The sequence below is a fragment of the Caballeronia sp. LP006 genome (assembly GCF_031450995.1).
Classification (GTDB): domain Bacteria; phylum Pseudomonadota; class Gammaproteobacteria; order Burkholderiales; family Burkholderiaceae; genus Caballeronia.
On record NZ_JARTVW010000005.1, the window covers coordinates 1,025,089 to 1,082,081 of the forward strand.

The 56,993-nt window shown below is 62.1% G+C and carries 52 protein-coding genes and 1 tRNA gene (2 of these 53 only partly in view); 22 read left to right on the plus strand and 31 right to left on the minus strand.

Going from position 1 to position 56,993, the window contains the following annotated elements; genetic code table 11:
• The 3 genes in view from aspT (P9250_RS21430) to P9250_RS21440 are tightly spaced (at most 57 nt apart) and all read left to right on the plus strand, a layout consistent with a single transcriptional unit that may run on beyond the window.
• Nucleotides 1-141, plus strand: partial view of an aspartate-alanine antiporter gene (gene aspT, locus P9250_RS21430; RefSeq protein ID WP_310395058.1) — the final stretch only. 1,542 nt of this gene lie to the left of the window's left edge; 141 of the gene's 1,683 nt are visible here — the last part of the coding sequence; its start codon lies beyond the left edge, outside the window; the stop codon is at nt 139-141.
• Nucleotides 142-154: 13 nt separating this feature from the next.
• Nucleotides 155-1,852: an aspartate-alanine antiporter gene (gene aspT / locus P9250_RS21435; RefSeq protein WP_310395061.1), complete on the plus strand. Its 1,698-nt coding sequence runs from the start codon at nt 155-157 to the stop codon at nt 1,850-1,852.
• Nucleotides 1,853-1,909: 57 nt separating this feature from the next.
• Entirely contained in the window at nt 1,910-2,755 is an 846-nt protein-coding gene (locus tag P9250_RS21440; RefSeq protein ID WP_310395064.1) for an aldo/keto reductase, read from the plus strand.
• 28 nt (nt 2,756-2,783) lie between these two features.
• Here P9250_RS21440 and P9250_RS21445 read toward each other — a convergent pair whose 3' ends face one another.
• The 10 genes from P9250_RS21445 to P9250_RS21490 all read right to left on the minus strand — a co-directional run bounded on the left by P9250_RS21445 (nt 2,784) and on the right by P9250_RS21490 (nt 13,923).
• Nucleotides 2,784-3,191 (minus strand): hypothetical protein, encoded by a 408-nt coding sequence (locus P9250_RS21445; protein WP_250491885.1) that lies wholly within the window; start codon nt 3,189-3,191, stop codon nt 2,784-2,786.
• 76 nt (nt 3,192-3,267) lie between these two features.
• A complete protein-coding gene (locus P9250_RS21450) occupies nt 3,268-5,355 on the minus strand; it encodes an ABC transporter ATP-binding protein (RefSeq protein WP_309961385.1) in 2,088 nt (695 codons plus the stop codon).
• The gene (locus tag P9250_RS21455; RefSeq protein WP_250463432.1) at nt 5,352-6,209 is read right to left on the minus strand and encodes an ABC transporter permease; all 858 of its coding nucleotides are present in this window, start codon (nt 6,207-6,209) and stop codon (nt 5,352-5,354) included. Before P9250_RS21455 ends, P9250_RS21450 begins: the two co-directional genes overlap by 4 nt.
• Nucleotides 6,206-7,237 (minus strand): ABC transporter permease, encoded by a 1,032-nt coding sequence (locus P9250_RS21460; protein ID WP_244827203.1) that lies wholly within the window; start codon nt 7,235-7,237, stop codon nt 6,206-6,208. Before P9250_RS21460 ends, P9250_RS21455 begins: the two co-directional genes overlap by 4 nt.
• 15 nt (nt 7,238-7,252) lie before the next feature.
• Nucleotides 7,253-8,923: an ABC transporter substrate-binding protein gene (locus P9250_RS21465; protein WP_310395068.1), complete on the minus strand. Its 1,671-nt coding sequence runs from the start codon at nt 8,921-8,923 to the stop codon at nt 7,253-7,255.
• Between the two features lie 115 nt (nt 8,924-9,038).
• Complete coding sequence (locus tag P9250_RS21470; RefSeq protein ID WP_310395070.1) at nt 9,039-9,518, minus strand: cupin domain-containing protein; 480 nt, start codon at nt 9,516-9,518, stop codon at nt 9,039-9,041.
• Nucleotides 9,519-9,645: 127 nt separating this feature from the next.
• Nucleotides 9,646-11,751 carry an elongation factor G gene (gene fusA, locus P9250_RS21475; protein WP_250463444.1) on the minus strand — a complete coding sequence of 702 codons (2,106 nt, stop codon included), beginning with the start codon at nt 11,749-11,751 and terminating at the stop codon, nt 9,646-9,648.
• Nucleotides 11,752-12,010: 259 nt separating this feature from the next.
• Nucleotides 12,011-12,553, minus strand: a complete 543-nt coding sequence (locus P9250_RS21480) for a DUF192 domain-containing protein (protein ID WP_370652125.1) — start codon at nt 12,551-12,553, stop codon at nt 12,011-12,013.
• Between the two features lie 235 nt (nt 12,554-12,788).
• On the minus strand, nt 12,789-12,992 hold the full coding sequence (locus P9250_RS21485; RefSeq protein WP_244827208.1) for a hypothetical protein: 204 nt from the start codon (nt 12,990-12,992) through the stop codon (nt 12,789-12,791).
• 358 nt (nt 12,993-13,350) lie between these two features.
• Nucleotides 13,351-13,923 (minus strand): pseudouridine synthase, encoded by a 573-nt coding sequence (locus P9250_RS21490; RefSeq protein WP_310396831.1) that lies wholly within the window; start codon nt 13,921-13,923, stop codon nt 13,351-13,353.
• 238 nt (nt 13,924-14,161) lie between these two features.
• On the opposite strand from P9250_RS21490, the gene icd reads away from it, so the two are divergent.
• Complete coding sequence (gene icd / locus P9250_RS21495) at nt 14,162-15,418, plus strand: NADP-dependent isocitrate dehydrogenase (RefSeq protein ID WP_244827209.1); 1,257 nt, start codon at nt 14,162-14,164, stop codon at nt 15,416-15,418.
• A 160-nt stretch (nt 15,419-15,578) separates the two neighbouring features.
• Here the strand turns inward: icd and P9250_RS21500 are convergent, their stop codons facing one another.
• Complete coding sequence (locus tag P9250_RS21500; protein WP_244827210.1) at nt 15,579-15,785, minus strand: cold-shock protein; 207 nt, start codon at nt 15,783-15,785, stop codon at nt 15,579-15,581.
• A 522-nt stretch (nt 15,786-16,307) separates the two neighbouring features.
• Between P9250_RS21500 and clpS the strand changes: the two genes are divergently transcribed.
• Entirely contained in the window at nt 16,308-16,622 is a 315-nt protein-coding gene (clpS, locus tag P9250_RS21505) for an ATP-dependent Clp protease adapter ClpS (RefSeq protein ID WP_244827211.1), read from the plus strand.
• Nucleotides 16,619-18,922 (plus strand): ATP-dependent Clp protease ATP-binding subunit ClpA, encoded by a 2,304-nt coding sequence (gene clpA, locus P9250_RS21510; RefSeq protein ID WP_244827212.1) that lies wholly within the window; start codon nt 16,619-16,621, stop codon nt 18,920-18,922. The genes clpS and clpA overlap by 4 nt, the downstream gene beginning before the upstream one ends.
• A gap of 74 nt (nt 18,923-18,996) precedes the next feature.
• Here clpA and P9250_RS21515 read toward each other — a convergent pair whose 3' ends face one another.
• From P9250_RS21515 to P9250_RS21545, 7 genes are all read right to left on the minus strand, one after another.
• Nucleotides 18,997-21,507 carry a hypothetical protein gene (locus P9250_RS21515; protein WP_310395073.1) on the minus strand — a complete coding sequence of 837 codons (2,511 nt, stop codon included), beginning with the start codon at nt 21,505-21,507 and terminating at the stop codon, nt 18,997-18,999.
• Nucleotides 21,508-21,864: 357 nt separating this feature from the next.
• On the minus strand, nt 21,865-22,311 hold the full coding sequence (gene dut / locus P9250_RS21520) for a dUTP diphosphatase (RefSeq protein ID WP_310395075.1): 447 nt from the start codon (nt 22,309-22,311) through the stop codon (nt 21,865-21,867).
• The gene (locus P9250_RS21525; RefSeq protein ID WP_310395076.1) at nt 22,308-23,327 is read right to left on the minus strand and encodes an LLM class flavin-dependent oxidoreductase; all 1,020 of its coding nucleotides are present in this window, start codon (nt 23,325-23,327) and stop codon (nt 22,308-22,310) included. The genes dut and P9250_RS21525 overlap by 4 nt, the downstream gene beginning before the upstream one ends.
• Nucleotides 23,328-23,331: 4 nt before the next feature.
• Complete coding sequence (gene coaBC / locus P9250_RS21530) at nt 23,332-24,549, minus strand: bifunctional phosphopantothenoylcysteine decarboxylase/phosphopantothenate--cysteine ligase CoaBC (RefSeq protein WP_310395078.1); 1,218 nt, start codon at nt 24,547-24,549, stop codon at nt 23,332-23,334.
• Between the two features lie 54 nt (nt 24,550-24,603).
• Nucleotides 24,604-25,110 carry a signal peptidase II gene (gene lspA, locus P9250_RS21535; RefSeq protein WP_244827217.1) on the minus strand — a complete coding sequence of 169 codons (507 nt, stop codon included), beginning with the start codon at nt 25,108-25,110 and terminating at the stop codon, nt 24,604-24,606.
• Entirely contained in the window at nt 25,110-27,941 is a 2,832-nt protein-coding gene (ileS, locus tag P9250_RS21540; RefSeq protein WP_310395080.1) for an isoleucine--tRNA ligase, read from the minus strand. The genes lspA and ileS overlap by 1 nt, the downstream gene beginning before the upstream one ends.
• A gap of 90 nt (nt 27,942-28,031) precedes the next feature.
• Entirely contained in the window at nt 28,032-29,027 is a 996-nt protein-coding gene (locus P9250_RS21545) for a bifunctional riboflavin kinase/FAD synthetase (RefSeq protein WP_250463459.1), read from the minus strand.
• 150 nt (nt 29,028-29,177) lie between these two features.
• Here P9250_RS21545 and purN point away from each other — a divergent pair, with 150 nt between their 5' ends.
• The 6 genes from purN to nadC all read left to right on the plus strand — a co-directional run bounded on the left by purN (nt 29,178) and on the right by nadC (nt 36,122).
• On the plus strand, nt 29,178-29,828 hold the full coding sequence (gene purN, locus P9250_RS21550) for a phosphoribosylglycinamide formyltransferase (RefSeq protein WP_250463462.1): 651 nt from the start codon (nt 29,178-29,180) through the stop codon (nt 29,826-29,828).
• On the plus strand, nt 29,825-31,138 hold the full coding sequence (locus P9250_RS21555) for an RsmB/NOP family class I SAM-dependent RNA methyltransferase (RefSeq protein WP_310395083.1): 1,314 nt from the start codon (nt 29,825-29,827) through the stop codon (nt 31,136-31,138). The genes purN and P9250_RS21555 overlap by 4 nt, the downstream gene beginning before the upstream one ends.
• Nucleotides 31,138-32,514 (plus strand): mechanosensitive ion channel domain-containing protein, encoded by a 1,377-nt coding sequence (locus P9250_RS21560; RefSeq protein WP_310395085.1) that lies wholly within the window; start codon nt 31,138-31,140, stop codon nt 32,512-32,514. Before P9250_RS21555 ends, P9250_RS21560 begins: the two co-directional genes overlap by 1 nt.
• Before the next feature lie 227 nt (nt 32,515-32,741).
• Nucleotides 32,742-33,938: an acyl-CoA desaturase gene (locus P9250_RS21565; protein WP_244827223.1), complete on the plus strand. Its 1,197-nt coding sequence runs from the start codon at nt 32,742-32,744 to the stop codon at nt 33,936-33,938.
• Nucleotides 33,939-34,116: 178 nt separating this feature from the next.
• The gene (gene nadA, locus P9250_RS21570) at nt 34,117-35,244 is read left to right on the plus strand and encodes a quinolinate synthase NadA (protein ID WP_250463466.1); all 1,128 of its coding nucleotides are present in this window, start codon (nt 34,117-34,119) and stop codon (nt 35,242-35,244) included.
• A complete protein-coding gene (gene nadC / locus P9250_RS21575) occupies nt 35,241-36,122 on the plus strand; it encodes a carboxylating nicotinate-nucleotide diphosphorylase (protein ID WP_244827225.1) in 882 nt (293 codons plus the stop codon). The genes nadA and nadC overlap by 4 nt, the downstream gene beginning before the upstream one ends.
• A gap of 19 nt (nt 36,123-36,141) precedes the next feature.
• Here the strand turns inward: nadC and nadB are convergent, their stop codons facing one another.
• From nadB to radC, 4 genes are all read right to left on the minus strand, one after another.
• On the minus strand, nt 36,142-37,740 hold the full coding sequence (gene nadB / locus P9250_RS21580; RefSeq protein ID WP_250491898.1) for an L-aspartate oxidase: 1,599 nt from the start codon (nt 37,738-37,740) through the stop codon (nt 36,142-36,144).
• Between the two features lie 191 nt (nt 37,741-37,931).
• Nucleotides 37,932-38,099, minus strand: a complete 168-nt coding sequence (rpmG, locus tag P9250_RS21585; protein WP_007180630.1) for a 50S ribosomal protein L33 — start codon at nt 38,097-38,099, stop codon at nt 37,932-37,934.
• A gap of 11 nt (nt 38,100-38,110) precedes the next feature.
• Nucleotides 38,111-38,344, minus strand: a complete 234-nt coding sequence (gene rpmB / locus P9250_RS21590; RefSeq protein WP_008351171.1) for a 50S ribosomal protein L28 — start codon at nt 38,342-38,344, stop codon at nt 38,111-38,113.
• A gap of 250 nt (nt 38,345-38,594) precedes the next feature.
• The gene (gene radC / locus P9250_RS21595; protein WP_250463474.1) at nt 38,595-39,341 is read right to left on the minus strand and encodes a RadC family protein; all 747 of its coding nucleotides are present in this window, start codon (nt 39,339-39,341) and stop codon (nt 38,595-38,597) included.
• Between the two features lie 194 nt (nt 39,342-39,535).
• Here radC and P9250_RS21600 point away from each other — a divergent pair, with 194 nt between their 5' ends.
• From P9250_RS21600 to P9250_RS21630, 7 genes are all read left to right on the plus strand, one after another.
• The gene (locus P9250_RS21600; RefSeq protein WP_244827228.1) at nt 39,536-39,991 is read left to right on the plus strand and encodes a peptidylprolyl isomerase; all 456 of its coding nucleotides are present in this window, start codon (nt 39,536-39,538) and stop codon (nt 39,989-39,991) included.
• A 2-nt stretch (nt 39,992-39,993) separates the two neighbouring features.
• Nucleotides 39,994-40,962, plus strand: coding sequence for a 4-hydroxy-3-methylbut-2-enyl diphosphate reductase (ispH, locus tag P9250_RS21605; protein ID WP_244827229.1), 969 nt, complete (start codon nt 39,994-39,996; stop codon nt 40,960-40,962).
• Nucleotides 40,963-41,379: 417 nt separating this feature from the next.
• A complete protein-coding gene (locus P9250_RS21610; RefSeq protein ID WP_250525485.1) occupies nt 41,380-42,609 on the plus strand; it encodes a branched-chain amino acid ABC transporter substrate-binding protein in 1,230 nt (409 codons plus the stop codon).
• Nucleotides 42,610-42,863: 254 nt separating this feature from the next.
• Nucleotides 42,864-43,814 carry a branched-chain amino acid ABC transporter permease gene (locus P9250_RS21615; protein WP_244827231.1) on the plus strand — a complete coding sequence of 317 codons (951 nt, stop codon included), beginning with the start codon at nt 42,864-42,866 and terminating at the stop codon, nt 43,812-43,814.
• A gap of 24 nt (nt 43,815-43,838) precedes the next feature.
• Nucleotides 43,839-45,008, plus strand: a complete 1,170-nt coding sequence (locus P9250_RS21620) for an ABC transporter permease subunit (RefSeq protein WP_244827232.1) — start codon at nt 43,839-43,841, stop codon at nt 45,006-45,008.
• Nucleotides 45,009-45,023: 15 nt separating this feature from the next.
• Entirely contained in the window at nt 45,024-45,800 is a 777-nt protein-coding gene (locus tag P9250_RS21625; RefSeq protein WP_244827233.1) for an ABC transporter ATP-binding protein, read from the plus strand.
• Between the two features lie 17 nt (nt 45,801-45,817).
• Nucleotides 45,818-46,522, plus strand: coding sequence for an ABC transporter ATP-binding protein (locus P9250_RS21630; protein WP_409014923.1), 705 nt, complete (start codon nt 45,818-45,820; stop codon nt 46,520-46,522).
• A gap of 68 nt (nt 46,523-46,590) precedes the next feature.
• On the opposite strand, the gene P9250_RS21635 is transcribed toward P9250_RS21630, so the two are convergent.
• The 3 genes from P9250_RS21635 to P9250_RS21645 form a co-directional block, all read right to left on the minus strand.
• Entirely contained in the window at nt 46,591-47,013 is a 423-nt protein-coding gene (locus P9250_RS21635; RefSeq protein ID WP_244827235.1) for a GNAT family acetyltransferase, read from the minus strand.
• On the minus strand, nt 47,010-48,194 hold the full coding sequence (locus P9250_RS21640; RefSeq protein WP_244827236.1) for an acetylornithine transaminase: 1,185 nt from the start codon (nt 48,192-48,194) through the stop codon (nt 47,010-47,012). The genes P9250_RS21635 and P9250_RS21640 overlap by 4 nt, the downstream gene beginning before the upstream one ends.
• Nucleotides 48,195-48,501: 307 nt before the next feature.
• On the minus strand, nt 48,502-49,533 hold the full coding sequence (locus P9250_RS21645) for a CDP-6-deoxy-delta-3,4-glucoseen reductase (protein WP_244827237.1): 1,032 nt from the start codon (nt 49,531-49,533) through the stop codon (nt 48,502-48,504).
• Between the two features lie 95 nt (nt 49,534-49,628).
• On the opposite strand from P9250_RS21645, the gene P9250_RS21650 reads away from it, so the two are divergent.
• Nucleotides 49,629-50,624: an NAD-dependent epimerase/dehydratase family protein gene (locus P9250_RS21650; RefSeq protein WP_250463745.1), complete on the plus strand. Its 996-nt coding sequence runs from the start codon at nt 49,629-49,631 to the stop codon at nt 50,622-50,624.
• On the opposite strand, the gene P9250_RS21655 is transcribed toward P9250_RS21650, so the two are convergent.
• From P9250_RS21655 to P9250_RS21670, 4 genes are all read right to left on the minus strand, one after another.
• A complete protein-coding gene (locus tag P9250_RS21655) occupies nt 50,621-50,797 on the minus strand; it encodes a hypothetical protein (protein WP_244827238.1) in 177 nt (58 codons plus the stop codon). The two genes, P9250_RS21650 and P9250_RS21655, sit on opposite strands and share 4 nt — an antisense overlap.
• Before the next feature lie 122 nt (nt 50,798-50,919).
• Nucleotides 50,920-51,777: an alpha/beta hydrolase gene (locus P9250_RS21660; RefSeq protein ID WP_250491900.1), complete on the minus strand. Its 858-nt coding sequence runs from the start codon at nt 51,775-51,777 to the stop codon at nt 50,920-50,922.
• A 40-nt stretch (nt 51,778-51,817) separates the two neighbouring features.
• The gene (locus P9250_RS21665; RefSeq protein ID WP_310395096.1) at nt 51,818-52,534 is read right to left on the minus strand and encodes a 16S rRNA pseudouridine(516) synthase; all 717 of its coding nucleotides are present in this window, start codon (nt 52,532-52,534) and stop codon (nt 51,818-51,820) included.
• A 71-nt stretch (nt 52,535-52,605) separates the two neighbouring features.
• Nucleotides 52,606-54,960 (minus strand): hypothetical protein, encoded by a 2,355-nt coding sequence (locus P9250_RS21670; protein ID WP_310395098.1) that lies wholly within the window; start codon nt 54,958-54,960, stop codon nt 52,606-52,608.
• A gap of 278 nt (nt 54,961-55,238) precedes the next feature.
• Between P9250_RS21670 and P9250_RS21675 the strand changes: the two genes are divergently transcribed.
• On the plus strand, nt 55,239-55,754 hold the full coding sequence (locus P9250_RS21675) for a hypothetical protein (protein WP_250463492.1): 516 nt from the start codon (nt 55,239-55,241) through the stop codon (nt 55,752-55,754).
• Nucleotides 55,739-55,897 carry a hypothetical protein gene (locus P9250_RS21680; RefSeq protein ID WP_250463495.1) on the plus strand — a complete coding sequence of 53 codons (159 nt, stop codon included), beginning with the start codon at nt 55,739-55,741 and terminating at the stop codon, nt 55,895-55,897. The genes P9250_RS21675 and P9250_RS21680 overlap by 16 nt, the downstream gene beginning before the upstream one ends.
• 68 nt (nt 55,898-55,965) lie before the next feature.
• Here P9250_RS21680 and P9250_RS21685 read toward each other — a convergent pair.
• Nucleotides 55,966-56,050, minus strand: a tRNA-Leu gene (locus P9250_RS21685).
• A gap of 104 nt (nt 56,051-56,154) precedes the next feature.
• A protein-coding gene (locus P9250_RS21690) for an ABC transporter substrate-binding protein (protein WP_250491905.1) crosses the window boundary here: on the minus strand, nt 56,155-56,993 show its 3' portion. It continues 322 nt past the right edge of the window; the window shows 839 of its 1,161 coding nt (coding positions 323-1,161); its start codon lies off the right edge, out of view; it ends in the stop codon at nt 56,155-56,157.

Genomic DNA, 56,993 nt, shown 5'->3' on the forward strand with positions numbered 1-56,993 from the left:
ACGCCCGCCATCAGCGCGCTCGTCGGCGTGACGGGCAACGCGACGCCCGTGATCGGCTACACCATCACCTATGCGATCTCGAACGTGCTGCTGCCGCTGCTCGGGCCGCTCGTCGTCGGGCTGGCAAGCAAGCTCGGCTGAAGGGGACATCGACATGGAATGGATGCACCTCGTCTTTCAGAAGTCGCCCGAAACGGCGCTCTTTCTTTCGCTCGCGGCGGGTTATCTCATCGGCCAGATCAACTTCGGCAAGTTCCAGCTGGGCGGCGTGGGCGGCTCGCTGCTCGCGGCGGTGGCGATCAGCCAGATCGGCGTGCAAATCGACAATGGCGTGAAGGCGGTGATGTTCGCCGTGTTCATCTATGCGGTCGGCTACGACTCCGGGCCGCAGTTCTTCAACTCGCTCAATCGCAAGACGCTGCGCGAAATCGCGATGGCCGTGTTTCTGGCTGTCTCCGCGCTCGTCACGGTGATCGTCTGCGCGAAGGTCTTCGGATTGAACAAGGGACTCGCGGCCGGACTCGCGGGCGGGGCGCTGACGCAATCGGCGATCATCGGCACGGCGGGCGACGCGATCGCGCGGCTCGGCTTGCCGGCCGCCGAAGCGAAGGCGCTCCAGTCCGATGTCGCCATTGCCTATGCCGTGACTTACGTCTTCGGCTCGCTCGGCGCGATCATCGTCTGCGTGAACATCCTGCCGAAGTTCATGGGACAGAGCCTGAAGGAAGCATCCGTCGACGCCGAGCGGCAGCTTGCGGGCGGCGGCGCATCCGGGCCCGCGGCGGGCCAGGTTTCCGCGTTGCCCGCGCTCGTCGGGCGGGCGTTTCGCGTGACGGCGGCAAGCGGCGCGGCGGGCCGCACGGTGGCCGACCTCGAAATGGCCGAAGCGGACATGATCACCATCGAGCGCATCCGGCGCGGCGGCAAGGCGCTCGAAGCGCGTCCCGACGTCATGCTCTCGGCAGGCGATATCGTGCTCGTCGTCGGACGGCGCGAAGTAATGGTGAGCGCGGCGGCGCAACTCGGCGAGGAAGTCGCGGACACCGACGGCATCAGCGTCGTCATGCAGAAGCGTCAGGGCGTGTTCACCAAGCGCGGCATGAACCACACGACGATCGCCGCGCTGCGCGCGACCGTGGATCGCGACATGCGGCACGGCGTCTATATCCAGGAGATTTCGCGCGCCGGTTCGCCTATGCCCGTGTTGCCGGAGACGCGCCTCGAACATGGCGATGTGATCACCGTCTACGGTGCGCCGCAAGACACGAAGCGCGCCGTCGATGCCGCCGGTTACGAGCTTCCCTTCACCGACAAGACCGACTTCATCTACATGGGCGTGGGTATCGTGCTGGGACTGCTGATCGGGCTGATCGTGGTGCGCGTGGGCGGCATACCGATCACGCTCGGCTCGGGCGGCGGCTGTCTGCTCACGGGCCTTCTGTTCGGCTGGATGCGCGGCAAGCATCCGATGTATGGCGTCATGCCGCCCGCCGCATCGCAATTGCTGAAGGACTTCGGGCTGGCCGCGTTCGTCGCGGTGGTCGGCCTGAACTCGGGTTTGCAGGCGGTCGTGACGGTGAAGCAAAGCGGCGTGACCATCTTTCTGCTCGGCGTATTCGTCACGCTGTTTCCGCTTCTTCTCACGATGCTGTTCGGCCGATATGTCCTGCGCTACGACAACGCGGCGGTTTTCGCGGGCGCGCTGTCGGGGTCGCGCAGTGCGAATCCGGCGTTCGGCGGCGTGCTCGACAAGGCGGAAAGCCCGGTGCCGACGGCTGCGTTCGCCGTCACCTACGCGCTTGCGAACGTGCTTCTGACCTTGCTCGGGCCGCTCGTCGTCGGACTGGTCTAGCGAATACCTGGAGTGCTCCTTGCGACATAATCGGCCTTCAGCACAAGGAGGCTTTCCATGGCGTACACACTGCCAACCGTCACGTTGCCGAACGGCGAAACCATTCCAAAGCTCGGCCAGGGAACCTGGGAGATGGGCGAACGCCCGAACACCCGCCAGACCGAGATCGCCGCATTGCGCGAGGGCGTGGAACTCGGCATGACGCTCATCGATACCGCCGAAATGTACGGCGATGGCGAAAGCGAAAAGCTGATCGCCGAAGCGCTCGGCGACCGGCGCGAGGACTTGTTCATCGTCAGCAAGGTGTATCCGCATAACGGCAATGAACGCGGCGTGCAGAGCGCGTGCGAGCGCAGCCTGAAGCGACTGGCGACGGACCGCATCGATCTTTACTTGCTGCACTGGCGCGGCGGCGAGGATCTGGAAGGCGTGATCGCGGGCTTCGAAAAACTCAGGCGCGATGGCAAGATTCGCCACTGGGGCGTGAGCAACTTCGACACCGACGACATGGAAGAACTTTTTTCGCTCGATCACGGCGATGCCTGCGCAACCGATCAGATTCTCTATAACGTCGCGCGTCGTGGACCCGAGTTCGACCTGCTGCCGTGGTTGCGCGAGCGCCGCATTCCAGCGATGGCGTATAGCCCCGTCGATCACGCGCGTCTACCGAGGGGCGGGGCGCTGGAGAAGATCGCGGCGGCGCGCGGCGTATCGGCGTTTCAGGTCGCGCTCGCGTGGGTGCTGCAACAGCCGCAAGTCTTCGCGATTCCTAAAGCCGCGGATATTGCGCATATCCGCGAGAATCGCGCGGCGCTCGACCTTGCGTTGTCGGCGAATGAACTGGCGGACATCGATCAGCAGTTCAAGCCGCCAAAAGCGAAGCGCGGGTTGGAGATGCTTTGAGCGGGCTCAAGTGCAAAGCACGTGCAAGTCACGTGCAAGCGTGATGCAAATGCACCGACCCCAGCACCGCCACTTCAGCCGGCGTGCGCTTGAGATCGGCTTCGTTCACCTGTTTCGCATCGGTGAGGAAGTCATCGACGATCGATGACACCGACGTATCCGTCAGGCACAGCGACACGCGCTTGGTGTCGCCATCCTGCAGCGACGCGCGTTGCGACAGGAACAGCACGCCGTACTGATAACCCCGCACGATGCCGCGCACGGCGCCCACGCACTGACCTTGCGCGGTGTTGTCGCCCTTCTGGGCGCATTGCTGCGCGAGCGAATAAGCAGTGAAGCTCTGGTCGATGGCGGCAGGCGCCGCCGTCTGCGCGTGAGCGGCAGCGGAACCGAAGGCACAAGCTGCGGCGAGAGCGAGCGAGAGAGTGGGTTTCATCGATTGAATCCTCGTTGTTTTGAGAGTGAACCGATGAGAGGCGCAAACACGCACTTTGGTTCCGGGCGCGCGGCGCTTAAGTCACCTTTTCGGGACTTTGCAGCGCGCGCAGCTCCTCGACCGGAATATGACAGTGAATGGCATGACCGTGCCCCGCATCGCGGCAAGGCGGAACCTCGCGTTCGCAGATGTCGCCGACCTTGCGCGGACAGCGCGTGTGGAACACGCATCCCGAAGGCGGATTCGCCGCGCTAGGCAACTCGCCCGACAAGCGAATGCGCTCGTTTTGCACGGGCGCGCTTTCGAGCGCGGGCACCGAGGAGAGCAATGCTTCGGTGTACGGATGCTGCGGCCCCGTGAAGACATCCGCCGCGCGGCCGATCTCCATGATGCGCCCGAGATACAGCACCGCAATCCGATCCGACAAATAGCGCACGACGTGCAGATCGTGCGAGATGAATACGTAGCTCACGCGCCGTTCGCGCTGCAAGTCCGCCAGCAGATTGAGGATGGCGGCCTGCACGGAGACATCGAGCGCGGAAGTCGGCTCGTCGCAGACGACGACGCGCGGATCGCCCGCAAAAGCACGCGCGATCGCCACGCGTTGCTTCAATCCGCCCGACAATTGGCGCGTGCGCGAGCCGAGATAGCGCTCCGGCAGACGCACGGCTTCGGTCAGCGATTGCAGGCGCTTTTCCTTCGCTTCGCCACGCAGCGACGCGAGTTTCGACAGCGAACGCGCAATCAGCCGGCGCACCGAATGCGCGCGATTGAGCGCCGAATCCGGGTTCTGAAACACGATCTGCAGCGACTTCACCTGCTCGTCGCTGCGCCGCGTGACGCGTTCGGGCAGATGCTGGCCGTCGAGTTCGAGCGTCGCGCCCTTGTCCGGCGAGACGAGGCCCAGCAGCAGCTTGGCGAGCGTGGTCTTGCCGCTGCCCGATTCGCCGACGAGTCCGAGTGTTTCGCCTTGCACGAGGTCGAGCGAGACATCGTGAACGGCGCGCACTTCTTCATCGCCGACATGGAAGGTTTTGGACAGGTTGCGTGCGGTGAGCGCGAGCGTCGGTTGCGCTCGATGATCGAGTGGAGGCGCGGCGGGCGTTTCGTCGGTCGAACGCGGCAGCATTTCCGCGCGTTCGTGATAGTGACAGCGCGCCATCTGATCGCCGTGCGCCGCACTCATCCGATACGGCGGCGGCGCTTCCTTGAGACACCGTTCGTCGGCGAGCTTGCAGCGCGCGGCGAAGATGCACCCTTGCGTCACCGATCCCGGCAGCGGCAACGAACCGGGAATGGTGTCGAGCCGGCCATTTTCCTTGCTGCGGCCACTCGTCGGCAGACAGCGCAACAGGCCCACGGTGTATGGATGGCGCGGCTTTGCGAAGACATCGGCGGTTGCGCCTTCCTCGACGAGCTTGCCCGCATACAGCACGCCGACGCGCTCGCACATGCGCCCGATCACCGCGAGATTGTGGCTGATGAACAGCACGGCGGTGCCGAGTTCCTCACGCAATTGCGCAATGAGATCGAGCACTTCGGCTTCGACGGTGGCATCGAGACCGGTGGTGGGTTCATCGAGAATCAGCAGTTCGGGATTGCAGGCAAGCGCCATGGCGATCACCACGCGCTGCTGCATGCCGCCCGACAGTTGATGCGGGTAGCTTTCCATCACCCGTTCGGGCGATGCAATACGCACACGCCGCAGCATCTCCACCGTGCGCTCGAGCGCGTCGCTTTCAGAAGCGCCCGAAGCCTCGAAGGCTTCGGACACTTGCCGCGCGACGGTCAGCGACGGATTCAACGCGCGCCCCGGGTCCTGATAGACCATGGAGACGGCATCGGCGCGCATTTCGCGCAGGGCGTCGGCGGACAGCGCGGAGACATCGCGCCCGGCTATCGAGATGCGGCCTGACTTTACGCGGCCGTTCTTCGGCAAGTAGCGCAGCACCGCGAGCGCCGCCGTCGACTTGCCGCAGCCGGATTCGCCGACGAGTCCGTACGCTTCGCCACGCCGCACGCGCAAGGAGACGTCCTGCAGCACTTCGCGCTCGCGTCCGCGCGAACGGTAGGCCACCGTCAGTCCGACGATGGTGAGCGCGTCCGTCGCTTCGCCCTTGGCGGCGCCGAACGTGGGAAATGCCGATGGCGGCGGTCCGTTCATCGGTCGAGCACTCCTTGCACGGCATCCGCGACGAGGTTGACAGCGACGACGAGCGAGGCAATGGCGGCGGCATCGAACACGACCGTCCACCACGCGCCGCCCGCCATCAGCGTATAGCTTTCGGACAACGCGAGTCCCCAGTCGGCGGACGGCGGCTGAATGCCGAATCCCAGGAACGAGAGCGTCGCGACCGCGAAGATCGCGTAGCCGAGCCGCACGGTGGCTTCGACGATGATCGGCGGCAGCACGTTCGGAAGAATCTCCGCGAACATGATGTAAAGCGCATTCTCGCCGCGCAACTGCGCCGCCATCACGTAGTCGAGATGGCGTTCGCCCAGCACGGCGGCGCGTACCGTGCGCGCGGTGATCGGCGCGAAGGTCAGGCCGATCACGATAATCACCGTCGTATTGCTCGCGCCCACGGCGGCCAGCGCCAGCAGCGCGACGATGACGAGCGGCAGCGCGAGAAGAGCGTCGATAGCGCGGCCGACGACGGCATCGACCCAGCCGTCGAAGTAGCCGACCACGAGGCCGATGGCCGTGCCCGCCGCCGTGCCGATGAGTGTCGCGAGCGGCGCGATGGTGAGAATGTCGCGCGACCCGACGATCACGCGCGCGAACACGTCGCGGCCGAGCTGATCGGTGCCGAACCAGTGATCGCCGGAAGGCGGCGCGAGCGAGTTCAAGGGATCGGAAGCGTAGGGATCGATCGGCACGGCATGCTGACCGAACAAGGCGCACAGCACCCAGAAGAGCAGGATCGACACGCCGACGACGAAGGTCGCCGAGCGCGACAACGCGAAAAGCGCCTCGAAGCGCTTCGGTTTGACGGGGGCGAGGGCTTGCGTGCTCATCGCCCGTCTCCCGACGAATCCGCCGTGCGCAGGCGCGGATTCAGCACGACGTAAAGCGCATCCGCGATCAAATTCGCCGCCGTGTAGATCACGCCGATGCTGAGTACGCCTGCTTCGAGCATCGGGAAGTCCTTGGCCTTCGCCGCGTTGTAGATCAGCGAGCCGATGCCCTGATAGTGGAAGAGCGTCTCCACGACGACCAGCCCGCCGATCATGTAGCCGAGCTGCGTCGCGGCAACCGTCACGGTTGGCAGAAGCGCATTGCGCAGCACGTGCCGCCAGATCACGATACGGCGCGGCAAGCCCTTGAGGATTGCGGTGCGCGTGTAGTCGGCATCGAGCGCTTCGACGGTGCCCGCGCGCGCCATCCGCGCGATATAGCCGAAGAACACGAAGACGAGTGGCAGCACCGGCAAAATCAGATGCTGCAATTGCGTGAGAATGCCGGCATCGGCGCTGGCGCTTGCTTCTATCGGCAGCCATTGCAGCCACACGCCGAAGATGAGGATCAGCACGATCGACGAAACGAATTCCGGCACGACCGTCAGCGTGAGTCCGCCAATGCTGATGATCCGGTCGATCCAGCGCCCCGCGTGCAGCGCCGCATACACGCCGCCTGCAATGCCGAGCGGCACCACGACGATGAACGCCAGCGCGCCGAGCTTCGCCGAATTCCACAGCGCCTCGCCGATAAACGGTGCAACCGGCGCGCGAAACGCATACGACTCGCCCATGTCGCCGCGCAGGAAATGCGTGATCCACGCCGAATATTGCGTGAGAAGCGGCCGGTCCACGCCGAGCTGATGATTCAGCGCGGCGACAGCGCGCGCATCCGCGAGCGGGCCGAGAATGGCGCGGCCGACATCGCCCGGCAGCAACTGGCCGCCGGCGAAGACGATCATCGACAAGAGCCAGAGCGTGACGAGCGCAAGCAGCACGCGCACGCCGACGAAGCGCAACACGCGGCGTGCTTTCGCGCCGCCGTTGCGCGCCGGCCCGATGCGGGTCGAGGGCGTGATCGTGCTCATCCTCGCGAACCTCCTTTAAGCCGCCGACACCGTCGCCCGGTCGAACCACATCTGCGAAATCGCATTGAAACGCACGCCCGAAACACTGGCGCGCGTGACGATCAGCTGGTCGTAGAAGTACGGGATGATCACGGGCGTTTCATCGAGCAACAGACGCTGAATGTCGCCCGACACTTTCTTCTGCGATGCCACGTCGAGCGAGGCCACGAATTGCGCGACGAGTTTGTCGTAAGCCGGATTCTTGAAGTGCGCCGCGTTCCAGGTGCCGTCGCTCGTGAGCGGCGCGTTGAGGAAGACGTTCGGCACGCCGCGATGCCCGTAGTCCGTGATGCCGAGCGGCGAATCCAGCCAGTCCGACTTGCCGAACGTGCCCGAGCCGTAATACAGATCCTGACTTTCGACCTTCAGCGTGATGCGGATGCCCACAGCCTTGGCCGCGTTCTGCACGACGACCGCGAGGTCAGGAATTTCCATGTACTTTTCGGTCGTGAGCGTGATGTCGAAGCCGTTCGCCACGCCGGCCTCGCCGAGCAGTTGCTTGGCCCTCGCAACATCGAGATGGCGCTGCGGCACGGAAAGATCGCTCGACGGAAACACGGGCGCAAACGGGCTGTCGTTGCCGACGGTCGCGCGGCCCTTGAACAACCCTTTCACGATGACTTCGCGATTGATCGCCAGCGCCAGCGCCTGGCGCACGCGCTTGTCCTTGAACGGGCCGGTATCGCAGCGCATGTGAATCTGCCGATGCGAGCTCGACTTCGCGCCCAGTACCTTAAACTGCGAATTGCTCAGGATCGAGACGCCGCCTTGCACGGTGAAGTCGCCCATGACATCGGCCTGGCGGCCTTGCATGGCAAGAAGCTGCGCCTGATGGTCCGCATAGAACGAGAAGTTCACGCGGTCCGGCAGCGCTTTTGCGCCCCAGTAGTCGGGATTGCGCACGAACGACGCGCCAACTTTCGGCGTGTACTTTTCGAGCTTGAACGCGCCCGTGCCCATGAAGGTCTTCTCGTACGAACCCGTGAAATTCGCCGGGAGAATGACGGCGTTGTAGTTGTCGGACGAAACGTAGTAGGGGAAATTGCCGTTGGGCGCGTCCAGATGAAACTCGACGGTGTGATCGTCGATGACCTTCGCGGAATCCTTCGACAGCACGCCTTTCAGAACCGAGAGCGCGGCCGAACCGGCGTTCGGATCGGCCAGGCGGTTGAAGGTCGCGGCCACGTCCTTGGCGGTCATGGTCTGGCCGTCGTGGAACTTCACGTTCTGGCGCAGTTTGAAAGTCCAGACATCGCCCTTCGCATTCGACGACCACGACAGCGCGAGCGCGGGATTGAGCGCGAGCTTTTCGCTGTCGTCGTCGATCAGGAATTCGCCAGTCTGATTGATGAGCGCGAGACCCGACGCATCGGTGACGGTGAGCGGATCGACGGCGCCCGCGGGCGTCAGATGCGCCACGCGAATGGTGCCGCCCGGCTTGGCCGCAGCCTGAGCGCGAGCGTTCGTCGCGCCGAGTCCAAGCAAGCCGCCAGCCGAAAGCGCGATACCCAGCACGCTCGCATGATGCAATAACTCGCGGCGCGTAAGCCGGCCTGCCTTGAATTCGTCGATCGCATGATTACCCAGGTCGCCCGCATGAGTGCGCGCTGCGTCGAGGTGATGTGCGTCGGTCGAGGATTTCTTCATCGGTGGTCGTTCCGTATGCGGGTTGTCGTTATGCGTTCGGCCACGCGAAAAGCGTTGCCGCGTCGTTTCGAGGAAGCAAGGAACGGGCCGCATGCCAAGGCGTGCGGCCGGTATGTCAATGATCGTGCGGATGCTTGTGGATCGGGTCGACCCAGAAGACTTCCTCGGGCGCTTCCACGGCATCGATATTCAGGTTCACGACGACGGCTTCGTTGTCGCTGCGCACGAGCACGCATTCGAGCGGATCGTCGGTGCTCGCGTTGATTTCCTGATGCGGCACGTAAGGCGGCACGAAGATGAAGTCGCCCGGACCGGCGTCGGCGGTGAATTCGAGGTGTTCGCCCCAGCGCATGCGCGCCTGTCCGCGCACGACGTAGATCACGCTTTCGAGCGCGCCATGATGATGCGCGCCGGTCTTCGCATTCGGATGGATCGTGACCGTGCCCGCCCAGATTTTCTGCGCACCGACGCGCGCCGCATTGATCGCGGCCGCGCGGTTCATGCCCGGCGTCTGCGCGGTGTTGGTGTCGAGCTGGTCGCCCTTGATGACCTTGACGCCGTGCTCGCGCCAATCAGTGTGATGTGCGTCGCTCATAGTGGTCGTGATGGTCGTGGTGATCGCGTCGGGTCTGTCGTTTTGGTCTGCGGATAAAAAAAGTCCGTTGCCGCCACCAACAACGCGCGAGCAACGGACTTCCGATATTACACGTCTTAAGCGGCGATCATTTTCCTTTGGAATTGATGATCGCTTCGGACACGTTGGACGGCGTCTCGGTGTAGTGCTTGAACTCCATCGTGTAGGTCGCGCGGCCTTGCGTGAGCGAACGCAGCGAAGTGGAGTAGCCGAACATCTCGGCCAGCGGCACCTCGGCGCGCACGATCTTGCCGCCGCCGCCCGCGATATCGTCCATGCCCTGCACGATGCCGCGACGGCTCGACAGATCGCCCATCACGTTGCCCATGAACTCCTCGGGCGTTTCCACTTCGACGGCCATGGTCGGTTCGAGCAGCACCGGCCGCGCGCGGCGCATCGCTTCCTTGAACGCGATGGAGCCTGCCATGCGGAAGGCGTTTTCGTTCGAATCGACATCGTGATAGGAACCGAAGGTCAGCGTTACTTTGGTGTCGACGACAGGATAGCCCGCCAGCACGCCTGCCTTGAGCGTTTCCTGAATGCCCTTGTCGACCGCCGGGATGTATTCGCGCGGGATCACGCCGCCCTTGATGGCATCGACGAATTCGTAGCCCTTGCCAGGGTCCGGTTCGAGCGTGATGACCGCATGGCCGTATTGGCCGCGCCCGCCCGACTGCTTGACGAACTTGCCTTCCACGTCCGTGACCTTGTTGCGCACCGTCTCGCGATACGCCACTTGCGGCTTGCCGACCGTCGCTTCGACGCCGAACTCGCGCTTCATCCGGTCGACGAGAATTTCAAGGTGCAGTTCGCCCATGCCGGAGATGATGGTCTGACCGGATTCCTCGTCGCTCGTGACGCGGAACGACGGATCTTCCTGCGCAAGCCGGTTCAGCGCGATACCCATCTTTTCCTGGTCGGCCTTCGTCTTCGGCTCGACGGCCTGCGAGATCACCGGTTCCGGGAAGATCATCCGTTCGAGGATGATGACGTGGTTCGGATCGCAGAGCGTGTCGCCCGTGGTCGCTTCCTTGAGACCGACCGCCGCCGCGATGTCGCCCGCGCGCACTTCCTTGATTTCCTTGCGCTCGTTGGCGTGCATCTGCAGGATACGGCCGAGGCGTTCCTTCTTTTCCTTCACCGGGTTGTAGACCGTATCGCCGGAATTCACGACGCCCGAATACGTGCGGAAGAAGATCAACTGGCCGACGAACGGGTCCGTCATGATCTTGAAGGCGAGGGCGGCGAACGGCTCGTCATCGCTCGGATGGCGTTCCGCTTCCTGGTCGTCTTCCGTGTGGCCAAGGATGGCGGGCACGTCCACCGGCGACGGCAGATAGTCGATCACCGCGTCGAGCATGGCCTGCACGCCCTTGTTCTTGAACGCGCTGCCGCAAAGCATCGGCACGATTTCGTTGGCGATGGTGCGTTGTCTGAGCGCCGCCTTGATTTCTTCCTCGGTCAGGCTTTCGTGGTTCTCGAGGTACTTTTCGAGCAGTTCCTCGTTGGCTTCGGCGGCGGCCTCGACCATCTTGCCGTGCCATTCGTGCGCGAGTTCCTTGAGGTTGTCGGGAATCTCCGCATAGGTGAACTTGATGCCCTGGCTGTCGTCGTCCCAGAGAATGGCCTTCATCTTCACGAGATCGACCACGCCCTGAAAGTGATCTTCCGCGCCGATGGGAATTTGAATCGGCACGGCCACGCCCTTCAGACGCTCGCCGATTTGCCGCTGCACGCGGAAAAAATCCGCGCCGACGCGGTCCATCTTGTTGACGAACGCAATGCGCGGCACCTTGTACTTGTTCGCCTGACGCCACACGGTTTCCGACTGCGGCTGCACGCCGCCGACCGAGTCGTAGACCATGCACGCGCCATCGAGCACGCGCATCGAGCGTTCGACTTCGATGGTGAAGTCGACGTGTCCCGGCGTATCGATGATATTGATACGGTGTTCAGGGTAATTGCCCGCCATGCCTTTCCAGAAGGCCGTGGTTGCAGCCGACGTGATCGTGATGCCGCGCTCCTGCTCCTGTTCCATCCAGTCCATCGTGGCCGCGCCGTCGTGCACCTCGCCGATCTTGTGCGTCACGCCGGTGTAGAAAAGAATGCGCTCGGTGGTGGTGGTCTTGCCGGCGTCGATGTGAGCGCTGATGCCGATATTCCGGTAGCGCTCGATGGGAGTCTTGCGGGGCACGTGAACCTCCTTTGGAGTAGTAAGCCCTGGCGGCATGCGCATATTCCGTGCACGCCGCCACACGATTGCCGTCCGGGCTCGCAACGGCATCGCGATAATCTTTTCAGGATAGCGCGTTGGCAAGGTCTTTGCAGGAAACTCGTTGGAACGCTCCTGCGGCAATCGAAAAGGCTCGGAGACGGCCATATGCGGCCGGTATGGACGAAAAAAAGGCGCGTTCACGTGACGCGCCTCTTTATCTTTCCAGCGATTGCCGCGATTACTGTGCGGCCGGCAAGCCCGAAATCTTCGTTCCCGGCTTGATGCCTTTGGCCGTGAACCAGCCCTTGCTCATTTCGAGGGCATAAACGCCGTTGTTGCGCGGGCAATGGTTGTTCTCGGTTTCGGCTTGCATCTCGTCGATGTCGGTGACGGTGCCATCCGCGCGAATGAACGCGATCGACAGCGGGATCAGCGTGTTCTTCATCCAGAAGCAGTGGACCGCGTTTTCCTGAAACACGAAGAGCATGCCTTCGTTCGATGCAAGCTGCGTGCGATACATGAGGCCTTGCTCGCGATCGGCATCGTTGGCGGCGACAGCGGCATCGATCACGAACATGCCGGCGGTGAGTCTTGCGCGGGGGAAATCGGAAGGTTGCTTGGCACCGGGCGGCATGGTCTGCGCTTGTGCAAGCGGCATTGCCGCAAACGGCAACAACAACGCAATAGTTAATGCTCGCACGGCGGCAAGCGCGCGGCTCGCAATGCGCGAACGCCAATTTGAATGATTCGGACCGAATGAAGACTTCAAGGCATGAAACAACGGAATCACGACGATGCTCCTTATCAAGAATCGATGCGCCGAGAATCCGGCAGGCTCACGGCAAACTCGCGAATGTTACTCGAAGCGCGTGCCATGAGGCGAGTCGATAAAACAAAAGGGCAGATGCCGTGTTGGCCATCTGCCCTTCAACGCCGTAAAGACGGCGATATTGCTCGTTATTGATTTTGCAGGTACTGCAACATCGAACTTCGCTATACCGCCTCTTACAACGAACTTACTGAGCTGCCGAAGCGGCTTCCGGTGCCGAAGCGGCAGCCTTCTTGTGCGCGTGCTTCTTCGAGCTCTTGTGCGACTTGTGAGCCTTCTTTGCCGGTGCCGACGAAGCAGCAGCCGGAGCAGCAGCTTCCGGTGCCGATGCTTGTGCGAATGCAGCCGTTGCGAACAGGCCAGCGACGAGAGCAGCGATCAGTTTGTTCATTTGTGAATCCTCTAGCTTGAGTTGATTAACCAAACGACCCGGTCATGGAGTCATGTCGGTAAACGAGCCATCCACCTTTCGGTTGACAGTCGTATCGATGATCTGGTCTTCGATACAGCTGTGAGCGCTTTGACCTTTCAAATACCCTGGAGCACACAGCATATTCAATTGGTTTATCGCTCATGCCGGATAGCTTTGTTCGGCATCTGCGGTCCTTAACGCATCGCGTGAAGACTCGGTTGACGTCGTTTCAAAGAGATTTGCGAACGCGCGGCAAAAAGTTTCTCGGCGCTTTGCACGCGTGGTTACACGACACGCCATTTAAACGCACGACGTGACGCTTATCGTCGATAAAGCTTTAAGCGCGTCGCCACGGCGCGCGCGCATTCACCTCGATGCATTCGCCCGGCGCGAGTCCGAGCGCGAAGATATCGAGTGCGCCGACAGCCACGCGCACGAGCCGCAACGTCGGATAGCCCACGGCTGCGGTCATGCGCCTGACCTGCCGGTTCTTGCCCTCGGTGATGGCGAGCTCGATCCACGTCGTGGGGATTGCCGCGCGATAGCGGATCGGCGGATTGCGCGGCCAGAGCGCGTCGCTATCTTCTTGGGCGACGAAGGCGCTTTGGCACGGACGCGTCACGTAGTCGCCCAGATCGACGCCTTTCGCGAGATGCGCGAGCGCGGCATCGTCAGGGGCGCCTTCCACTTGCGCCCAATAACGCTTGACGAGCTTGTGACGCGGCTCGGCAATACGCGCCTGCAACGCGCCATCGTCGGTGAGTAAAAGCAGGCCTTCGCTGTCGGCGTCGAGCCGGCCCGCCGGGTACACGCCCGGCGTCTTTACCCAGTCGCCGAGCGAGGGACGCGTTTCGTGCGCGGAAAACTGGCAGATGGTGCCGAAGGGTTTATTGAGCGCGATGAGCGGCATCGGAGGAAGGCGCGGCGGAATTCGAAGCGGCATCTTAATGCATAATGAGCCGCCCCCAATCCTGACGCGAGCCGACGCAAGCGCGACGCCAGGCCTCGAACGGCGACCGGCTGTACTCGCGCGTGGTTAGAATGCTGTTCTGGCCATGCTCGCGGGCGCCGTCGACGTTCATGGTCCGCGAATCGTCCGCACTATCGCGCCAGCTTCCATTCGAGCCCGGCCTTCTTTGGAGTCGACCATGCCGTATCAGCACATCCAGGTTCCGGCGGACGGTGAAAAGATCACCGTCAACGCGGATTACTCGCTCAACGTCCCGGATCAGCCGATCATCCCGTATATCGAGGGTGACGGTACGGGCGTCGACATCACGCCGGTCATGATCAAAGTGGTCGATGCGGCGGTCGAGCGGGCCTACGGTGGCAAGCGCAAGATTCAATGGATGGAGATCTTCGCGGGCGAGAAGGCGACGCGCGTCTACGGTCCCGACGTCTGGCTGCCGGACGAAACGCTCGACGTGGTGAAGGAATACCTCGTGTCCATCAAGGGACCGCTCACGACGCCGGTGGGCGGCGGCATTCGCTCGCTCAACGTCGCGCTGCGCCAGCAGCTGGACCTCTACGTTTGTCTGCGGCCGGTGCGCTACTTCAAAGGCGTGCCTTCGCCCGTGCGCGAGCCAGAAAAGGTCGACATGGTGATCTTTCGCGAGAACTCGGAAGACATCTATGCGGGCGTTGAGTGGCCCGCCGAATCGCCGGAAGCGAAGAAGGTCATCCAATTTCTGCGCGAGGAAATGGGCGTGAAGAAGATCCGCTTTCCGGACTCGTCGGGGCTCGGCATCAAGCCGGTGTCGCGCGAGGGCACCGAGCGGCTCGTGCGCAAGGCAATTCAATACGCCATCGACAACGAGCGCCGCTCGGTTTCACTCGTGCACAAGGGCAACATCATGAAGTTCACCGAGGGCGCGTTCCGCGATTACGGCTATGCGCTCGCGCAGAAGGAGTTCGGCGCGGAACTGATCGACGGCGGCCCTTGGATGAAGGTGAAAAATCCGAAGACGGGTGGCGATATCGTCGTCAAGGACGTGATCGCGGATGCGTTCCTACAGCAGATTCTTTTGCGCCCCGCCGAATACGACGTGATCGCCACGCTGAACTTGAACGGCGATTACATTTCCGATGCGCTCGCGGCGCAGGTCGGCGGGATCGGCATTGCGCCGGGCGCCAATATGTCGGACTCGGTTGCAATGTTCGAAGCCACTCACGGCACCGCGCCGAAGTACGCCGGCAAGGATTATGTGAATCCGGGATCGGAAATTTTGTCTGCCGAGATGATGCTGCGTCATCTCGGCTGGACCGAGGCGGCGGATCGAATCATCGATTCAATGGAACAATCCATTCTGTCCAAACGCGTTACTTACGACTTCGCGCGTCTCATGGAAGGCGCGACGCAAGTTTCATGTTCGGGTTTCGGCGAAGTAATGATCGAGAATATGTGACTGCGCGGCCGCAACGAATCACCGGTATTTGCATTAAAACCCCAAGGGTTTAAAGTCTTTGGGGTTTTGTCTTTGGTAAAACGCGTAGAAACAGGCAATAAAAAAACCCGGCCTGGGCCGGGTTTCAAAGGCTTTGCGCTTCTTACGGTCAGTCCGCGTCTCAGACAGTGTCCTGGATGTTGGAAGCCTGCTTGCCCTTCGGTCCCTGGACGATCTCGAAGGAGACCTTCTGGCCTTCCTTGAGCGTCTTGAAACCGTTCATTTGAATCGCCGAGAAATGTGCAAACAGATCCTCGCCGCCTTCATCGGGCGTGATGAATCCGTAACCTTTCGCGTCGTTAAACCATTTGACCGTACCAGTAGACATTCGTACATCCCCTCTAACTCTCGTCGCAACCAGAGCACGCTCGAAAAGCTCGTCGGCCACCCCACTTTGTGAACCGCGTCCTCCTCACTAGCTCACCTCGGCTCTTTTTCTATTTCCGGAGGCCCCCGGAAAAAAGTGCCAGTTTGATTGTTGAATCTCTTAAATCGGGTGTCAAGGAAATTTTGAGATGGCCGTTAAGCTCGTTGTGTATGTCGCATTCGTAGGGTAATTCCTGCATTGCGTGTGCGTAGCCGCCCAAGCAAGCCATCTTGAAAAGTCGCATAATCGTCTCACTTGTGTGGTAACCCGGCGGCCCCCGGCACCCGGCGTGCAGTTTGTTTTTTTTGAAGCTGTGCGATACTGGTTTCAACGAGGTGCAAGCGGGCCGCGCTGACGTGATAAGCAGCGGCAGGATTGAATGGACGTTCCATCTGCGAGCGTTGCAGCCAGCAGTAACATCGACCGGGTGACCGGCGCTGGTGCGACGATTGCGATGGAATCGGTGTTGTTTAGAATGGGTGTATGGCGACAAATCCCAACAAGCAGGACGGCACGGTACTTGAGCGGCAGGAGCAGAAGCTCAAGCAGCCGGCGATGTACAAGGTAGTGCTGCTGAACGACGACTTCACGCCGATGGAATTCGTCGTGATGATCGTGCAGGAATACTTCAATAAGGATCGTGAGACTGCGACGCAGATCATGCTGAAGGTTCATCGCGAAGGCAGGGGAGTTTGTGGGGTCTACACGCGAGACATTGCGTCGACCAAAGTTGAGCAAGTCGTTAGCCATGCACGGCAGGCGGGTCATCCGCTGCAGTGCGTGATGGAGGAAGCATGATTGCCCAGGAACTGGAAGTCAGTCTGCACATGGCGTTTATGGAAGCACGTCAGGCGCGGCATGAGTTCATTACGGTCGAGCATCTCTTGCTCGCCCTTTTGGACAATCCGACCGCGGCTGAGGTGTTGCGTGCCTGCGCAGCCAACATTGAAGATTTGCGTCAGAACCTGCGCAATTTCATTCATGACAACACGCCGACCGTGCCCGGCACGGACGACGTCGATACTCAGCCGACGCTTGGTTTCCAGCGCGTGATTCAACGCGCGATCATGCATGTGCAATCGACCTCGAACGGCAAGAAGGAAGTGACCGGCGCGAATGTGCTCGTCGCGATCTTCGGCGAGAAGGATTCGCATGCGGTCTACTACCTGCAACAGCAGGGCGTGACGCGTCTCGATGTCGTGAATTTCATTTCGCATGGTATTGCCAAGAGCAGTAGCGGCGATGCGGCCAAGGCGAGCAGCGAGGCGAATCCGGAGTCGGAAGACGCCGCGGCGCAGAAGGAAACGCCGCTCGCGCAATTCACGCAAAACCTCAACCAAAGCGCGAAGGACGGCAAGATCGATCCGCTGATCGGCCGCGAGTCCGAAGTCGAGCGCGTGGTGCAGGTGCTGTGCCGTCGCCGCAAGAACAATCCGCTGCTGGTCGGCGAAGCGGGCGTGGGCAAGACCGCGATTGCGGAAGGCCTCGCCTGGCGCATCACGCGCGGCGAAGTGCCGGACATTCTGGCCGACGCTCAGGTCTACTCGCTCGATATGGGCGCGTTGCTGGCGGGCACGAAGTATCGCGGCGACTTCGAGCAGCGTCTCAAGACGGTATTGAAGGAACTGAAAGAGCGTCCGCACGCCATTCTGTTCATCGACGAAATTCATACGCTGATCGGCGCTGGCGCGGCTTCGGGCGGTACGCTCGACGCGTCGAACCTGCTGAAGCCGGCGTTGTCGTCGGGACAGTTGAAGTGCATTGGCGCGACCACGTTCACCGAATATCGCGGCATCTTCGAGAAGGACGCGGCGCTTTCGCGGCGTTTCCAGAAGGTCGATGTCACCGAGCCTTCGGTCGAGCAGACAGTTGCGATTCTGCGCGGTTTGAAGTCGCGTTTCGAAGAGCACCACGGCGTGAAATATTCGTCGGGCGCGCTGTCGGCGGCGGCTGAACTGTCGGCGCGCTTCATTACGGATCGTCATCTGCCGGACAAGGCGATCGACGTGATCGACGAAGCGGGCGCGGCCCAGCGCATTTTGCCGAAGTCGAAGCAGAAGAAGACTATTGGAAAGAGCGAGATCGAAGAGATCATCTCGAAGATCGCGCGCGTCCCGCCGCAAAGCGTGTCGCAGGACGATCGCAGCAAGCTTCAGACGCTCGATCGCGACCTGAAGGCGGTCGTGTTCGGTCAGGATCCGGCTATCGATGCGCTGTCGGCGTCGATCAAGATGGCGCGTGCGGGTCTCGGCAAGATGGACAAGCCGATCGGCGCGTTCCTGTTTTCCGGCCCGACCGGTGTCGGCAAGACCGAAGTCGCGAAACAACTGGCGTTCACGCTGGGTATCGAGTTGTTGCGCTTCGACATGTCGGAATACATGGAGCGTCACGCGGTGAGCCGGTTGATCGGCGCGCCGCCGGGCTACGTCGGGTTCGACCAGGGCGGTTTGCTGACCGAGGCCGTCACGAAGAAGCCGCATTGCGTGCTGCTGCTGGACGAAATCGAGAAGGCGCACCCGGACATCTACAACGTGCTGTTGCAGGTGATGGACCACGGCACCTTGACCGACAACAATGGCCGCAAGGCGGACTTCCGCAATGTCATCATCATCATGACGACGAACGCGGGCGCCGAGGCCATGGGCAAGGCGGTGATCGGTTTCACCGCGAAGCGCGAGTCGGGCGACGAAATGGCCGACATCAAGCGGATGTTTACGCCTGAGTTCCGCAACCGGCTGGATCAGATCATCAGCTTCCGTTCGCTGGACGAGGAAATCATCCTGCGCGTGGTCGACAAGTTCCTCATGCAACTGGAAGATCAGCTGCACGAGAAGAAGGTCGACGCGGTCTTTACCGACGCATTGCGCAAGCATTTGGCGAAGCACGGTTTCGATCCGCTGATGGGCGCGCGACCGATGCAGCGTCTGATTCAGGACACCATCCGCCGCGCACTCGCCGACGAGTTGTTGTTCGGCAAGCTGCTCAACGGTGGTCGCGTGACGGTGGACGTCGATGCGGAAGACAAGGTGCAACTGACCTTCGACGAAAACACGGCTCCGCCGCGTAATCCGAATCCGGAAGCGATCGAGGTAGATTGAGCTTTTTGCGGTTGAAGACAAAAACGGCGCGGATCGAATCCGCGCCGTTTTTTTTACGCGTCTCGCCCAGATTCCTAGTGATCGAGCGAGATCGGGTTATCCATATAGATATTCAGCTTCTGTCTGGTCCACGGTTCCGGGTTGCCTATGGTCGTGACGATGCCCGTCGTCGCGCCGCCGCCGAGCAACAAGGTGAAGATGCCACGCAGTGGAAAGTCGCCGTAGAGGGGGGTGGTGATATCGAACGGCTCGGAGCGCGTGAACATGTCCGCGACCGTGTTGCCCATGTATTGCGTGAACGCATCCGGGAAAGGCAGCGCAAGCACGGTTGCATTGACGTGGCTCGCATCCGAGCCGATTGCCGGATCGCCGAGAATGCAGCTTCCGCCCGTGCCCCAGTGCTGCGAATCGAACGGGTCCGCGACCGGGTCGTCAACGGTCGGTATGTGGCTGGCTGGAATTTGCCACGGCATCACGGGCAACTTGAGCGCACGACTGACGGCCTTGCAAAAGTCGAAAAAGCGATCCCATTCGCGTGGGCCGTAGCAGTAGCCATTCTCGTAGGCGCGCTGAGTAAAGTCGTCGGCTTCGTACCGGTCGATAGCCAGAAAGTCGGGCTTGTACGGCTCGTCGTAGACGCCAAGGCTCTGGACATAGCTCGCCGTCTGCTGCGCCATTTGCGCGGGATCGACGTCGGCCTCGTAGATCCACTCCGAGTAGCCCACACCCCAAAGGTTGATCTGCCAGCCGAAAGTCACCTTGGGCGCGATGGTGCGCGTCAGCCAGTTCACGGCCAGCACGTAGCCTTTGATGTCCTCCGTGACGTTAGCGGGAATCGTGGCCGTGACCTGCCAGTGATCGAGCGCGGTCTGCAGCGGCGCGCGTACCGGCATCGCGTAAGTTGGAGCATATTTACCCTGCTCGCATGAGCCGAGGAAGTCAGGATTCACGATGAATCCCGCAGGCACCGGATGCGCGCTGTCGATTGCCTCGTTCGCGATATTGAGCGCCAGAATGTAGTTCGCGAAGCTGTGTGCGTGAGCGTCCGCGTTCGCCAACTGGTCCGGCGTGTCGCCGAGCGACAGGTTGCAGGTGTAGGACACCATTACGGGCAGCACCGGCTGCACATTGCCCAGGTCGTCCTCGACTGAACGGGCGAGCGAGATCGTCGCGCGGGTCTGAGGGTCGTCCGTCAGATACGTGCTGGCGTCGCCAGCGCCGTCCGTTCCGGCATAACAGAAGATCGAAGTTGCGCGCGCGGCGACGAAATCCGCTTCATTGCTCGGCACGAGATCGGTACAGCCGCCGAACGACAGATAGTTCGGAAAGCCGGGCACGGTGAGATTGGCGGAGGTCGTAATGTTCACATCGAGATGCGCGCTCTCGTCGTTCGTCACGTTGAGCGAGGACGGTGCCTCGACGACATAGACCACGCCCGCGAGAAGGAAATCGCCCGCCGTCGTGCTATAGCTGCCTGGCTGTATCGGAACGGCAAATGCCGTCTGTTGCGACTTGGCGGATACGTTCTGCACATAGGTCATGGAACCGCCCGTCAGACGCAATTCGATCGCATGATCGACCGCATCCTGAGCCGTGATATTGATCGGCAGCTCGACATAGCCCGTGGTGGGGACGTTCGAGGTGGTGATCATCGAATCACTGATCGTCAACGTTTGCAGTGCGTTCGTCAGCGTGACGAGCGGCACCGAGAACGAGTATTCGACATTATTGAGCGCGACGTTTTGAATCGAGACTCGTGCGCTGCCCGAGGGTGGCAGCTTGCGTAGCGAAACGACGCTGTTCGTCCGGGTGTCGAATAATGCGAGCGTCGCGCCGGTCTCGATGTCGTTCACCGTCACATGAAGCGTTTCGGTCGAAAGGCCGGTAAGCGCGCTAAACGAGAGATCGAGCGAACAGTAATATTCCACCGGACCAAAGCTCGCTTTAAGCGACGAGGTTTGACCCGCCACGATCTTGACGGTCGACTGGTCCACGAGCAACGGAGCGAGGACCGTCTCATCGCCCGTGACAACAGGGTTGGCTATCACGCTATACGTGCCTTGTTCCAGTTCGGACGTACACGTCTGGTCATAGCAAAGGACGACGGTGACGGCCGCGTCCCCCTGAGTCAGCGTGAGTGTGGGAAGCACACCGGACAGCGCGGGATCGGGCACGGCCGGACACGTGATTGACAGGGTTCCTTCGATATCGGGCGACTGGTCCGCCGCGAAGGTGAACGAATTGAGCCACGTGTCGGGGCTGGCTACCAGATTCCCATTGATGCCGATGGTGATCTGATCCGCCGGCTGCATCGTGTAGGACGTGGTGTAGTCGATCGTCACGGTGGCGTCGAAAGTGCCGTCGCCCAGCTGCGAAACGTCGGCGGTAATGTCTCCGATCACGTACACGGCATACGCTGGCGTGATTGCCGTAGCGTCGATATTGGCTGGGGAGTGAAAGTTGAACGCAAGATAGTTGTCGACCGTGACCGCGCTGTCGTCTTCATAGCGCAGGTTGGAGACGATGATCGTGCCGTACCATTCATTGGCGCCCGCACCGACGACTGCATCATATTTGATCTGCATGTTCTTGCTCCATCCGTTATTTCGGCTGGAATCATTATCAATTCGATATACGAAATAATAACGAGCCGATTTGTGAACCTACTTTATTTAAGTACGTACAACGAACTAATTGGAATGTGTCTTGTTTGTTGGCTCCTAGAACAATCAAGATATTGAGAATCTCGATAGCCGCTGCCAGCTTATCGAGGCGTGGTGCCGAACACCTTTAAATCAGTTCGACACCCGATTTATAGGTGGCGGAAATAAATGCCAGAATGGGAGAAATCCGAGATTTGCGCACCGTATCGGGGCGCGCGCCGGGGATGGCGCTCGAATAGAAAACGACTGATCGGGCCGTTGCAGCCCGACCTATGCGGCTTAGTGCTTGCCCGTGCTACCGAAACCACCCGCGCCACGCGCGCTGGCATCGAAATCGTCGACGATATTGAACTGTGCCTGCACCACCGGCACGATCACCAATTGCGCAAGACGCTCCATCGGGTTCAACATGAATGCAGTGTCCCCGCGATTCCATGTCGATACCATCAGTTGCCCTTGATAATCCGAATCGATCAGACCGACCAGATTGCCAAGCACGATGCCATGCTTATGACCGAGTCCTGATCGCGGCAGAATTAGCGCCGCATAACCGGGGTCCGCGAGATGAATGGCGAGGCCAGTGGGCACGAGCACGGTTTGATGCGGCTCGATGACCATCGGCTCGTCCAGACACGCGCGCAGGTCGAGGCCCGCGCTGCCAGGCGTGGCATACGCGGGCAGGAAATCGCGCATGCGCGCATCGAGAATCTTGACGTCGAGTTTCATACGTTCTTTTGAGCGTGGCGGCCGAGTTCGAATGCCTCGGCGAGAAGTTGATAGGACCGCGTGCGCGCAGCATAGCTGCCGGCGACTGTAAGGACGATGAGTTCATCGGCGTCGAATTGCTCTTGCAGCGCATGCAGCTTTTCCGTCACGCGCTCTGGCGTGCCGATGATACTGCGCGCTTTCTCATGCGCGATCACTGCGAGCTCGCGTTCGCCGTAGACCTGCGAGATGCCCTGCGCAATCGACGGAATAGGCTGATTCAAACCATAAGCCATTTGCACGCGCCGCAGATCCACCGCGCGTTCGAGCGCATCGGCTTCCTTGTCGGTATCGGCGCAAATCACGAAAACGGCTGCGGCGAGATAAGGCTTCTCCTCGTGGCCGGCCGTGAAACGCTCGCGATAAGCCTCCGCCACGCGATGCCCATACTGCGCGTTGATGAAGTGCGCAAACGCAAAGCGAATGCCGAGTTGCGCGGCGAGCAAGCCGCCGAAATCACTGGAGCCGAGCATCCACAGTTGCGGACGCGTTTCGATCTGCGGCTGAAGCAGCACGCTTTTCGCGAGTGAATCGTCGGGCAGTTCGCCTTTGAAAAGCGCGACGAGTTCGGCCACTTGCTGCGGGAAAATGTCGCCGCGATTGTATGAACCCGCGGCCACCGCCTGCGCCGTGCGCATGTCGCCGCCCGGCGCGCGCCCGACACCCAAGTCCACGCGATTCGGAAACAGCGCTTCGAGCATCAGGAACTGTTCGGCCACCTTGAACGAACTGTAGTAGGGCAGCATGACACCGCCCGAGCCAATGCGGATACGTTTCGTGAGACTTCCGATACGCGCGAGCATCACTTCCGGACACGGGTTCGACACACCGTACAAACCGTGATGCTCCGCGCACCAGTAGCGCGTGTAGCCGAGGTCGTCCGCGAGTTGCGCGAGATCGAGCGTGGCCGCGATGGCATCCGCGGTCGAGTGACCGTGGATCACAGGCGTCTGGTCTAAAACCGAGAGCTTTGTCATGGGCTTAGGAGAGTATCGAGCCGCCGCCGCGTGGCGCGCGTTTCGCTATTTCGCCGATCAGCGTGCGAGCAAGCGTCGCTTTGTCGGCGCGCGGCAAGGGTGTCGCGCCGGATGCTTCGAAGAGCACGACTTCGTTGTCGTCGCGGCCGAACGTGAGCGGACCGAGATTGCCGATCAGAAGCGGCACGTTTTTGCGCTTGCGCTTCTCTTCGCCGTGAACGTCAAGATCGCCGGTTTCCGCCGCGAAGCCGACGCAATAGGGCGGGTTCGGCTGCTTGGCCACCAACGCAAGAATGTCCGGATTCTCGACGAACTCGAATGATGGCAACGGCTGACCCGCGACCTTCTTGATCTTGTGCTCGCTGACATGATCCACACGCCAGTCCGCGACCGCCGCGACCGCGATGAAAATGTCCGCATCGGGCGTGGCCTGCATGACGGCGTCATGCATCTGCATGGCCGTCTGCACGTCTTGCCGAAACACGCCCCAGGGCGTTGGCAGCGAAACGGGCCCCGCCACCAGATGCACGTCCGCGCCGGCTTGCGCTGCCGCACGCGCGAGCGCGAAGCCCATCTTTCCTGATGAACGGTTCGTGATGCCGCGCACGGGATCGAGCGGCTCGAAAGTCGGGCCGGCCGTGATGAGCACGCGCTGACCGCGCAAAATCTTAGGCTGGAAGAAGGCGCAGATGGCTTCGAACGTGGCTTCGGGTTCGAGCATGCGTCCGTCGCCGACCTCGCCGCACGCTTGCGAGCCCGAATCCGGTCCCAACACCTCGATGCCATCCCCGCGAACCTGCGCGACGTTGCGCTGCGTGGCCGGGTTTTGCCACATCTGCTTGTTCATGGCGGGCACGACGAGCAGCGGACAATCGCGTGCAATGCACAAGGTCGAGAGCAGGTCGTCGCACATGCCGTGCGCGAGTTTCGCGAGAAAGTCGGTGGATGCGGGCGCGATGACGATGGCATCCGCCTCGCGCGAAAGATCGATATGCGGCATGTTGTTCGGCATGCGCGCGTCCCATTGCGAGGTGTAGACGGGACGGCCCGACAACGCCTGCATGGTGACTGGCGTGATGAACTGCGTGGCTGCTTCCGTCATCGCGATTTGCACGGTCGCGCCCGCCTTGATCAAGAGGCGCGTGAGTTCCGCGATCTTGTAGCAGGCGATACCGCCGGTGAGGCCAAGCACCAAATGCTTACCCGTGAGTTCGCTAGTCAACTTGCCTCCATCGATGCGAGACGCGCGGCTCTCTGTAAAGCCGCGCCGGAAACATCAGCGCGAACCGCGCACGCGCCGCAGTTCGTCGAACACGAGCAGGACCGCGCCGACCGTAATCGCGCTGTCGGCAAGGTTGAACGCGGGCCAGTGCCACGCGCGCACGTGAAAGTCCAGAAAGTCGATCACGTGACCATAAGCGATACGATCGATCACGTTGCCGATCGCGCCGCCCATGATGAGCGCGAGCGCCGTGCAGAAGAGCCGCTGCGCGGCGTGCTTCTTGAGCAGATAGCCAATCACGACAGCAGCCACCACGCCCAGCGCCGTGAACGCCCAGCGCTGCCAGCCGCCCGCCGCCGCGAGAAAGCTGAACGCGGCGCCGCGGTTATAGACGAGGAACAGGTTGAAGAAGGGCGTGAGCGCGTGCGGTTCGCCGTAAGCGAAAATCTTCTGCACCGCGATCTTGGTCAACTGATCGAACAGAATGACGATCAGCGCGACGCCGAGCCACGGCGCAAGTGAGCCACTACCGGAAGTTTGTTTCGACATCGTTCGAACCATTATGCCGCGCCCCGCGTTTCGCCAGCGCCGAAAAGGTTGGAGAAGCAGCGGCCGCACAGTCCCGGATGATCCGCGTGCGAGCCGACATCCGCACAGTAGTGCCAGCAGCGTTCGCACTTGAGATAGCTCGATGCGCTCACGTCCACGCCTTCTTCCGCTTCGCTCGCCACGCGCTCGAGCGCCGCCGATGACGTGATCAGCACGAAGCGCAACGCATCGCCGAGACTGGCGAGCGCGTCATAACGCGCGCCGCTTGCGCGCACGAGCACCTCGGCTTGCAGCGACGAGCCGATCAGATTGGCCGTCCGCGCTTCTTCCAGCGCCTTCGTCACGTCGCCGCGCGCGTTGCGGATGAGCGTCCACGTATCGAGCAATTCGCCCGCATTCGCCACTTCCGGATACGCGTGATAGACCTCGGTGAAGATGGTTTCCTGACCGGGCTTGAGCACCTTGTACGCCTCTTCCGCCGTGAACGACAAATACGGCGCGATGAGCCGCAGCAAGCCATGCGCGATGTGATAAAGCGCCGTCTGCGCGCTGCGGCGCTCGCGTGAATCGGGCTTCGTCGTGTAAAGACGATCCTTCAGCACGTCGAGATAGAAGCCGCCCAGGTCTTCCGAGCAGAACGTGGCGATCTTGGCGACGACCGGGTGGAACTCGTATTTCTCGTAATGCGCGAGCGCGTCGTCCTGCAGATTGCGCGACAGCGCGATCGCGTAACGATCGATTTCGAGCCAGTCTTCGACCGGCAACGCGTTCTTCTCGAAGTCGAAGTCGGACAGATTCGCGAGCAAGAAGCGCAGCGTGTTGCGGATACGCCGGTACGTCTCCGTCACGCGCTTCAGGATTTCCTCGGAGATCGCGAGCTCGCCGGAATAGTCCGTCGATGCGATCCACAAGCGAATGATTTCCGCGCCCAGACGGTTCGCCACCTCGTGCGGATCGACGCCATTGCCGAGCGACTTCGACATCTTGCGGCCTTCGCCATCGACCGTGAAGCCGTGCGTGAGAAGCGCGTCGTAGGGCGGGCGGCCGTCGAGCATGGATGCCGTCAACAGCGACGAATGGAACCAGCCGCGATGCTGGTCCGAACCTTCGAGATACAGGTCCGCCGGGAATTGCAGCGAGTCTTTGTGCGAGCCGCGCAGTACGTGCCAATGCGTGGTGCCGGAGTCGAACCAGACGTCGAGCGTGTCGCGGTTCTTTTCGTACATGTTGGCGTCGTCGCCGATCAGCGCGCGCGGGTCCAGCGCCTGCCACGTTTCTATCCCGCCTTGCTCGACGCGCTTCGCGACTTCCTCGAGCAATTCGAGCGTGCGCGGATGCAGTTCGCCCGTTTCCTTGTGCACGAAAAACGCCATGGGCACGCCCCACTGACGCTGACGCGAAAGCGTCCAGTCCGGGCGATTCGCGATCATGCTGTAAAGGCGCTGCTTGCCCCACGACGGATAGAACGCCGTATTCTCGACGCCTTCCAGCGCGGTCTCGCGCAGCGTCTTGCCGCCGTCCTTCGGCGTCACGTCCATGCCTGCGAACCATTGCGAGGTCGCGCGATAGATGATCGGCGTCTTGTGGCGCCAGCAATGCATGTAGCTGTGCGTGTATTTCTCGGTCTTGAGCAGCGAGCCCGCGCCTTCGAGCGCCTCGATGATCCGCGGATTCGCGTCCCAGATCGACAGTCCGCCGAAAAGCGGCAGCGATTCGATATAGCGGCCGTCGCCCATGACGGGGCTGACGATGTCGGAGTCCGACATGCCGTGCGCCTTGCACGACACGAAGTCTTCCACGCCGTACGCTGGCGACGAGTGCACGACGCCCGTGCCGCTTTCTGTCGTCACGTACTCACCGAGATACACGGGCGCCGTGCGCTTGTAGCCCGGATGCGCCGCCGCGAGCGGATGATGAAACCGCAGGTTCGCGAGCTTCGCACCCGTCGTCGTGGCGATGACTTCGCCCGGCAAGCCGTAGTTCTGCAGGCATGCCTCGACGCGCTCTTGCGCGAGGATGAGGAGGCCGCGCGGGGTATCGACGAGTGCGTAGACGATCTCCGGATGCACGTTCAGCGCCTGATTGGCGGGAATGGTCCAGGGCGTGGTCGTCCAGATGACGATGCCGCCTTCAGCCTTCGGCAACGCGGGCAAACCAAACGCCTGCGCGGTCTTTTCGGGTTCGGCGAACGCGAACAGCACGTCGATGGTCGGATCGGTCTTGTCCTTGTATTCGACTTCCGCTTCGGCCAGTGCCGAGCCGCAGTCGAAACACCAGTTCACGGGCTTGAGGCCCCGGAACACGTAGCCCTTTTCCATGATCTTGCCGAGCGCGCGGATTTCACCGGCTTCGTTCGCGAAGTTCATGGTCTTGTACGGATTGTCCCAGTCGCCGAGCACGCCAAGACGCCGGAAACCGACCTTCTGTTTCTCGATCTGCTCGCTCGCATAAGCGCGCGCCTTCTGCATGACTTCCGTGGCCGGCAGCGACTTGCCGAACTGCTTTTCGATCTGGATTTCGATCGGCATGCCGTGGCAATCCCAGCCCGGCACGTAGACCGCGTCGAAGCCCGCGAGATTGCGCGCCTTGACGATCATGTCTTTCAGAATCTTGTTGACCGCGTGACCCAGATGGATGTCGCCGTTCGCATACGGCGGGCCGTCGTGCAGGATGAACTTCTTGCGGCCCTTGCTGGCGGCGCGAATCTTCTCGTAGATCTTTTCGTCCTGCCATTCCTTCACCCACGCAGGTTCGCGCTTGGGCAAATCGCCGCGCATGGGGAACGGGGTGTCGAGCAGGTTGACGGGATATTTCGCAGCAGCTTTTTGTTTCTTGTCGCTCATGTGTGACTCGGTGAATTCGGTGAGACGGCGTCGCCGACGCGCGCAGTGATTCGAGAACGGGGCAGCGGGCGGCGCAAGGGCGCCGCGCGCTCACCTAATTCGGTCGGTGGCCGAAATGGCGAAGCCCGTCGCGCCGCTGCCCGCCGCGCTTGCCGGCGGCAGGCCGAAGTAGGCGCGCGCGCTGGCGACGTCCTTCGCGATGGCAACGGAAAGCGTTTCCAGGTCGACGTACTTTTCTTCGTCGCGCAGCTTCTTCAGGAATTCGACGCGCACGAGCTTGCCGTAGGCGTCGCCGTGCCAGTCGAGCACGAAGACTTCGAGCAGCACGCGGCCGGAGTCGTCGACGGTCGGGCGCAGGCCGAGACTCGCGACGGCGGGCAAGGGTTCATCGGCAAGCCCATGCACGCGCACGACGAAGATGCCGGCGAGCGCGGGCCGCTTGTGCGCAATCGGCACGTTGAGCGTGGGAAAGCCGAGATCGCGGCCAAGCTTGGCGCCATGCACGACGTGGCCGCTGATGACGTACGGACGGCCAAGCGCGAGTTGCGCGGCGTCGAGGTCGCCCGAGACGAGCGACGAACGCACCGACGACGACGAAATGCGCGCGCCGTTCGGATGCGCGACGGTTGCCATCTGCTCGACTTCGAAGCCGTGTTTTTCCCCGGCTGCCTTGAGCGATTCGAAGTCGCCCGCGCGTTTGGCGCCGTAGCGGAAGTCGTCGCCGATCATGACCCAGCGCGCGTGCAGCCCGTTCACGATGATGTCTTCGACAAACTTGTCGGGCGGCTGGCTCGCGAACGTGTGATTGAAATGCTCGACCACCACGCGATCCACGCCATTCGTGCGCAGCGCTTCGAGCTTGTCGCGCAACATGGCGATACGCGGCGGCGCGCCCGCCGGATTGAAGAATTCGCGCGGGTGAGGCTCGAAGGTCATGACGCAGACCGGCAGCCCGCGTGCGTCCGCGGCGGCGCGCACGCGCGCGAGCAACGCCTGATGACCGCGATGGACACCGTCGAAGTTGCCGATGGTCAGCGCACAAGGCGACCGGCTTTCGGCATTGGGGAGGCCGCGAAAGACTCTCACGATAGACGTTGGTGGGTGGGCAGGGCTTGCGCCGCAAAGCGTTAGATTATAAACGCTCGCACGCATCGACGGGCGCGCGCGGCCGGATGCTGCGCGCTCGTCAATCGGATTGGCACGATTTTCGCCGTCGCCGAATGATAAAATCCGCGAATGAAAAATATCGTCATTCTGATCTCCGGACGCGGGAGCAACATGGAGGCCGTCGTGCGTGCTTGCGCGCGCGAAGGCTGGCCGGCTCGGGTTCGCGCGGTCGTTTCAAACCGGCCGGATGCCGCCGGGCTTGGCTTCGCGGCCGAGAACGGCATTCAAGGCGTGGTGGTGGATCATCGCGAATTCGACTCGCGTGAAGCGTTCGATGGCGCGCTCGCGCGGGAAATCGATCGCTTCGAACCGGATTGCGTCGTGCTCGCGGGCTTCATGCGGGTTTTGACAAATGCCTTCGTCGAACGCTATTCGGGGCGCATGCTCAATGTGCATCCGTCGCTCTTGCCGAGTTTCGCGGGCTTGCGCACGCATCAGCAAGCGCTCGATGCCGGCGTGCGCGTGCACGGCGCAAGCGTGCATTTCGTGACGCCCGAGCTGGATCATGGTCCGATCGTCGCGCAAGCCGCGGTGCCGGTCTTGCCCGGCGACGACGCCGCCACGCTCGCCGAGCGCGTGCTGGCCGTCGAACATGAGATTTACCCACGCGCGGTGCGCTGGTTCGTGGAAGGGCGTCTTGCCATCGAGGGAGAGCGCGTCGCGCTTCGTTCCTCTGAGCCACAGTGGCTCTTTGCCGACATTGCCGGGGAGGGCGCATGAGGCTGCATGGATTTTTGATTGGTCAAACCGAAACGCTATTGGCGGACGTACTCCGCTTTTCAGGTCCCGCCGATGCCGCGACCAGCCGTTTTTTCCGCGCGCATCCGAAGCTCGGTCACAGCGAGCGCGGCGTGATCGCGGAGGCGGTGTTCGCCGTGCTGCGCCGGAAAATGGAGTTTTCGCATCTGGCCGAAAGCGGCAGCGGCAACCAGGCGCGGCGTCTCGCGCTGCTCGGACTGATGCAGACTGCCGGTCTCACCGCGCTCAAGCCGCACGTCTCGGCCGACGAATACCAATGGCTCGCGCAGGTATCGAAGATCGATCCCGCGAGCTTGCCGGTGCGCATACGCACGAACTTGCCGCAGTGGATCTACGAGGCCATGGCCAAGCGTTTCGACGCCGAGGAACTCGCCAAACTCGCGGCCGCGCTGAACTATCCGGCGCCGCTCGATCTGCGCACGAACCCGATCAAGGCGAGCCGCGATCTCGTTTTGAAAGCGCTGAGCGAAGCCGGCATCGACGCGGGCGAAATGCCGTTCGCGCCTTTCGGCGTCCGCGTGGACGGCAAACCCGCGCTCACGCGCCTTGCGCCGTTCCAGGAAGGTTGGGTCGAAGTGCAGGACGAGGGCAGCCAGTTGCTGTGCTCGCTGATGGCGCCGCGCCGTGGCGAGATGATCGTCGACTTCTGCGCGGGCGCGGGCGGCAAGACGCTGGCGCTCGGCGCAATGATGCGCTCGACCGGCCGTCTCTACGCGTTCGACGTCTCCGACCGGCGTCTCGCCAAACTCAAGCCGCGTCTTGCGCGCAGCGGGTTGTCGAACGTGAATCCGGTGCTGATCGACAGCGAACACGACGCGAAGATCAAGCGCCTCGCGGGCAAGATCGACCGCGTTCTCGTCGATGCTCCCTGCTCCGGCTTGGGCACGTTGCGTCGCAATCCCGACCTGAAGTGGCGGCAATCGCCCGCGACGGTTGCGGAACTCACGCCCAAGCAGCTCTCGATTCTCACGAGCGCGGCGCGCCTCGTCAAACCCGGCGGGCGTCTCGTCTACGCGACGTGCAGCATGCTCGAAGCCGAAAACGAAGGCGTGGTGAAGCAGTTCCTGGAAGCGCATCCGAACTTCCGTGTCGTGCCCGCGCGCGATGTGCTGGCGGAACAGCGCATCGACCTCGACACGGGCGAGTTCTTGTCCTTGTGGCCGCACAAGCACGGCACCGACGGCTTCTTCGCCGCCGTGCTGGAACGCGTGCCCGACGCAAAATCGCCGAAGGCTTCCGCGGCGGAAGACGAAGCGCCTTCCGAAAGCTGATGCCGAACCGCATCCTGACGCATCTTTCCGAACGCCTGTTTCGCGACTTCGGCGAACCGGAGGTGCTGTGGCAGGTTGCGGTTCTGATCGGCCTGCTGGTCGTCGCGTGGTGGTGCGCGCGGCTGTTGCGCAAGCGACTGGATGCGCGCCGCCAGTCGCGCTTCGAGGCGGTGCGTTTCGGCGCGGAGAGCCTGAACAAAGCGCTCTTTCCGCTGCTCGGCACGGTGTTCGTGACGGCCGCGCAACTGTTGCTCGCGCCGTTCATCCATACCGCGTTCTTGCGGCTCGCGCTCGTGCCGTTGTTGGGCATCACCGTCATCTATCTGATGTTCTATGTCGCGCGCCGCGTGTTCAGTCGCGACGGCACCGAGCACGAGGCGGGCGCGCTCCTCTTTCTGTTCGAAAAGCTCGTGACGACCATCGTCTGGGTCGTGATGCTCCTCACCGTAATGGGCATACAGGACGACGTCGTGCGCTGGATGGCGAGCGTGCGCTTCAATTTCGCCAACGCGCACATGACTCTGCTGTCGCTTGCATCGGGCGTGTTGTGGGTCTGCGTGACGCTGATCGTGGCGATGTGGGCCGGCGCGCTGCTCGACGACCGGCTGATGCGCTCCCGCTCACTCGACGCCAATCTCAAGGTCGTGCTCGGCCGCGTTGCGCGGGCACTGATGATCCTTGCGGCCATATTGGTGAGTCTGTCTATCGTCGGCATCGACATTACGGTGCTCGGCGTGTTCGGCGGCGCGCTCGGCGTGGGGCTCGGCTTCGGCTTGCAGAAGATCGCGAGCAACTATGTCTCGGGCTTCATCATTCTGCTCGACCGGTCACTGCGGCTTGGCGACATGATCAACGTGAGCAACTATCAGGGCACGGTCACGCAGATTCGCACGCGCTATACAGTCGTGCGCGGACTTGACGGCATCGAAACGTTGATTCCGAACGAAAAACTCATCACCGACGTGGTACAGAACCATTCGTCGTTTCTGACGCGCGGCAACGCGAAGATTGCCGTGCAGGTGAGTTATCGCTCCGACGTGGAACGCGCGATGCTGTTACTCGTGGAAGCCACGCACGATGTCGACCGCGTGCTGCAAGACCCTGCGCCCGCCGCATTGCTCGCCAGCTTTGGCGCTGACGGCATCAATCTAGAATTGAGTTTCTGGATCGAAGATGCCGCGAAGGGCACGGGCGGCGTCAAGTCGCAGGTAAATCGTCGTGTTTGGCGGTTATTCTGTGACAACGGCATTGAAATCCCCTACGCGCAACGCGAGATAAGGATTGTTGGCGACGCGCGCAATGCACCAGTCGATACGGTAGGAAATGCCGAAAGGCGCGGCGATGACGCTGCAGCGCCGGCCGGAGCCCGGGTTTGATGCTCGATCCGTTGATTTGGATCGAAAACAGGCATTAAATCGGCGCGTGAGTTTTTGCGCGTTTTGTTACCATACAAGAAATTCTACCTTTACGACAAAGACTTGGAACGCATGCAGTAGAATGCGATCGAACTTGCGCGCGTTTCTTTCATGTGCCCAACACGGTGTTCAGCGTTATTTGCACCGGCCATTTTTTCCGAATTTCACAGCTAGATAGGTAAATTGCCTTGCTGAATTCTTCTCTCGAATTTCTCGCCAACGGATTGCTCGACTTTTCTTGGTGGCAGATCATTTTGTTCACGCTCGCGATGACGCACGTCACCATCGCTGGCGTCACGATCTATCTGCATCGCTGCCAGGCGCATCGTGCGCTCGACCTGCATCCGATCGCGAGTCACTTTTTCCGTTTCTGGCTCTGGTCGACCACCGGCATGCTGACCGGCCAATGGGCGGCGATCCACCGCAAGCACCACGCGAAGTGCGAAACCGAAGAAGATCCGCACAGCCCGCAAACGCGCGGCATCTGGAAGGTGCTGCTCGAAGGCGCCGAGCTTTATCGCGTCGAAGCTAAAAACGAAGAGACCATGCGCAAGTTCAGTCACGGCACGCCGAACGACTGGCTCGAACGCAATCTCTACACGCGTTATCCGATCCTCGGCATCAGCATCATGATGGTTATCGACGTGGCGCTGTTCGGCATCGTCGGTCTGTCGGTCTGGGCCGTGCAGATGATCTGGATTCCGTTCTGGGCAGCTGGCGTGGTCAACGGTCTTGCGCACTGGTGGGGTTATCGCAACTTCAATTCGGCCGATGCCAGCACGAACATTTTCCCGCTCGGTATCCTGATCGGCGGCGAAGAGCTGCATAACAATCACCACACGTATGCCACGTCGGCGAAGCTGTCGAATAAGTGGTACGAGTTCGATATCGGCTGGCTCTATATCCGCATGTTGTCGGCCGTGGGTCTCGCCAAGGTGAAGAAGGTCGCGCCCACACCGCGTCTGGCGGACAGCAAGTCGGTGCTCGACAACGACACGCTGCAAGCCGTGCTCGCGAACCGCTACGAAGTGATGGCGCGCTACGGCAAGGCGCTCAAGCGCGCATACGCACAGGAACTGTCGAAGCTGAAGGAAGCCGGTGCGCGTGAGAAGTATCAGTTGATGCGCGGTGCGCGCAAGTGGGTCCATAAGGAAGAAGACGGTCTCGACGAGCCGCAGCGCAAGCAATTGCCGGAACTGTTCTCGGACAACCAGAAGCTGCGCACGTATATCGAAATGCGCAAGGACCTGTCGGCAATGTGGGACCGCTCCAATGCGTCGCGCGAGCAACTGCTGGTGCAATTGCAGGACTGGTGCCACCGTGCAGAAGAGAGCGGCATCAAGGCTCTGCAAGACTTCGCGATGCGCCTGCGACGCTACGCCTGATATCGCGATATCCGTTAAAATTTGATGACGTCACAAGACCCCGCTCTGGCGGGGTCTTTGTTTTTGGGCGGCGGATTTCGCGTTTTGTCGCGGCGCTGGGTTTGCAGCGTGGCCGGGCAGCGCATCGATACGAGTCAGCGCCGGCACGACACTCGCGCGGACACAGGAGACAGAAACAATGGAAGCGATCAGGAGCGTCGAATACGACCGGCCGCATGGCCTGACGTGCGGCGTAGGCGAGGCGTGGGCACGTGTTCCCAACGCGCCGTCCGCCGAAGAGAAGCGCGAATTGAAGGCGCGAATCCGTGCGCTGTTGCATCGGGAAGAGGCGGTTTTGGTGGCGCACTATTACGTGGACTCCGAGCTCCAGGAACTCGCCGATGAAACGGGCGGTTGCGTCGCCGATTCGCTCGAAATGGCCCGTTTCGGCCGCGATCACGCCGCGAAGACACTGGTCGTCGCGGGCGTGCGTTTCATGGGCGAGACATCGAAGATCCTGAGCCCCGGCAAACGCGTGTTGATGCCCGATCTGGACGCCACCTGCTCGCTCGACCTCGGCTGTCCGCCCGACGAATTCTCCGCTTTCTGCGATGCTCACCCGGACCGCACGGTCGTCGTGTATGCGAACACTAGCGCGGCCGTGAAGGCGCGCGCGGACTGGATGGTCACCTCATCGATCGGACTGGAAATCGTCGCGGATCTGCACGCACGCGGCGAGAAGATTCTGTGGGCGCCGGACCGGCATCTCGGCAACTACATCCAGAAGAAGACCGGCGCGGACATGCTCTCGTGGCAAGGTTCGTGTCTCGTGCACGACGAGTTCAAAGGCATCGAGCTGGATCTCTTGCGCGCCGAATATCCGGACGCGAAGGTTCTCGTTCATCCGGAGTCGCCGGAAGGCGTCGTGCAACTGGCGGACGTCGTCGGTTCGACCACGCAGCTGATCGATGCCGCCGTCAAGCTCGACGCAAAGCGCTTTATCGTCGCGACCGATCTCGGCATCCTGCACAAGATGCGGCTCGCGGCGCCCGGCAAAACCTTCATCGAAGCGCCGACCGCCGGCAATAGCGCCACGTGCAAGAGCTGCGCGCATTGTCCGTGGATGGCGATGAACGGCCTCGCCAATCTCGCCGATGTCCTCGAGCGCGGCCACAACGAGATTCACGTCGATGCGGCTATTGCCGGGCGCGCGCGCGTGCCGATCGACCGCATGCTCGACTTCGCCGCGCGTCACAAGAAGCGTGTGCAGGCGAGCGGCGATCTCGCGAAGGATCAAACGTTGTTCTCGAACGTGGGGCCCGCATGACGAACCACTCGCCTTTATTCGCGGAGATCCGCGCGCAGTACGGCGAAGCGTTCGATGCCGCGCTCGCCCGCAATGTCGCCGATGCGCTCGCCGAGGATATCGGCAGCGGCGATCATACGGGGCGTCTCGTGCCAGCAGACACACGTCGCACGGCGCGCATCATCGTGCGGGAAGAGGCGGTGCTGTGCGGCGCGCCGTGGTTCGACGAGGTGATGCGTCGCGTCGATCCGAGCATCGAAGTCGAATGGCGGTATCGCGAAGGCGAGCGCATGACGGCGAATACGCCGGTCGTCTTGCTGCGCGGCCAGGCGCGTTCGCTTCTGACCGCCGAGCGCAACGGCCTCAATTTCCTGCAATTGCTGTCGGGCGTGGCAACGGCGACGCGCCGTTATGTCGATGCCATCGAAGGCACGCGGGCGCGCATCCTCGACACGCGCAAGACGCTGCCCGGCTTGCGGCTCGCGCAGAAGTACGCGGTGCGCGTGGGTGGCGGCGCCAATCAGCGGCTCGCGCTCTATGACGGCATTCTGATCAAGGAAAATCACATCGCGGCGGCGGGCGGCGTCGGCGCTGCAATGGACGCCGCGCTCGCGCTCGACGCAGGCGTGCCCGTTCAGATCGAAGTGGAAACGCTGGCGCAGCTTGAAACCGCGTTGGCGCATCGCGCGGAATCTGTGTTGCTCGACAACTTCACGCTCGACGCCATGCGCGAAGCCGTGCGCGTGACGGCGGGAAGGGCGCTGCTCGAAGTCTCGGGCGGCGTGAATTTCGAGACCGTGCGGGCGATTGCGGAGACGGGCGTGGACCGCGTCTCTATCGGCGCATTGACGAAGGACGTGCGGGCAACGGATTTTTCTATGCGCTTGATCGAAGAGTAAGCTTGCTGCGCGTCGACATCTAAACCGCGCGCCGCCTCGCCGCCGGCGGCATCAACACAGTCGGAAGCGCTTTCGGCAAAGTCGCCGGCCAGTCGCGACTGAAGTGCAGCCCGCGGCTCTCGCGTCGCGAGCACGCGCTTTCCACGATCAGCGACGCCACATCCACGAGATTGCGCAGTTCCAGCAAATCGCGGCTGACCTTGAAGTTCGCGTAGTACTCGTGGATTTCGTCGCGCAAAAGCGCAAGCCGGTGCTGCGCGCGAGCCAGCCGCTTGTCCGTGCGCACGATGCCCACGTAATTCCACATCAGCCGCCGCAACTCGTCCCAGTTGTGCGCGACGACGACTTCTTCGTCCGGATCGGAAACGCGGCTTTCGTCCCAGTCGGGCAGCGGCGCATGGCAGCCCGCTGAATAACCTTCCGTCTCGATCGCCTCGGCCGTCGCGCGCCCGACCACCAGACATTCGAGCAGCGAGTTGCTGGCGAGCCGGTTCGCGCCATGCAGACCTGTGTACGACGTCTCGCCGACCGCATAAAGTCCCGCGCGATCCGTGCGGCCCGCGAGGTCCGTCACGACGCCGCCGCAGGTGTAATGCGCGGCGGGCACGACGGGAATCGGCTCCTTCGCGATATCGATGCCGAATTCGCGGCAACGCGCGAGGATCGTCGGGAAATGTTCTTCGAGAAACGCGCGCGGCTGATGGCTGATGTCGAGATAGACGCAATCGATGCCGCGCTTCTTGATTTCGAAGTCGATGGCGCGCGCGACGATGTCGCGTGGCGCGAGTTCGGCGCGTTCGTCGTGCGCGGGCATGAAGCGTGTGCCGTCGGGCAGACGCAGTACGCCGCCTTCGCCGCGCACGGCCTCGGAGATCAGGAACGACTTGGCGTATGGATGGAACAGGCAAGTCGGATGAAACTGGATGAACTCCATGTTGGCGACGCGGCAGCCCGCGCGCCACGCCATCGCGATGCCGTCGCCGGTGGCCGTGTCGGGGTTCGTCGTGTACAGATAAACCTTGCCCGCGCCGCCCGTGGCGAGCACGGTGTGCGGCGCTTGAATCGTCACGGTTCGTCCGCTCGCGAGATCCAGCGCGTAGAGACCATGACAGCGGTGCCCCGGCAAGCCGAGCCGGTCGGACGTGATCAGATCTATCGCGGTATGGTCTTCGAGAACCGTGATGTTCGGATGATTGCGCACGCGCTCGTTGAGCGTCGTGACGACTGCGTGGCCGGTGGCATCCGCGGCATGAATGATCCGCCGATGGCTATGGCCGCCTTCGCGCGTCAGATGGAAGCCGAGTTCCGCGGAGACATCGCGCGTGAAGGGCACGCCTTCCGCGATCAGCCATTCGATTGCCGCGCGCCCGTTTTCGACGATGAAGCGCGTCGCCGCTTCGTCGCAAAGTCCGGCGCCCGCGACGAGCGTATCGCGCACGTGATTGTCGATGCTGTCCGCCGAATCCAGCACGGCCGCGATGCCGCCTTGCGCCCAGTCGCTCGCGCCGACGCTCACCGCGCGCTTGGCGATGATCGCGACGCGCCGCGTTTCGGCCAGGTTCAACGCCACGCTCAAGCCTGCGAGCCCGCTTCCCACGATCGCTACATCGAAATTCATGCTGCTCGATCTCCGTCTATGTGCTTTTTATGACTGCAAGCCGGCAAGCATAACGCGCTCGCCACCCAACCGGCACGGATAACCCGCGCGCGAACGTGTGAAAGCGAAAGAAGAAAAATCGCGCGCACAAACAAAAAGCCCCGCGTGTGCGGGGCTTCTCGTGTCTTTGTCAGGCTCTCAATATCAAGCGCTTACTTGATCTTGGTTTCCTTGTACTCAACGTGCTTGCGGACGACGGGATCGAACTTCTTGATCAGCATCTTTTCCGGCATGTTGCGTTTGTTCTTGGTCGTCGTGTAGAAGTGACCCGTACCTGCGGTCGATTCCAGCTTGATCTTGTCGCGTGCGCCCTTGGCCATGTGCGTGCTCCTTAGATTTCACCGCGTGCGCGCAGGTCTGCGAGCACGGCGTCAATACCGTTCTTGTCGATCAGGCGCAGGCCGGCGTTCGAGACGCGCAGACGCACCCAGCGGTTTTCGCTTTCAACGAAGAAACGGCGGTTCTGCAGGTTCGGCAGGAAACGGCGCTTGGTCTTGTTGTTTGCGTGGGAAACGTTGTTGCCCGACATCGGGCCTTTCCCAGTTACTTGGCATACGCGTGCCATGAGGACACTCCTAAAACACGTTGAGTCCGGAAGTCAAACGCTCGATTTTGGGGGAATCCCGCAATCGATACCTCAAATTCGCCCGATTGCCTTGAACGGGGAGTTGGCAGCACGGTTATGCCAATGAGGACGACGTAAGCCCGAAACAGGTGGGTTGAGAAAACGAATCGTGGATTCTAGCAGGAAAAACGTAGCAATATCAAGCCCGTTCGTCCTTATCGTAGTCAACCTCGGCTGCTTCGGGTCAAATCTAAAGCCAGCCCTCACGCGCAAAAGAAAAAATCTCATTGCCCGCGACCACCATGTGATCGAGCAATTTCACGTCGATGAGATTCAGCGCATCTTGCAGCGTGCGGGTGAGCTTCTTGTCGTTCGCGCTAGGCTCCACGCCGCCAGACGGATGATTATGCGCCACGATCAGCCCCGCCGCGTTCAGATGCAAGGCACGCTTCACGATCTCGCGCGGATACACCGCCACCCGCGTGAGCGAGCCGCTCGCTTCCACGTGCGCATCGATCAGTTGATGCCGCGCATCGAGATAGATACATAGGAAAAGTTCGTTGGGCTGAGTGCCGATTCTCAGGCGCAGAAAGTCTTCCACCGCGCCCGGCGAGTTCAGCAGCATGCGTTCGCGCGCCTTCTCGATGAGCGCCCGTCGACACAGTTCCGACACGGCCAAAAGCGTAGCCGCGCGCGCCTCGCCGACGCCGCGCTCTTCCTGGAGCTGAAGCGCGGACGCGTCGAGCACGCCGCGAATCGAGCCAAAGCGCCGCAGCAGCGCACGCGCCACATCGACTGCCGTTTTGCCCGGCAATCCTGTGCGCAAAAATACGGCGAGCAACGCGGCGTCGCTCAACGAGTCGCCGCCGGACTGCAACAGACGCTCGCGCGGCTTGTCCGTCTTGTCCCACTGGGAAATTGGCAGAACGGAAACGGGCTGCGGCAGCGCGGGGCCGGCTTCCATTTCACGCATCAGAATCTCAAAATTGGCGGACATTCCTTCCCCTGAGGCCATCTTAAGGCTGTATTTTTGCGAGATACACCGCACTTACGCCGCTCGAGCGAAGCGCGGCGCTTCCCAACTCTGTCTTACAATAGCGGTTTCGGCGCGCGCTCCGCCCCGCCACGCGGCCCGAAGTATCGCGCCAGGCGCACGTCCCGCTTCCGACTGAACCGTCACAGCCAATACTCATGAGCATCATCGATATCTCCGAGGTGAAACCCGGTTCGCATGTCACGCTTCATTACCGGCTCGCACTGGCCGATGGCGCCGACATCGTCAACACGTTCACCGACAAGCCCGCGACCCTCCTGCTCGGCGCAGGCCAACTCGCGCCGCCACTGGAAGAGATTCTGCTGGGAATGAAGGTCGGCCACCATTCGACCTTTCAGCTAACGCCGGAGCAAGCGTTCGGGCCGCGCAATCCGGAGCTCGTGCAGCGCGTGTCGCTCGCGACGCTGCGCGAAAACAGCATGATTGGTGAGGATTTTTCTCCCGGCGATCTCGTCGAATTCAACGCGCCCAACGGTGGGCGCTACGCGGGCGTGCTCAAGGAAGTGGGCGAGACGTCGGCGCTTTTCGACTTCAATCACCCGCTCGCCGGCCAGTCGCTGGCCTTCGAAGTGAAAATCATCGGAATTCTGTAGCCATGAGCCTGACTGAAAGCCTCAACGAGATCGATACCGACGTCGAGATCCTGCTCGCGCAGCCGCGCGGCTTTTGCGCCGGCGTGGATCGCGCGATCGAGATCGTCGAGCGGGCCATCAAGCTGTTCGGCGCGCCCATCTACGTGCGGCATGAAATCGTCCACAACGCCTACGTGGTGTCGGACCTGCGCAAGAAGGGCGCCATTTTCATCGAGGAACTGGACGACGTGCCCGAAGGCGCCACGCTTATCTTCAGCGCGCACGGCGTGTCGAAAGCGGTGCGCGGCGAAGCCGAAGCGCGCGGTTTGCGCGTGTTCGACGCCACGTGTCCGCTCGTGACCAAGGTGCACATGGAAGTCGCGAAAATGCGCCAGGAAGGCTTCGACATCGTGATGATCGGCCACAAAGGCCATCCGGAAGTCGAAGGCACGATGGGCCAGTCGGGCGAGGGCATGCATCTCGTCGAGGATATCGAAGACGTCCTGAAGCTCGATCTGCCCAATCCTGACCGCATTGCCTATGTCACGCAGACAACCCTGTCCGTCGACGACGCCTTCGCCATCATCGACGCGTTGAAGACCAAGTATCCGGCCATCAAGGAGCCGAAGAAGCAGGACATCTGCTACGCGACGCAAAACCGTCAGGACGCGGTGAAGTTCCTCGCGCCGCAATGCGACGTGGTGATCGTCGTAGGCAGCCCGAACAGTTCGAATTCGAGCCGTCTGCGCGAAGTGGCCGAGAAGCGCGGAATCCCGGCCTATATGGTCGATTCGCCGACGCAGATCGATCCGCGCTGGGTGGAAGGCAAGAAGCGTATCGGCGTGACGGCGGGCGCATCGGCGCCGGAAGTGCTCGCGCAGGCGGTAATCGCCCGTTTGCGTGAGCTCGGTGTGCGCAATGTGCGTTCGCTCGAGGGAATCGAGGAAACCATCGCGTTTCCGCTGCCGCGCGGGCTGACCTTGCCGCAATGAGTTAGATAGTTCTTTCGAAAAAAGCGCCTACGGGCGCTTTTTTTCGTTCTGTGTGGACGCTTTCGCTCAAGAACGGAACTACTCGGGCCGAGATAAGACCCAAGCGGTAAGCACTATTTTGGGGCGACTTTTGTTCGGTAAGAATTTAAGGGTTTCCCCTCGCTGCAAAGGCGCAGACGTCAACGCTTAAACGCGCCGAATAAACCCGTTCCCGTTATGGTGCAACTGCTGCACAAAAACGAATCGCAACCCGGTTGCGACTTGCGCGGAAAATCGTCAAAAAAAACGGGTTGCAATGCTGGAAAACCCCGCCACACAAGAATATTGCTCGTCTCATATTTAGCGTTACAATGCGCCCGTCTTGGGCTCGGAGGGGTCTCTCGGCAACGGTTTTGAAAGGCGCAGGAGACCTATTTGATGCGATTCAAGTTTGCTTACGCCGTGTCCATCGCGGCTGCGGTTGCAATGGCAACAGCATGCGGCAAGAAGGGCGAAGGCGAAGCGAGCGCACCTGTAGCGGCGGCGAGCGCGGTGTCCGCACCTGCCGCAGCGTCGGCCGCGGCAGCCCCCGCCGCGAGCGAAGCAATGGTCGTCAAAATTGGTCACGCCGCGCCGCTTACCGGATTGCAGGCACATCTCGGCCGGGACAATGAAAACGGCGCGCGACTCGCACTCGAAGAGATCAGCGCGCAGGGTTTGACGATCGACGGGCGCTCCATTCGCCTCGAACTCGACAGCCAGGACGATGCAGCCGATCCGCGCGTGGGCACCGAAGCCGCGCAGCGTCTAGTCGACGACCATGTGGTCGCGGTGATCGGCCACATGAACTCCGGCGTGTCGATTCCGGCTTCGAAGATTTACAGCGATGCGGGCATCGCGCAAATTTCGCCGTCGACGACCAATCCCGAATACACGAAGCAAGGCTACAAGACGACGTTTCGCGTCGTGGCGACCGACGCGCTGCAAGGCCCCGTGCTGGCCAATTACGCGATCAAGACGCTGCACGCGAAGAGAATCGTGGTGGTCGACGACGCCAGCGCCTACGGCCGCGGCCTTGCCGATGAATTCTCGAAGACGGCGCAGGCCGGCGGCGCGAAGCTTGCCGCCCGGGAAGCCACGAGCGAAAAGGCGCGCAACTTCAAGGCGATCCTCACGAAAATCAAACGCATCCAGCCGGATGTCGTGATGTACGGCGGCATGGACGTAACGGGCGGGCCATTCGCGAAGGAAGCGGCGGCGCTCGGCATCAAGGCGAAGATTCTGGCGGGCGACGGAGTCTGCACCGGCAAGCTCGTGGAACTTGCGGGCGACGCCGTACAGAACATCGTCTGCTCGGAAGCGGGGCTCGCGCTTTCGAAGATGGATAAGGGCGCCGACTTCGCGCAGAAGTACGAAGCGCGCTTTCATGCGCCGGTCCAGATTTATGCGCCGTTCACGTACGACGCGATGTACGTGATCGTCGATGCCATGAAGCGCGCCAATTCAATCGAAGCGCCCAAGGTGCTCGCGGCGATCGCCACGACGGACTTCAACGGTCTGACCGGGCATATCGCATTCGACGACAAGGGCGACCTCAAGGCGGGCGCCATCACGCTCTACGAGTTCAAGGACAAAAGGAAGGACGTGCTGGACGTAGTCAAGCAGTAAGCGAGATGTGTGAAAGCGGCGTCGCGCGTTGAGCGCCGTTCTCATGGCTTCGTGGCAGTGGATGGGAGTAAGACTTCCGTGAAAACCGTTCGGAGACGTTTGCAGCCAGATCCGGCAGCAGGCGGGACCCGGGCGATTAACCTTACCGGTTTTTTTAATCAGTACGCGCAGTGCTGCTCCAGATTTCGCTTCACATCGGTTTATCGGCCGGTGATAAAGACGTAATCCGGTCGCACGGGGCTAAGGAGCGTTATATGGATATTTTCATCCAGCAGGTCCTCAACGGTCTGGTGCTTGGCAGCATTTACGCCATCATCGCACTGGGCTATACGATGGTGTACGGGATTCTCGGCATCATCAACTTCGCGCACGGCGACGTGCTGATGGTGGGTGCCATGGTCGCGCTGTCGGCCATCGGCGTGATGCAGAATCACGCGCCGGGCATTCCCGGGCCGATCATGCTGACCATCGCGCTTGTCATTGCCGCCGTGGTCTGCGCGGTGGTGGGCTACACGATCGAAAAGGTCGCGTACCGTCCGCTTCGTAAAGCGCCGCGTCTTGCGCCGCTGATCACCGCGATCGGCGTGTCCATTCTCTTGCAGACGCTCGCGATGATGATCTGGGGCCGCAATCCCCTTGCGTTCCCGCAGTTGCTGCCGACCGATCCGATCAACGTCATCGCCGCCGACGAAACCCGTCCGGGCGCGGTGATCTCGATGACCGAAATCGTCATCATCGTGGTCGCGTTCCTCGTTATGGGCGGCTTGCTCCTTCTCGTGCACAAGACCAAGCTCGGCCGCGCCATGCGCGCAATCGCCGAAAACCCAGGCGTTGCATCGCTGATGGGCGTGAACCCCAACTTCGTGATTTCCGCGACCTTCATGATCGGCTCGGCGCTTGCCGCACTCGCCGGCGTGATGATCGCCTCCGAATACGGCAACGCGCACTTCTATATGGGCTTCATCCCCGGTCTCAAGGCGTTCACGGCGGCGGTGCTGGGCGGCATCGGCAACCTGGGCGGCGCGATGGTCGGGGGCGTGTTGCTGGGTCTCATCGAACAGTTGGGCGCCGGTTATATCGGCAACCTGACAGGCGGCGTCTTCGGCAGTAACTATCAAGACGTGTTCGCCTTCATCGTGCTGATCATCGTGCTCGTGTTCCGTCCGTCGGGTCTGCTCGGCGAACGTGTCGCGGATCGCGCTTAACCCTCGCGTGAGGAGCTAAAAAATATGACTTCGATTCAACCGATTGAGCCGTCCACGACGCTCATTCCCGAGAAAAACGCGACCCGCAAGCTGGTGGTCGGCGTCATCACCACGGTGCTCGTGATCGCGGCGCCGATGATCATCGGCGCGGCAGGCGGCAACTACTGGGTGCGCGTGCTCGACTTCGCGATGCTCTACGTGATGCTCGCGCTGGGCCTGAACGTAGTGGTCGGTTTCGCCGGCCTGCTCGATTTGGGCTACATCGCGTTCTACGCGGTCGGCGCTTACGTCGCAGCGCTGCTGTCGTCGCCGCAACTGACCTCGCAGTTCGAGTGGATCGCGCATCTCGCGCCGGGCGGTCTGCACGTGCCGTTCCTCATCATCGCGCCGTGCGCGATGGCGCTGGCCGCGACCTTCGGTGTGCTGCTCGGTGCGCCGACGCTTCGTCTGCGCGGCGACTACCTCGCCATCGTGACCTTGGGCTTCGGGGAGATCATCCGGATCTTCATGAACAACCTCGATCGTCCGATCAACATCACGAACGGTCCGAAGGGCATCACGGGTATCGATCCGGTGACCGTCGCGGGCTTCAACCTCTCGCAGACGCACACGTTCTTCGGCATGAAGTTTCCGTCCGTGTACATGTATTACTACCTCTTCGTGCTCGGGGCGTTGCTGGTGATCTGGGTGTGTACGCGCTTGCAGCACTCGCGTATCGGCCGGGCGTGGGCCGCTATCCGCGAAGACGAAATCGCCGCCAAGGCAATGGGCATCAACACGCGTAACGTAAAGCTGCTGGCCTTCGCGATGGGCGCGTCCTTCGGCGGTCTGTCGGGCTCGATGTTCGGCGCGTTCCAGGGCTTCGTGTCGCCGGAATCGTTCACGTTCTGGGAATCGATCGTCGTGCTGGCGTGCGTGGTGCTCGGCGGCATGGGCCATATCCCGGGCGTGATTCTCGGCGCGGTGCTGCTTGCCGTGTTCCCCGAATTCCTGCGCTCGACCATGGGTCCGCTGCAGAATGCGATCTTCGGTCATCAGATCGTCGATACCGAAGTCATCCGCCAGTTGCTCTACGGTCTCGCGATGGTGCTGATCATGCTGTATCGCTCGGAAGGCCTGTGGCCGGCCCCGAAACACGAAGACAAGATCGCGAAGATCGCGAAGCGCGGCAGCAAGAAGCCAGTGCGCGCCTAAACGGGGAACTCAAAGATGAGCGAAAAGCAAACGCGACTGTCCGTGAAGGGCGTCAACAAGCGCTTCGGCGGGCTGCAGGCTTTGTCGGATGTCGGCCTCGAAATCAAGGCGGGCGAAATCTACGGTCTGATCGGTCCGAACGGCGCGGGCAAGACCACGTTCTTCAACGTGATCACGGGCCTTTACACGCCGGATTCGGGCGTGTTCAAGCTCGATGGCGAAGCTTATACGCCGACGGCGGTGTATCAGGTGGCGAAGGCGGGCATTGCGCGCACGTTCCAGAACATCCGGCTCTTCGGCGGCATGACCGCGCTCGAAAACGTGATGGTCGGACGCCATGTGCGCACGAAGCACGGTCTCATCGGCGCGGTGTTTCAGACGCCGTCCGAGCGGCGCGAAGAGCGCGAGATCAAGGAGCGCGCGCTCGAGCTGCTCGAATACGTGGGCGTGCTGCAATACGCCGACTACACGTCGCGCAATCTGTCGTACGGCCACCAGCGGCGTCTGGAAATCGCGCGCGCACTGGCGACCGATCCGAAGCTGCTTGCGCTCGACGAACCGGCCGCCGGCATGAACGCGACGGAGAAAGTGGAGCTTACGCGTCTGCTCGACAAGATCCGTAGCGACGGCAAGACGATTCTGTTGATCGAACACGACGTGAAACTCGTGATGGGATTGTGCAACCGCATGACGGTGCTCGATTACGGCAAGGTGATCGCCGAGGGTCTGCCGCAGGACGTGCAGAAGGACCCGAAGGTGATCGAGGCATATCTGGGTGCGGGGGTGCATTAATGGCGACGCCAAGCGCAATGTTGAAGGTCAAGGGTTTGCAGGTGAACTACGGCGGTATCCAGGCGGTGAAGGGTGTCGACTTGGAAGTCGGACAGGGCGAACTCGTCACGCTGATCGGCGCGAACGGCGCCGGCAAGACCACGACGATGAAGGCCATCACCGGTCTCAAGCCGTATTTGGGCGGCGACATCGAATACATGGGTCAGTCGATCCGTGGCGTGCCGACGCACGAGTTGCTCAAGCGCGGTCTTGCCATGGTGCCGGAAGGCCGCGGCATCTTCGCGCGCATGTCGATCCTGGAAAACATGCAGATGGGCGCCTATCTGCGCAACGACGCCGACCAGATTCAGAAGGACACCGACCGCATGTTCGGCTTCTTCCCGCGTCTGAAGGAGCGCGCATCGCAATATGCGGGCACGCTGTCGGGCGGCGAACAGCAGATGCTCGCCATGGCGCGCGCGTTGTTGTCGCGTCCGAAACTGCTTCTGCTCGATGAGCCGTCGATGGGTCTTTCACCCATCATGGTCGAGAAGATTTTCGAGGTGGTGCGCGAGATTTCGTCGGAAGGGCTGACGGTGTTGCTCGTCGAACAAAACGCGCGTTTGGCGTTGCAGGCGGCGAATCGCGGCTACGTGATGGACTCGGGCGTGGTCACCATGTCCGGCGACGCCAAGATCATGCTCGACGATCCGAAGGTGCGTGCCGCGTATCTCGGCGAGTGAATAGTGCTTGAGTCGTTCGAAAGCCCTTCCACGGAAGGGCTTTTTTTATAGTCGCGTTATAGAGACGTTTAAAGCCGCTTGCCGAGGCTCACGACTTCATCCATCCGATACCCGAGCTTTTCATAGAAGCCGCGTAGTTCGGTCTTGACCGCGAGTATCTGCAGATTCACTTTCGGGCATCCGCGTGCCGCGAGCGCTTCTTCGGCATGGCGCATGAGCGTTGCGCCATAGCCGCGCCGGCGTAACGCGGGCGCCACGGCCAGCGAATAAACCCAGCCGCGATGACCGTCGTAGCCGGACATCACCGTGCCGACCACGCGGTCCTCGACCGTTCCGACGAAGAACAACTCCGGCTGCGTGCTCATCTTGTTGGCGATCGACAATGCCGGATCGCGCTGCGGCCGCGATGCATCCGCGTATTCGGGGAAGACATCGCGCCACAGGGCGATCACGGCTTCGCGATCGCTTGCATCGAACGTACGGATGATCACAGCGCATCCAGCACGGTGCGCAGCATTTTCAGCATTTGGTCGATCTCGTCCTTCGTCACGTTCAGCGCGGGCATGAAGCGCAACAGATTCGGACGCGCGGCGTTGAGCAGCAGGCCGTCGGGTTGCAACAGACGCGCCTTTTCGACGATCTGCGGACCCTTGTCGCTATCGAGCAGAAGCGCGCGCAACAAACCTTCGCCGCGCTCGCCCCTGAAGCCGCGCTCGGCCGACAGCTTCAACAACTCGGACTTCAGGTATTCGCCACGCTCGCGCACGCCTTCGAGAAAGCCGGGCGCGACGAGTTGCGAGATCACCGAGTAACCCACTGCCGTCATCAACGGATTGCCGTTGTAGGTGCCACCCTGATCGCCCGGTTCGAAACATTCGATTGCCGCCGTCGAAAGGAGCGCTGCCAGCGGCACGCCACCGCCAATACCCTTGCCGAGCGTCATGATGTCCGGCTCGATGCCCGACAGTTCGTAGGCGAAGAGCGTTCCCGCGCGGCCGCATCCGCTTTGCACTTCATCGACGATCAAGAGCAGGTTGTGTTGCTTCGTCAGATCGCGCAATTGCTGCATGAATTCGCGCGTGGCCGGAATCACGCCGCCTTCGCCCTGAATCGGTTCGAGCATCACGGCGACGGTCTTTTCCGTGATGAGCTTTTCCACCGATGCGATGTCGTTCAGATCGGCCTTCGGAAAGCCCGGCACTTGCGGTGCGTAGATGGTGTCCCAGCCCGGCTTGCCGCTTGCCGACATGGTCGCGAGCGTGCGGCCATGGAAACTGTGGTCGAACGTGATGATTTCATACGCGCCGTTTTTGAACTTGCGTCCCCACTTGCGCGCGAGCTTGATCGCGCCTTCGTTGGCTTCCGCGCCGCTGTTGGCGAAGAACACCTTGTCGAAGCAACTGTTGGCGGTGAGCAGACCCGCGAGCTGCGCCATAGGCGCGTTGTAGAACGCGGGCGACGGGTTGATGAGCGTGCGCGCCTGCTTTTCCAGTGCTTCGATCATGCCTTCGTTGCAATGGCCGAGCGAATTGACAGCCCAGCCCTGAATGAAGTCGAGATATCGCTTGCCGGTGTTGTCGTAAATCCAGGAGCCTTTGCCGTGCGTGAACACGATCTCGGGGCGGTTCGTGATGTACATCAGCGAATCGACGGGGTACTCATTGAAATTCATGACAGCAGGCTCCACGAAAGCAGTGACGAAGGAAAGGAAGCGAGAAGAACGGCGAGCCGAAAAAAACAAAAGCCACGGATATCCGTGGCTTCATTTCTTGCGCGTTGAACAAACCGAACCTTTGCGCGCAAATGCGTGACGAGCCAGCGGCATCCCTAGGGAAGCGGCGAGCGGCGACGTCGAAGTGCGCGAAGGTGAATCAGGATCGAGTTCATTCGCGAAGGATACGTTATCAAGTTCCCGCCTGTAAACCGTGCGCGCGAATTTTTATCCGCGCGCAGGTTCGCAGGCTGGCACCTTTGGCGATTCAGACCGGATGCGCGAGATCCGCCGCGCTCGTGAACGAATCCGCATAGAACTCGTCTTCCGGCAAGCGATGATGCAACGTGAAGTCGCGCTGCGCCGATTCCACCATCACCGGCGCGCCGCACGCGTACACCTGATGAGCGCTCAAGTCTGGCAGATCTTCGATGACAGCACGATGAACGAACCCCGTGCGGCCGGTCCATGCGTCGTCGGCGTCGGGTTCGGAGAGCACCGGCACGAACTTGAAGTTCGGCACTTCGCGCGCCCATTGCTCGGCAAGCGCCATCATGTAGAGGTCTTTCTTGCGACGGCCGCCCCAGTAGAGCGTCATCGGGCGATTGAGGTTCTTGAACACCGCATGCTCGATGATCGCCTTGATCGGCGCGAAGCCCGTGCCCGACGCGAGCAGCACGATGGGCTTGTCGGATTCGTCGCGCAGAAAGAACGTGCCGAGCGGACCTTCGAAGCGCAGGATGTCGCGTTCCTTCATCGCGCCGAAGACGTGGTCCGTGAACGTGCCGCCGGGCATGTGACGCACGTGCAGTTCGAGCGGGCCTTCGTGATGCGGCGGGCTCGCCATCGAATAGCTGCGACGTTTGCCGTCCTTAAGAATGAATTCGATGTACTGCCCCGCGAGATATTGCAGACGTTCGTTGGCGGGCAGTTGCAGCTTCAGTTCGATGACGTCGTCGGCCTTGCGTTCGAGCGCGTTCACGCGGCAGGGCAGCTTCTTCACCTGCACGTCGCCGACACCCGCGACTTCGCGCACGTCGATGGTGAGATCGGTCTGCGCGGTCGCGCAGCAGAAGAGCGCCATGCCGCGCGTTTTTTCGTCGTTCGAGAGCGCGGACGAGGAATGCGGCGCCTGCTCGATTTCGCCCTGGACAACGGACCCCTTGCAGGAGCCGCACGCGCCGTTCTTGCACCCGTAAGGCAGACCGATACCCTGGCGCAAAGCGGCCGTCAGGACCGGTTCATCGGGTTCCACCTGAAACTGCCGGCCGCTTTGCCGGAGCGTTACATTGAAAGCCATAGATCGAATTCTTGCTGTCTCGTGAAGGAGTGTTCCGTGCGATGCCGCGAGCCATGAAGCCGTCGACAATGACTGCCGCGGATACAATGCTCGGCATGATCGCCACTCGAACTTTGCGCCGCTCGCGCGTGCTTGTCGTCGGATGCGGCGATGTCGGCATGCGCGCGTTGCCGCTTCTGCAAAACCGCGCCGCCGCGCCGCGCGTGATCGCGCTTACGCATCATCCTGAACGCGCGGGCGAGTTGCGTGCCGCGGGCGCGCTGCCCATTGGCGGCGACCTCGACGCGCGCCGGTCGCTGCGGCGCCTGGCCGGTATTGCGAAGACCGTCTTGCATCTCGCGCCGCCGCAACGCGATGGCGCCGCCGATACCCGCACGCGTGCGCTCATCGCCGCGTTGCGCGCACCGCGCCGCTCCGTCGCGCGTGGCCCTATGCAACCGGGTTCGCGCATTGTCCGAAGGTCGTTCATTGTACCCGACGCCCCTTTCGCGACGGGCACGCGCTTCGTGTACGCAAGCACGACGGGCGTCTACGGCGATTGCGCCGGCGCGCACATCGATGAAACACGGCCCGCGCGTCCGGAGAACGAGCGCGCCCGGCGCCGCGTATCGGCGGAACGGCAACTGCGGCATGCAGGCGCGACGAGCGGCTGGCACGTGTCGATCGTGCGGATTCCGGGAATTTATGCGGCGAATCGTTTGCCCGTGGCGCGCATCGAGAAGCGCATGCCGGCGCTTCTGGCGAGCGAGGACGTCTACACGAATCACATTCACGCCGACGATCTCGCGGCCATCCTCGTGCGCGCGCTCGAACGCATGCGGCCGCAAAGAGTCATTAACGCATCCGACGATACGGACCTGCGCATGGCCGACTATTTCGATCTCGTCGCCGATGCCTACGGACTGCCGCGTGTGCCGCGCATCTCGCGCGAGGAAGCCGCGACGCAGCTCGAACCGGTTACGCTTTCGTTCATGCGCGAATCGCGACGACTCGCCAACGCGCGCCTGAAGCGCGAGCTCGGTTACGCGCTGCGTTATCCGACCGTTTCCGACTTCCTGCGCGCGACGGCAAGCGAGCGCGCGGCCCGCTAGATAAGCGCGGGCAAGGTTTCGAGCAGGATGAAGCACATCAGCGCGCCGATCAACGCGCCGATCAGATTCGGCGAATACTTGTGCCGCATGTGCATGGCGACGGCCAATGCCCCGATAAGAACAACGCTCAGTGCGGCGAACGCGATCAGCGCAACGGTGGTGTGGGCGAACATGATGCCCTCCTGCTTTTTTGATAGTCATTCTGGTGTCCGTGCTTTGAGTATATGAATACGGACGCCGGAAAGCATGCTGCGGTGCAACGCCTCGCGTTCAGGGCTTACACCGATTTGCAGGATCAATGCGCGCCGATAAATGCGGCGACATCGGCCAGAACCGGGGAATTTGCGTGTGCCGACGCGGTGAAGGCATCGACGATGCGCCCGTGGTCGTAGCCCGGATAGCGCTTGAGCTCGACGCTATCGTCGTGCGCGCGCAACGCCGCGGCGAAGCGCTCGCTGTTGCGCGGATCGACGACGTTATCGGCGGTGCCGGTGGCGAGAAGCATCGGCGGCTCGTTGCCGGAAATGAAGTCGATCGGCAGCGTTTCGGCGCGCTCCGCTGCCGGAAAGATGTCGCCCATGTGCGGCTCGGACGGAATGGCGACATACGGCCCGGCGAGCCCGATCATGCCGCGCAACGATTCCTTCGCCATGCCTTGCGCTTGCAGATAGCGGCCGTCGGTGGCGAGCATCGCCGCGATATGCGCGCCCGCCGAATGTCCCATCACGAAGATGCGCTCCGGGTCGCCGCCGAACTCATGCGCGTGATCGCGCGCCCAGCGCACCGAGGCGGCGGCATCGGCAAGGAAGCCAGGGAAGACGGTTTCCGGATACACGCGGTAATCCGGCGTCACCGCGACGAAGCCGCGTTGCGCGAGCGCGTCCGCCACGCCGCGCGAATCGGCGCGCTGGCCGGCTTGCCAGCTTCCACCGTAAAAATACACGATCACCGGACGCGCATGTTGCGAGGCCTCTTCGGGCGCGTAGACGTCGAGCCGTTGCCGCGAAGTCGGGCCGTAGGGCAGGCCGTCGGCGAGTTCTTCGTCATCGGACGCGGCCGTGACTGCCGTTGCCCACGCGCGCGACGGACCGAAGCCCGCAGCGCACGCCGCCAGTGCCAGAGTGATGAAGCGCCGTCTCGCCGCGAGTTGCATGATGTCGTCGACCCTGAAAGTGATCGGCGCGCAGCCGATGCTATGACGTGCGTGAGTCCCGCAGCGCGGCGAGATCGGTCTCGTCGAGCCAGCGCCACGCGCCTTCGGCCAGGGACTCAGGCAAAGCATAACCGCCCACGCGCTCGCGATGCAGTTTCTCCACCCGGTTGCCGGCCGCCGCGACCATGCGCTTCACCTGATGGTATTTGCCTTCCTGCACGGTGAGTTCGAGCAGATGTTCGTCGCGTCGCGTGGCCGCGAGCGCGGCGCTCGGCTTCGTCTCGCCGTGCAACAGGACGCCTTCGACGAGGCGCGCGAGTTGTGCATCGTCGATGGGGTGACGCGTCGTCGCCAGATACAGCTTCGGCACCTTGCGCTTGGGCGACGTGAAGGCATGCACGAAGGCGCCGTCATCGGAGAGCAGAAGCAGGCCGGTGGTGTCCTGATCGAGCCTGCCGACGGGCTGCACGCCGCGCTCGATCAACTGCGGCGGCAACAGGTGAAAGATGCTCAGGTGATGTTGCGGATCGCGCGAACATTCGTAGCCGGGCGGCTTGTTCAGCGCGATGTAGGCTTTCTCGCGATACGTCCAGGCGTGCCCGTCCACTTTGAATTCGGGCGATGGCGTGAGGGAAATGCGCGCGTGGGGATCGGCGCAAACATCGCCACCGATACATACGCGGCCTTCGGCGACGAGTCCGCGGCATTGGCGGCGCGACCCGAAGCCTTGGGAGAAGAGGAGGGTTTCGAGGTCCATCGGATCGGCGGGGTTGAAGCGGCGATTCTAGCAAGCGGCGGGGGCTTGCGAGCGATTGCCCCCGCCGTTGCTCAATGCGCGTCGCCGCGACCCTTCGCCACCGTCGGCACGCCCCAGCCGAAGAGCGTCGCGTTGGAACGGTCTTCCGCGAGGCTCGTCACCGGCGCGTGGTGCGATCCCACGCTCCAGCGGCCGTCGAAGGTCATCGCGGGCACCGCGGGCGCCGGGATGGCCGCGCCTTGACTGAAGTAGGCGATGTTCGCTTCGTATTGCGCGGCCGTCGCGTGGCGCAGGACAGCTTGCGTTTGCGCGTTGCGCGGATCGAGCGCCACGGCGCGCCGGGCATTGCGGACCGCGCAGGACGGGTCCTTGTTCAACGGGCACGAGCGGGCGCTTGCCACGGCGCTGTCGCGGGCGCGTTCCTGGCGGGTGACATCGGCTGCGAGTTGTTGAACTTCCGGGTTGCGCGATTGGCTCGAAGCAAGGACGCGCAGGTTGCGGCGGGCGGCAGCCAGGTCGCGATTGGCGAGCGCCTGTTGGACAGCGGCGATGTTGCGGGCCACGGCGGGTGATTCTTGCGGCGGATGGGTGTCGGCCGGTTTGGCGGCGATCGATGCTGTCTTCGATAATGGAGCGGCGGATGCGCTCGCGGCCGACGTGGTCGTGTGGTTGCGGGAAGCGTCCTGCGCGATGACGGTCGCGGCGGCTTGTGTCGATGCGAGAGGGGTCGTGGCGGGATGCGCTGCGTTTCCGGCTGCCGGGCTGTGTTGGGAGGCTTCGGGCGCGTTGGCGACTGCGGTCTGCGCAGCCGGCTTCGCGCTTGGCGATGCGGTCTTTGAAGCTGCCAATGTCGTCGCGTTGCTTCGCGAAGCATCCGCTGCGGTGACAGCGCCGGCTGCGGTCTGCGTTGCCGGCTTCCCGCTTGCGGTTGTTTCTGATGTTGTCGTCGTCGCGTTGCTTCGCGACGTATCGGGCGTGTTGGCGCTAGCGGCCGCGGTCTGCATCACCGGCTTTGCAGTCGTCGATGCAATGCCGTTCGATGCCGTCTTCGATGCCGCCGCGTTGCCCCGCGAAGCATCCGCCGGGGTGGCGCCGCCCGCTACGGTCTGCGTCGCCGGCTTCGATGACGTCGAGCCATTCTCAGGCTTCGAGTTCGCCGCCGTCTGCGTCGCAGGCGACGCGACCGTTCCAGGCGCGCTGTGAGCGGCGAGCGAAGGCGCTGCCGGTTGTGCTGCGTTCACATTCTTCTTGCCATCGGTACCGGCCGCGACTGCTTCCCGTGTGCCGATCGCATCGTTCGCGGGGGCCTTGTTCGATGAGCCGCTCGCCATCGTGGCATTGCCGGGCGATGCCGGTTTCACCGTCGATGCACCGGCGTCACCAGCACCAGCCGCATTCGACGCCAAAGCCTTGTTCTGCGATGCGCCAAGCGCGGAAGCTGCCGGCGTTTGCGCGGAAACAGTGCCGCCACCCGCCGACGGCTTGCTTTGCGATACCACTGGGCCCGTCGACACACCCGCATCGGCGATCGATGCGGTTTTCACCACCGGCGTAGTCGCGGACTGCGGAGCCTGACTCGTCGATGCCAGGGCCAGAGCAGCGGATTTCGGCTCCGTTCCCATTGCGGGCTTCGCAACCGTCGAATTCCCAAGCCCGGCGTTCGTCGCACGATGATCGGCCATTGCGGTCGCCGTAGGCCGATTGCCCGACGGTGTCGCCGACGCTCCCGCTGTCACGCCGGCAATCGCCACGGAACCGCCCGCAGAGGTTGCATCGGGTGCCCGACGCGAACTCGCATCGGCCGAATTCGCGCGACTAGCAAGCCTTTGCGCGTCATCTGCACGAACCCGTTTCGCATCGTCGTCAGCCGATGCCAGCGTGCGCGCCTGTTCTGCGACCGCTCTCGATTGGTCGAGTCCGGCACGCTTCTCGTCGCCCGCGCCGCGCGCCGCCGACGCACCATTTCCAATCGATCCAGCCGCGCTGATCACCGGCCGGTTCGCCGTGACGACGCCTACGTCCGATTGCACGTAAAGGTATCCGCCCGCGGCGAGTCCCGCGACCACGCCGCCAATGAGCACCGCCAGTCCCTTCCTCGCCGGTTTGCGCTCGGCCTCGGGCGGCAGGTCGCCCGGCTCGGCAAGACTCGGGTAGGACGTCACCATCCTGCGACGAACGAGACGCGTCAGCCAGCCCGTATCGCGCAGATCGGTGATGTCGAGTTGCCCCGGCATCGGCGCGGCGGCAGCGGCGGCTGCGGGCGCAGCGGATGCAATGGGCGCGACAGGATCGGATCGCGTCGTGAAGATCGCGCCCTGCCGATCGGACCCGCAAGAAGGGCACGTTTCTTCCTCTGCGCGCGAAACGGCGTTACAGCGGCGGCAAATCACCGAATCGAGCGTGAGCGAATATTCTGGTCGGTTCATGTCGCACCCTATTGGAGTTATGGCCCGACACATGGCGCGGGCGGGTCACGACATCGGAACTCCTAAGGAAGCCGAAAGCGGTCGCCTGCGCAGGCACGCATCCTCGCGATGCACCCTGCGCCGGAGTCCTGAATGCCGAGCGGGAGCCTATTTTTGCGACTCCCGGTGAAACGCGTCTACGCGATTGCGCACATAGGCGTAATGATCGTGTAGGGGAAAACGCGGAGTTTGTAGTCTGAATATGTGCGTTGCGCCGCATAAAACAGGTATTAGCGACCTTGTCCTGGCCGATTGGCCGACTACCCGATGCACGCGGCATCGGCGAAATTGGCGGTCAATGCAAACGAGCGGGCACCACGATGAAATCCAGCGGTTTCGAATCGACGACGCGGCAGTTGGTTCTTCTGCTGCCGATCTTCATGGGCGTGATCGAATACTTGTTACGTGTCGCGATGAGGCAGTCGGATCAGAGCGAGTTCTTTCCAATCTCGCTTGTCGCGTCGGGGATCAGTTTGAATCTTGCGGTGACTGCGTTGCCACACGACTTGCTTGAAGTGACTGCGGGACGGCAGCTATATAGGCATTTTCGGCAGGCGATATTTATTGCGAATCTGGGAATTTTCGCCTCGCTAGGCGGGGTTCTTCTGTGGATATACTTGCTACTGGCTTCATTCAGTGAGGATGTCAAAGGGTTGATCGTGCTTCATCCTTTGCTGGACGCTTTGTCCTACTACCTAATTTCAATGTCTTTGACATATCACAAGGCAGAGGTGGAAAAATGCTGGACCTCGTAATTGGATTCTTCAAGGAGTACGGAATCGTAGTCGTGATGTGCGGCGGCGCGTATTTCGCCTTGCCGCAATATCTCAAATGGCTCAACCGGAGGCTAATGGCAGAACGCGCGCAAGCGAAACTCGAGGACAGTCTCAGGCTGTAGACGCTATGCCTCGGTCGCCCCAAACGCAAAAAAGCCGCTCTAAAAAGAGCGGCTTTTTCATGAATTTCTGGTGCCCAGGGCCGGAATCGAACCGGCACGCCTTGCGGCGGGGGATTTTGAGTCCCCTGCGTCTACCAATTTCACCACCTGGGCCTTCGAAATTGCCACTCGCGAGGAGCAGCAAATCGAGTCCGCGATTATGGCGCAAAAATCCGCCGTGGGCAAGCCGGTTCGACAAGCCGCCCGCAAGCACGCCTTCACTGACTCAAATAAGTGAACTGTCCGTCCTTGATCACGCCCATCACGCTTGCGCGCTGATCCAGCCCGACGTGATCCGTCGCGCTCGTGTTCACGACGCCATTCGGCACGACGAGCTCATGCGCGTGCTCCAGTTCCGACCGCAAAGCCACGCGGAATTCTTTCGTACCCGGTTTCGCGGTCTTGAGCGCGCGCGCCACGGCATCCTGCAAACGCGGGTACACGCCCGCCGCATCGCCGGCAAATTGCGTCACGGTGCCCTTGCCGTACTTTTCCTCATAAGCGCTCACGAACGCCAGCGCCGCTTTCTTCGAAGGATGATCGGCCGGCAGCGTGCGCGCGACGACCACGGGCTGCGTCGGGAAGAGCGTGCCTTCCACATCCTTGCCGCCCAGCTTGATGAACTCCGGCGTCGCAATGCCGTGCGTCTGATAGATCGCGCCCTTGTAGCCGCGCTCGACCAGCGTGCGCTGCGGCAAAACGGTCGGTGTGCCCGCGCCCGCGATCAGCACCGCATCGGGCTTCGCGGACATCAGCTTGAGAATTTGCCCCGTCACGCTCGCGTCGGTCCGGTTGAAGCGCTCGCTCGCGACGATCTTTATGTGACGCAACTCCGCGAACTTGCCGAACTCGTTGAACCAGCTGTCGCCGTAGCTATCCGCGAAGCCGATGAAACCGACCGTCTTCACGCCATGATTCGCCATGTAGCGCGTCATCACGTCGGCCATGGCGCGGTCGGTCTGCGCCATCTTGAAGGCCCAGACCTTCTTGCCTTCCTGCGGCTCGACCACCGAAGCCGAACCGATCAGCGTGATCATCGGTGTCTGGTATTCCGCCA

Excerpts from the sequence above, each read along its gene's own strand:
- aspT (WP_310395061.1), top strand. The coding sequence starts at position 155 with ATGGAATGGATGCACCTCGTCTTTCAGAAGTCGCCCGAAACGGCGCTC.
- P9250_RS21440 (WP_310395064.1), top strand. The coding sequence starts at position 1,910 with ATGGCGTACACACTGCCAACCGTCACGTTGCCGAACGGCGAAACCATT.
- P9250_RS21445 (WP_250491885.1), bottom strand. The coding sequence starts at position 3,191 with ATGAAACCCACTCTCTCGCTCGCTCTCGCCGCAGCTTGTGCCTTCGGT.
- P9250_RS21450 (WP_309961385.1), bottom strand. The coding sequence starts at position 5,355 with ATGAACGGACCGCCGCCATCGGCATTTCCCACGTTCGGCGCCGCCAAG.
- P9250_RS21455 (WP_250463432.1), bottom strand. The coding sequence starts at position 6,209 with ATGAGCACGCAAGCCCTCGCCCCCGTCAAACCGAAGCGCTTCGAGGCG.
- P9250_RS21460 (WP_244827203.1), bottom strand. The coding sequence starts at position 7,237 with ATGAGCACGATCACGCCCTCGACCCGCATCGGGCCGGCGCGCAACGGC.
- P9250_RS21465 (WP_310395068.1), bottom strand. The coding sequence starts at position 8,923 with ATGAAGAAATCCTCGACCGACGCACATCACCTCGACGCAGCGCGCACT.
- P9250_RS21470 (WP_310395070.1), bottom strand. The coding sequence starts at position 9,518 with ATGAGCGACGCACATCACACTGATTGGCGCGAGCACGGCGTCAAGGTC.
- P9250_RS21485 (WP_244827208.1), bottom strand. The coding sequence starts at position 12,992 with ATGAACAAACTGATCGCTGCTCTCGTCGCTGGCCTGTTCGCAACGGCT.
- P9250_RS21490 (WP_310396831.1), bottom strand. The coding sequence starts at position 13,923 with ATGCCGCTCATCGCGCTCAATAAACCCTTCGGCACCATCTGCCAGTTT.
- icd (WP_244827209.1), top strand. The coding sequence starts at position 14,162 with ATGCCGTATCAGCACATCCAGGTTCCGGCGGACGGTGAAAAGATCACC.
- P9250_RS21500 (WP_244827210.1), bottom strand. The coding sequence starts at position 15,785 with ATGTCTACTGGTACGGTCAAATGGTTTAACGACGCGAAAGGTTACGGA.
- clpS (WP_244827211.1), top strand. The coding sequence starts at position 16,308 with ATGGCGACAAATCCCAACAAGCAGGACGGCACGGTACTTGAGCGGCAG.
- clpA (WP_244827212.1), top strand. The coding sequence starts at position 16,619 with ATGATTGCCCAGGAACTGGAAGTCAGTCTGCACATGGCGTTTATGGAA.
- P9250_RS21515 (WP_310395073.1), bottom strand. The coding sequence starts at position 21,507 with ATGCAGATCAAATATGATGCAGTCGTCGGTGCGGGCGCCAATGAATGG.
- dut (WP_310395075.1), bottom strand. The coding sequence starts at position 22,311 with ATGAAACTCGACGTCAAGATTCTCGATGCGCGCATGCGCGATTTCCTG.
- P9250_RS21525 (WP_310395076.1), bottom strand. The coding sequence starts at position 23,327 with ATGACAAAGCTCTCGGTTTTAGACCAGACGCCTGTGATCCACGGTCAC.
- lspA (WP_244827217.1), bottom strand. The coding sequence starts at position 25,110 with ATGGTTCGAACGATGTCGAAACAAACTTCCGGTAGTGGCTCACTTGCG.
- ileS (WP_310395080.1), bottom strand. The coding sequence starts at position 27,941 with ATGAGCGACAAGAAACAAAAAGCTGCTGCGAAATATCCCGTCAACCTG.
- purN (WP_250463462.1), top strand. The coding sequence starts at position 29,178 with ATGAAAAATATCGTCATTCTGATCTCCGGACGCGGGAGCAACATGGAG.
- P9250_RS21555 (WP_310395083.1), top strand. The coding sequence starts at position 29,825 with ATGAGGCTGCATGGATTTTTGATTGGTCAAACCGAAACGCTATTGGCG.
- P9250_RS21560 (WP_310395085.1), top strand. The coding sequence starts at position 31,138 with ATGCCGAACCGCATCCTGACGCATCTTTCCGAACGCCTGTTTCGCGAC.
- nadA (WP_250463466.1), top strand. The coding sequence starts at position 34,117 with ATGGAAGCGATCAGGAGCGTCGAATACGACCGGCCGCATGGCCTGACG.
- nadC (WP_244827225.1), top strand. The coding sequence starts at position 35,241 with ATGACGAACCACTCGCCTTTATTCGCGGAGATCCGCGCGCAGTACGGC.
- nadB (WP_250491898.1), bottom strand. The coding sequence starts at position 37,740 with ATGAATTTCGATGTAGCGATCGTGGGAAGCGGGCTCGCAGGCTTGAGC.
- rpmG (WP_007180630.1), bottom strand. The coding sequence starts at position 38,099 with ATGGCCAAGGGCGCACGCGACAAGATCAAGCTGGAATCGACCGCAGGT.
- rpmB (WP_008351171.1), bottom strand. The coding sequence starts at position 38,344 with ATGGCACGCGTATGCCAAGTAACTGGGAAAGGCCCGATGTCGGGCAAC.
- radC (WP_250463474.1), bottom strand. The coding sequence starts at position 39,341 with ATGTCCGCCAATTTTGAGATTCTGATGCGTGAAATGGAAGCCGGCCCC.
- P9250_RS21600 (WP_244827228.1), top strand. The coding sequence starts at position 39,536 with ATGAGCATCATCGATATCTCCGAGGTGAAACCCGGTTCGCATGTCACG.
- ispH (WP_244827229.1), top strand. The coding sequence starts at position 39,994 with ATGAGCCTGACTGAAAGCCTCAACGAGATCGATACCGACGTCGAGATC.
- P9250_RS21610 (WP_250525485.1), top strand. The coding sequence starts at position 41,380 with ATGCGATTCAAGTTTGCTTACGCCGTGTCCATCGCGGCTGCGGTTGCA.
- P9250_RS21615 (WP_244827231.1), top strand. The coding sequence starts at position 42,864 with ATGGATATTTTCATCCAGCAGGTCCTCAACGGTCTGGTGCTTGGCAGC.
- P9250_RS21620 (WP_244827232.1), top strand. The coding sequence starts at position 43,839 with ATGACTTCGATTCAACCGATTGAGCCGTCCACGACGCTCATTCCCGAG.
- P9250_RS21625 (WP_244827233.1), top strand. The coding sequence starts at position 45,024 with ATGAGCGAAAAGCAAACGCGACTGTCCGTGAAGGGCGTCAACAAGCGC.
- P9250_RS21630 (WP_409014923.1), top strand. The coding sequence starts at position 45,818 with ATGTTGAAGGTCAAGGGTTTGCAGGTGAACTACGGCGGTATCCAGGCG.
- P9250_RS21640 (WP_244827236.1), bottom strand. The coding sequence starts at position 48,194 with ATGAATTTCAATGAGTACCCCGTCGATTCGCTGATGTACATCACGAAC.
- P9250_RS21645 (WP_244827237.1), bottom strand. The coding sequence starts at position 49,533 with ATGGCTTTCAATGTAACGCTCCGGCAAAGCGGCCGGCAGTTTCAGGTG.
- P9250_RS21650 (WP_250463745.1), top strand. The coding sequence starts at position 49,629 with ATGATCGCCACTCGAACTTTGCGCCGCTCGCGCGTGCTTGTCGTCGGA.
- P9250_RS21655 (WP_244827238.1), bottom strand. The coding sequence starts at position 50,797 with ATGTTCGCCCACACCACCGTTGCGCTGATCGCGTTCGCCGCACTGAGC.
- P9250_RS21660 (WP_250491900.1), bottom strand. The coding sequence starts at position 51,777 with ATGCAACTCGCGGCGAGACGGCGCTTCATCACTCTGGCACTGGCGGCG.
- P9250_RS21665 (WP_310395096.1), bottom strand. The coding sequence starts at position 52,534 with ATGGACCTCGAAACCCTCCTCTTCTCCCAAGGCTTCGGGTCGCGCCGC.
- P9250_RS21670 (WP_310395098.1), bottom strand. The coding sequence starts at position 54,960 with ATGAACCGACCAGAATATTCGCTCACGCTCGATTCGGTGATTTGCCGC.
- P9250_RS21680 (WP_250463495.1), top strand. The coding sequence starts at position 55,739 with ATGCTGGACCTCGTAATTGGATTCTTCAAGGAGTACGGAATCGTAGTC.